The 57671-nt window shown below is 56.3% G+C and carries 48 protein-coding genes and 7 pseudogenes (2 of these 55 running past the window's edge); 32 read left to right on the forward strand and 23 right to left on the reverse strand.

Going from position 1 to position 57671, the window contains the following annotated elements:
• Positions 1 to 222, reverse strand: a pseudogene (nirB, locus tag N6V40_RS05055) (nitrite reductase large subunit NirB); it reaches 2381 nt to the left of the window's first position.
• Between the two features lie 359 nt (positions 223 to 581).
• Here nirB and nirD point away from each other — a divergent pair.
• The gene (gene nirD, locus N6V40_RS05060) at positions 582 to 959 is read left to right on the forward strand and encodes a nitrite reductase small subunit NirD (protein ID WP_131089266.1); all 378 of its coding nucleotides are present in this window, start codon (positions 582 to 584) and stop codon (positions 957 to 959) included.
• A 211-nt stretch (positions 960 to 1170) separates the two neighbouring features.
• Here nirD and N6V40_RS05065 read toward each other — a convergent pair whose 3' ends face one another.
• The 4 genes from N6V40_RS05065 to N6V40_RS05080 are packed head-to-tail and all read right to left on the reverse strand — an operon-like array spanning position 1171 to position 6134.
• A complete protein-coding gene (locus tag N6V40_RS05065) occupies positions 1171 to 2034 on the reverse strand; it encodes an FAD-dependent oxidoreductase (RefSeq protein ID WP_262199249.1) in 864 nt (287 codons plus the stop codon).
• A 29-nt stretch (positions 2035 to 2063) separates the two neighbouring features.
• On the reverse strand, positions 2064 to 2639 hold the full coding sequence (locus N6V40_RS05070) for an FAD-dependent oxidoreductase (protein ID WP_262199250.1): 576 nt from the start codon (positions 2637 to 2639) through the stop codon (positions 2064 to 2066).
• Complete coding sequence (locus N6V40_RS05075) at positions 2636 to 4750, reverse strand: molybdopterin oxidoreductase family protein (RefSeq protein ID WP_262199251.1); 2115 nt, start codon at positions 4748 to 4750, stop codon at positions 2636 to 2638. The genes N6V40_RS05070 and N6V40_RS05075 overlap by 4 nt, the downstream gene beginning before the upstream one ends.
• Position 4751: 1 nt before the next feature.
• Positions 4752 to 6134 carry an MFS transporter gene (locus N6V40_RS05080; RefSeq protein ID WP_262199252.1) on the reverse strand — a complete coding sequence of 461 codons (1383 nt, stop codon included), beginning with the start codon at positions 6132 to 6134 and terminating at the stop codon, positions 4752 to 4754.
• 367 nt (positions 6135 to 6501) lie between these two features.
• Here N6V40_RS05080 and N6V40_RS05085 point away from each other — a divergent pair, with 367 nt between their 5' ends.
• From N6V40_RS05085 to xdhC, 5 genes are all read left to right on the forward strand, one after another.
• On the forward strand, positions 6502 to 6987 hold the full coding sequence (locus tag N6V40_RS05085) for a nucleoside deaminase (protein WP_262199253.1): 486 nt from the start codon (positions 6502 to 6504) through the stop codon (positions 6985 to 6987).
• Positions 6988 to 6996: 9 nt separating this feature from the next.
• Complete coding sequence (locus N6V40_RS05090; RefSeq protein ID WP_262199254.1) at positions 6997 to 8481, forward strand: NCS2 family permease; 1485 nt, start codon at positions 6997 to 6999, stop codon at positions 8479 to 8481.
• A 178-nt stretch (positions 8482 to 8659) separates the two neighbouring features.
• Complete coding sequence (locus N6V40_RS05095; protein WP_262199255.1) at positions 8660 to 10147, forward strand: xanthine dehydrogenase small subunit; 1488 nt, start codon at positions 8660 to 8662, stop codon at positions 10145 to 10147.
• Complete coding sequence (xdhB, locus tag N6V40_RS05100) at positions 10147 to 12474, forward strand: xanthine dehydrogenase molybdopterin binding subunit (RefSeq protein ID WP_262199256.1); 2328 nt, start codon at positions 10147 to 10149, stop codon at positions 12472 to 12474. Before N6V40_RS05095 ends, xdhB begins: the two co-directional genes overlap by 1 nt.
• A gap of 2 nt (positions 12475 to 12476) precedes the next feature.
• Positions 12477 to 13319 carry a xanthine dehydrogenase accessory protein XdhC gene (gene xdhC, locus N6V40_RS05105; protein ID WP_262199258.1) on the forward strand — a complete coding sequence of 281 codons (843 nt, stop codon included), beginning with the start codon at positions 12477 to 12479 and terminating at the stop codon, positions 13317 to 13319.
• Here xdhC and N6V40_RS05110 read toward each other — a convergent pair.
• Positions 13316 to 14497, reverse strand: a complete 1182-nt coding sequence (locus N6V40_RS05110) for an MFS transporter (RefSeq protein WP_262199260.1) — start codon at positions 14495 to 14497, stop codon at positions 13316 to 13318. The genes xdhC and N6V40_RS05110 overlap by 4 nt on opposite strands.
• A gap of 149 nt (positions 14498 to 14646) precedes the next feature.
• On the opposite strand from N6V40_RS05110, the gene N6V40_RS05115 reads away from it, so the two are divergent.
• Positions 14647 to 15486 carry a helix-turn-helix transcriptional regulator gene (locus tag N6V40_RS05115; RefSeq protein ID WP_262199261.1) on the forward strand — a complete coding sequence of 280 codons (840 nt, stop codon included), beginning with the start codon at positions 14647 to 14649 and terminating at the stop codon, positions 15484 to 15486.
• Here N6V40_RS05115 and mmuM read toward each other — a convergent pair.
• Positions 15483 to 16543 (reverse strand): annotated as a pseudogene (gene mmuM / locus N6V40_RS05120) (homocysteine S-methyltransferase). The gene N6V40_RS05115 and the pseudogene mmuM sit on opposite strands and share 4 nt — an antisense overlap.
• 15 nt (positions 16544 to 16558) lie before the next feature.
• On the opposite strand from mmuM, the pseudogene N6V40_RS05130 reads away from it, so the two are divergent.
• Positions 16559 to 17994: pseudogene (locus tag N6V40_RS05130) on the forward strand (amino acid permease).
• A 92-nt stretch (positions 17995 to 18086) separates the two neighbouring features.
• Positions 18087 to 18836: a hypothetical protein gene (locus N6V40_RS05135; RefSeq protein WP_262199264.1), complete on the forward strand. Its 750-nt coding sequence runs from the start codon at positions 18087 to 18089 to the stop codon at positions 18834 to 18836.
• An 88-nt stretch (positions 18837 to 18924) separates the two neighbouring features.
• Here N6V40_RS05135 and purB read toward each other — a convergent pair whose 3' ends face one another.
• Complete coding sequence (gene purB / locus N6V40_RS05140; protein ID WP_131089252.1) at positions 18925 to 20334, reverse strand: adenylosuccinate lyase; 1410 nt, start codon at positions 20332 to 20334, stop codon at positions 18925 to 18927.
• A gap of 139 nt (positions 20335 to 20473) precedes the next feature.
• On the opposite strand from purB, the gene N6V40_RS05145 reads away from it, so the two are divergent.
• From N6V40_RS05145 to N6V40_RS05155, 3 genes are read left to right on the forward strand one after another with little or no spacing between them, the layout of a single operon-like run.
• Positions 20474 to 20746: a hypothetical protein gene (locus N6V40_RS05145; RefSeq protein ID WP_131089251.1), complete on the forward strand. Its 273-nt coding sequence runs from the start codon at positions 20474 to 20476 to the stop codon at positions 20744 to 20746.
• Between the two features lie 2 nt (positions 20747 to 20748).
• Entirely contained in the window at positions 20749 to 21123 is a 375-nt protein-coding gene (locus tag N6V40_RS05150) for a hypothetical protein (protein ID WP_262199265.1), read from the forward strand.
• Entirely contained in the window at positions 21120 to 22103 is a 984-nt protein-coding gene (locus N6V40_RS05155; protein WP_262199266.1) for a hypothetical protein, read from the forward strand. The genes N6V40_RS05150 and N6V40_RS05155 overlap by 4 nt, the downstream gene beginning before the upstream one ends.
• 96 nt (positions 22104 to 22199) lie before the next feature.
• On the opposite strand, the gene N6V40_RS05160 is transcribed toward N6V40_RS05155, so the two are convergent.
• Positions 22200 to 22586, reverse strand: coding sequence for a phage holin family protein (locus N6V40_RS05160; protein WP_262199267.1), 387 nt, complete (start codon positions 22584 to 22586; stop codon positions 22200 to 22202).
• Positions 22587 to 22668: 82 nt separating this feature from the next.
• Here N6V40_RS05160 and N6V40_RS05165 point away from each other — a divergent pair.
• From N6V40_RS05165 to N6V40_RS05210, 10 genes and pseudogenes are all read left to right on the forward strand, one after another.
• Positions 22669 to 23783, forward strand: a pseudogene (locus N6V40_RS05165) (histidinol-phosphate transaminase).
• A gap of 121 nt (positions 23784 to 23904) precedes the next feature.
• Complete coding sequence (gene pdhA / locus N6V40_RS05170; protein ID WP_131089247.1) at positions 23905 to 25047, forward strand: pyruvate dehydrogenase (acetyl-transferring) E1 component subunit alpha; 1143 nt, start codon at positions 23905 to 23907, stop codon at positions 25045 to 25047.
• Positions 25048 to 26024, forward strand: a pseudogene (locus tag N6V40_RS05175) (alpha-ketoacid dehydrogenase subunit beta). It abuts the gene before it with no gap.
• Positions 26025 to 26045: 21 nt separating this feature from the next.
• A complete protein-coding gene (locus N6V40_RS05180) occupies positions 26046 to 27461 on the forward strand; it encodes a dihydrolipoamide acetyltransferase family protein (RefSeq protein WP_262199268.1) in 1416 nt (471 codons plus the stop codon).
• Positions 27462 to 27598: 137 nt separating this feature from the next.
• The gene (locus N6V40_RS05185; protein WP_242632495.1) at positions 27599 to 28033 is read left to right on the forward strand and encodes a carboxymuconolactone decarboxylase family protein; all 435 of its coding nucleotides are present in this window, start codon (positions 27599 to 27601) and stop codon (positions 28031 to 28033) included.
• An 8-nt stretch (positions 28034 to 28041) separates the two neighbouring features.
• Positions 28042 to 28482 (forward strand): sigma-70 family RNA polymerase sigma factor family protein, encoded by a 441-nt coding sequence (locus tag N6V40_RS05190; protein WP_262199269.1) that lies wholly within the window; start codon positions 28042 to 28044, stop codon positions 28480 to 28482.
• Positions 28483 to 28493: 11 nt separating this feature from the next.
• Entirely contained in the window at positions 28494 to 28958 is a 465-nt protein-coding gene (locus tag N6V40_RS05195) for a sigma-70 family RNA polymerase sigma factor family protein (RefSeq protein ID WP_262199270.1), read from the forward strand.
• 58 nt (positions 28959 to 29016) lie between these two features.
• Complete coding sequence (locus N6V40_RS05200) at positions 29017 to 30516, forward strand: hypothetical protein (RefSeq protein WP_262199271.1); 1500 nt, start codon at positions 29017 to 29019, stop codon at positions 30514 to 30516.
• Positions 30517 to 30530: 14 nt separating this feature from the next.
• Complete coding sequence (locus tag N6V40_RS05205; RefSeq protein ID WP_262199272.1) at positions 30531 to 31844, forward strand: DUF5129 domain-containing protein; 1314 nt, start codon at positions 30531 to 30533, stop codon at positions 31842 to 31844.
• Entirely contained in the window at positions 31796 to 33091 is a 1296-nt protein-coding gene (locus N6V40_RS05210; RefSeq protein ID WP_262199273.1) for a hypothetical protein, read from the forward strand. Before N6V40_RS05205 ends, N6V40_RS05210 begins: the two co-directional genes overlap by 49 nt.
• Positions 33092 to 33130: 39 nt before the next feature.
• Here the strand turns inward: N6V40_RS05210 and N6V40_RS17280 are convergent, their stop codons facing one another.
• Both N6V40_RS17280 and N6V40_RS17285 read right to left on the reverse strand, forming a co-directional pair.
• Positions 33131 to 33940 (reverse strand): alpha/beta hydrolase family protein, encoded by an 810-nt coding sequence (locus N6V40_RS17280; protein WP_396268621.1) that lies wholly within the window; start codon positions 33938 to 33940, stop codon positions 33131 to 33133.
• Positions 33937 to 35187: a TolB family protein gene (locus N6V40_RS17285; protein ID WP_315973773.1), complete on the reverse strand. Its 1251-nt coding sequence runs from the start codon at positions 35185 to 35187 to the stop codon at positions 33937 to 33939. Before N6V40_RS17285 ends, N6V40_RS17280 begins: the two co-directional genes overlap by 4 nt.
• Before the next feature lie 289 nt (positions 35188 to 35476).
• Here N6V40_RS17285 and N6V40_RS05220 point away from each other — a divergent pair, with 289 nt between their 5' ends.
• The gene (locus tag N6V40_RS05220) at positions 35477 to 36247 is read left to right on the forward strand and encodes a hypothetical protein (protein WP_262199274.1); all 771 of its coding nucleotides are present in this window, start codon (positions 35477 to 35479) and stop codon (positions 36245 to 36247) included.
• Between the two features lie 576 nt (positions 36248 to 36823).
• Here the strand turns inward: N6V40_RS05220 and N6V40_RS05225 are convergent.
• The 5 genes and pseudogenes from N6V40_RS05225 to N6V40_RS05245 all read right to left on the reverse strand — a co-directional run bounded on the left by N6V40_RS05225 (position 36824) and on the right by N6V40_RS05245 (position 42564).
• Positions 36824 to 38301 (reverse strand): annotated as a pseudogene (locus tag N6V40_RS05225) (amino acid permease).
• Positions 38302 to 38315: 14 nt separating this feature from the next.
• Positions 38316 to 39731 carry an aspartate ammonia-lyase gene (locus N6V40_RS05230; protein WP_262199275.1) on the reverse strand — a complete coding sequence of 472 codons (1416 nt, stop codon included), beginning with the start codon at positions 39729 to 39731 and terminating at the stop codon, positions 38316 to 38318.
• A 44-nt stretch (positions 39732 to 39775) separates the two neighbouring features.
• The gene (locus N6V40_RS05235) at positions 39776 to 40771 is read right to left on the reverse strand and encodes an asparaginase (protein ID WP_262199276.1); all 996 of its coding nucleotides are present in this window, start codon (positions 40769 to 40771) and stop codon (positions 39776 to 39778) included.
• Positions 40768 to 41472 (reverse strand): FadR/GntR family transcriptional regulator, encoded by a 705-nt coding sequence (locus N6V40_RS05240; RefSeq protein WP_131089236.1) that lies wholly within the window; start codon positions 41470 to 41472, stop codon positions 40768 to 40770. Before N6V40_RS05240 ends, N6V40_RS05235 begins: the two co-directional genes overlap by 4 nt.
• 141 nt (positions 41473 to 41613) lie before the next feature.
• On the reverse strand, positions 41614 to 42564 hold the full coding sequence (locus N6V40_RS05245; RefSeq protein WP_262199277.1) for a beta-ketoacyl-ACP synthase III: 951 nt from the start codon (positions 42562 to 42564) through the stop codon (positions 41614 to 41616).
• A 247-nt stretch (positions 42565 to 42811) separates the two neighbouring features.
• On the opposite strand from N6V40_RS05245, the gene N6V40_RS05250 reads away from it, so the two are divergent.
• A complete protein-coding gene (locus N6V40_RS05250) occupies positions 42812 to 43642 on the forward strand; it encodes a metallophosphoesterase family protein (RefSeq protein ID WP_262199278.1) in 831 nt (276 codons plus the stop codon).
• Between the two features lie 63 nt (positions 43643 to 43705).
• Entirely contained in the window at positions 43706 to 44266 is a 561-nt protein-coding gene (locus tag N6V40_RS05255; protein ID WP_262199279.1) for a histidine phosphatase family protein, read from the forward strand.
• Positions 44267 to 44336: 70 nt separating this feature from the next.
• Here N6V40_RS05255 and N6V40_RS05260 read toward each other — a convergent pair whose 3' ends face one another.
• The 5 genes from N6V40_RS05260 to N6V40_RS05280 all read right to left on the reverse strand — a co-directional run bounded on the left by N6V40_RS05260 (position 44337) and on the right by N6V40_RS05280 (position 50309).
• A complete protein-coding gene (locus tag N6V40_RS05260) occupies positions 44337 to 46898 on the reverse strand; it encodes a hypothetical protein (protein WP_262199281.1) in 2562 nt (853 codons plus the stop codon).
• 238 nt (positions 46899 to 47136) lie between these two features.
• Positions 47137 to 48306, reverse strand: coding sequence for an acetyl-CoA C-acyltransferase (locus tag N6V40_RS05265; RefSeq protein ID WP_262199282.1), 1170 nt, complete (start codon positions 48304 to 48306; stop codon positions 47137 to 47139).
• Entirely contained in the window at positions 48303 to 48953 is a 651-nt protein-coding gene (locus N6V40_RS05270; RefSeq protein WP_131089230.1) for a CoA transferase subunit B, read from the reverse strand. The genes N6V40_RS05265 and N6V40_RS05270 overlap by 4 nt, the downstream gene beginning before the upstream one ends.
• A 2-nt stretch (positions 48954 to 48955) precedes the next feature.
• Positions 48956 to 49660 (reverse strand): CoA transferase subunit A, encoded by a 705-nt coding sequence (locus N6V40_RS05275; RefSeq protein ID WP_262199285.1) that lies wholly within the window; start codon positions 49658 to 49660, stop codon positions 48956 to 48958.
• Positions 49661 to 49823: 163 nt separating this feature from the next.
• On the reverse strand, positions 49824 to 50309 hold the full coding sequence (locus tag N6V40_RS05280; RefSeq protein WP_315973774.1) for a VOC family protein: 486 nt from the start codon (positions 50307 to 50309) through the stop codon (positions 49824 to 49826).
• Between the two features lie 40 nt (positions 50310 to 50349).
• On the opposite strand from N6V40_RS05280, the gene N6V40_RS05285 reads away from it, so the two are divergent.
• The 7 genes from N6V40_RS05285 (at position 50350) to N6V40_RS05315 (ending at position 57258) form a co-directional block, all read left to right on the forward strand.
• On the forward strand, positions 50350 to 51138 hold the full coding sequence (locus N6V40_RS05285) for an IclR family transcriptional regulator (protein WP_262199289.1): 789 nt from the start codon (positions 50350 to 50352) through the stop codon (positions 51136 to 51138).
• Between the two features lie 105 nt (positions 51139 to 51243).
• The gene (locus N6V40_RS05290; RefSeq protein WP_262199291.1) at positions 51244 to 52344 is read left to right on the forward strand and encodes an alanine racemase; all 1101 of its coding nucleotides are present in this window, start codon (positions 51244 to 51246) and stop codon (positions 52342 to 52344) included.
• Positions 52345 to 52457: 113 nt separating this feature from the next.
• The gene (locus N6V40_RS05295) at positions 52458 to 53093 is read left to right on the forward strand and encodes a ribose-phosphate pyrophosphokinase-like domain-containing protein (protein ID WP_262199293.1); all 636 of its coding nucleotides are present in this window, start codon (positions 52458 to 52460) and stop codon (positions 53091 to 53093) included.
• A gap of 53 nt (positions 53094 to 53146) precedes the next feature.
• Positions 53147 to 53284 (forward strand): hypothetical protein, encoded by a 138-nt coding sequence (locus N6V40_RS05300; protein ID WP_262199295.1) that lies wholly within the window; start codon positions 53147 to 53149, stop codon positions 53282 to 53284.
• Positions 53285 to 53300: 16 nt separating this feature from the next.
• Positions 53301 to 54842: a nicotinate phosphoribosyltransferase gene (locus N6V40_RS05305; protein WP_262199297.1), complete on the forward strand. Its 1542-nt coding sequence runs from the start codon at positions 53301 to 53303 to the stop codon at positions 54840 to 54842.
• A gap of 45 nt (positions 54843 to 54887) precedes the next feature.
• Positions 54888 to 55517 carry an NUDIX hydrolase gene (locus N6V40_RS05310; RefSeq protein ID WP_262199299.1) on the forward strand — a complete coding sequence of 210 codons (630 nt, stop codon included), beginning with the start codon at positions 54888 to 54890 and terminating at the stop codon, positions 55515 to 55517.
• A 52-nt stretch (positions 55518 to 55569) separates the two neighbouring features.
• Complete coding sequence (locus tag N6V40_RS05315; RefSeq protein WP_262199300.1) at positions 55570 to 57258, forward strand: long-chain-fatty-acid--CoA ligase; 1689 nt, start codon at positions 55570 to 55572, stop codon at positions 57256 to 57258.
• On the opposite strand, the gene N6V40_RS17290 is transcribed toward N6V40_RS05315, so the two are convergent.
• Together N6V40_RS17290 and N6V40_RS05320 are read right to left on the reverse strand one after the other, a co-directional pair.
• Complete coding sequence (locus tag N6V40_RS17290) at positions 57255 to 57521, reverse strand: ABC transporter ATP-binding protein (RefSeq protein ID WP_315973775.1); 267 nt, start codon at positions 57519 to 57521, stop codon at positions 57255 to 57257. The genes N6V40_RS05315 and N6V40_RS17290 overlap by 4 nt on opposite strands.
• A gap of 36 nt (positions 57522 to 57557) precedes the next feature.
• A pseudogene (locus N6V40_RS05320) lies at positions 57558 to 57671 on the reverse strand (ATP-binding cassette domain-containing protein) (its annotated part continues 1187 nt past the right edge of the window); the annotation flags it as partial.

The following is a 57671-nucleotide window of genomic DNA, read 5'->3' on the forward strand; positions in this document are numbered from 1 at the left end:
CTCTGCTTCCCACAAGGTGGTGTCGCCTAAGGTGAGATCAACAGTGCGGTCGGTTAGTGCCTTGGAGAGAGCAACTCGATCATAAGGTAGGTGGACTTCTTCGGTCAGCACCGTGATGTTTAGGTTCTGTGGTGCGCGGCTGGACAGCGACTCCGTGAAACGGTGTGCTGCCGGTCCGCCACCAATTACTAGGACGCGGCGTGCGATGTTCGTTGTACCCATGATCAAATTCGACTTTCGCTTGGAAACGAGGAGTTTCAGGCTGATAGCTCTACTGTAGAAAGTCGTTTTTGCAGTCCAATTTCTCTTGTGTTTCGGTCGATGTAACTTTCTTCCCCAACAGATTTTGGGGCAGTGAAACTCATGAAACATCGTGGACTCATTGCACTGATGATCGCCTTACTTGGGCAGGCCGCGACAGATCAAAAACGTGGAAATGACGGTAATTTTGCGGTCTCACTCTGCCAATTGTGAATGTTAGTCAGGGTTTACGACCTAGCAACCGCTCACGGCGTTGAGCGAAACATGAGACTTCTATGCTCGGTATATCAGCGAACGTCCACTAGTAGAGGAACAGGTTCATGAGCACGCAATTTGCCGAAGAAACCCTAGAGAAGTCAGTCAGCTTCGCGCCGGTATGCCGTAGCGAAGAACTTGAAGCAGGCTGGGGCGAAGCCCTCTTGCTTGATGGTGCTCAGCTGGCACTCTTCCGCACCGAATCCAATTCTTTTTACGCTGCTTCACACCACTGCCCGACCACCGGCGCCAAGGTGATGGCTCGCGGAATTCTGGGTGGCACCATGGTTGATGGTCAGTCTGTGGCAACGGTTGCTTGCCCGCTGCACAAAGAGGTTTACCGTTTGGATACCGGCTCATGCTTGAACGCGGATTCACCGGCACTTCAAATGCATGAACTGGTTGAGGTCGCCGGCCAGCTGTGGCTGGAGAAGACCAAATAAACGTCGCACCCAGGAATCACAAACCACCAGCCAACAACGACATAGCAAAAAGGAACGCAGGGACTTCGGTCCCTGCGTTTTGGTTGCGTAGAAAGTACTGATTCGGTGGTATTGATTCCAGGCACAGAGAATTCACGCTGGTCGTCAATGGATAGTGACGACGTACGTGAGCTCATTTGTCTATGTTTTACGCGCCCAACCGCGAGCGGGTTTAGGCCAGCGCGGGAGCCTTCTTGAGTAGTTCCTCAATCTTGGATTTGCAGCCACCGCAACCGGTGCCAGCACGGCAAGAGTCACCAACCTGCGCGACAGTGGTGCAACCTTCACCTACTGCATGGGTAACCTGCCCGTAGGTAGCTCCCGAACAACGGCACAACTGATCTTCATCGCTAGGAACTACGGAGCTCAAGTCCAAAGCGGCAGGATCATCCAGGCGCAGAAGCGTTGAGCGATCAACAGGCAATTGATTTCCGCGCTCATAAGCCAAGACCAGCTCGGCGCTAGTCTGTGGCAGTCCGATGGAAAGGAAACCAGTCACCACACCATCGCGAGTGACCACTTTGAGATAACGTCCGGCCGATGGGTCAGCAAATACGGTGGCCTGTAGTTCCGGTTTATCCCAGAAGCCAGCGCTGACATCTCCGGCGGCGGCCACCTCAATACCTTGACCTTTGAGCATCAACACATCAGAGGCAGAAAAATCTGGGGCCGGAACTTCGGTAGGTGTGGATAGGTGCTGGGCAAGCCAGCTGGCTTGGGCCCAGCCCGGAGCCAACAGGCCGACAGGGGCTTGGCCGTCCACTTCGGCGCAGTCACCCAAAGCGTAGATGCGCTGTTCGGTATCGGCGCAGAGGAATTGGTTGGTTTTGATTCCGCGTCCTACCGCCAGGCCACAACCTTCGGCCAGTTCGGTGCGTGCGCGAACACCGGTGGAAATCAGCAGCGCACCGCCGAGGATCTCTCCATGGGTGGAGGTGGAAAGAGCGGCAAATCCATGTTCATCTTTGCTGATACCGGTGGCTTTAACTTCAGAGATCACTTCAACGCCGGCGTCTTTGAGACAGCGGGTGAGCAATGCTCCGCCGTCACCATCGACAACTCGGCCTAGGGAGCGGCCCCGTGGTGAACCAGTACGGGCTTGCCTCCGCTGGCGGCAATGGCTAGGGCAGCTTCGATGCCGAGGATTCCGCCACCGAGGATCAAGATTCGTCCGCCGATGCTCAGTGAATGTTGCAGCTTTTGGGCATCATCCACGGTGCGTAAAGCGAAGACTCCGTCAGGCAACGCGGTATCGGCGTGCGGGTCAAAGTTCAGTCCATTCAGTGACGGGATCATTGCCCTAGCGCCGGTAGCAAAGACCAGACGGTCATAGGACACCGGTTCGTGATCGCGGACCAGCACCCGGCGGCGTGCACGGTCAACACCGGTGGCCTGAGCGCCAAGCAAAACGTTCACTCCAGCGGCATCAAGACGTGCGGCATCCACCATGAGCAGGTGCTCAAGTTCTGCAGCCCCGATAGCTAGTTCGGCCAGAAGCACACGGTTATAGGCCAGGTGCTTTTCGGCGCTGATGACGGTCAGTTCGCAGTCGCCAGCGGTGACCGAGGGCAGCAGCCCTTCGATCAGTGAGGCTGCTACCGGACCGAAGCCGATGATGACAATCTGTTCAGGACGCTTCATGATTCCCCTTTAATCGGGTTCAGAGACACATGGGCATGTTTAAACTCGGGCATCTTGCTGAATGGATCCACACTTGGATCGGTCAGTAGGTTGGCGGTGCCGGTATTCGGGAAGTGGAAGGGCAAGAACACCGTGTCCAGACGCATATCCGTGCTCAGCTTTGCACGGGCAATGCTGGTGCCACGCTGGTTGGAAACCTTGACCATTTGCCCGTCACTGATCTGGTGGGCCAGGGCAGTGCTCGGGTGGATTTCCAGGGCTGCCTCAGGTGCGGCGGTAGCCAGCTCATCAACTCGACGGGTCTGCGCCCCTGACTGGTAGTGCTCCAGCAGGCGACCGGTCACCAAGGAAATCTGCTTGTTTGGCAGCTGGTTAGGTGCGTAGACGGCGATGATCTGTGCCTTGCCATCACTGTGCGCAAAGCGGTCGAGGAACAACCTCGGGGTGCCGTTGCGCTCGCCGGTCTTGGTACTGATTTCACTGCCTTCGGGGCAAGGCCAGTAGATGGCTGCACCCTGATCCACGTCCTCCCAGTTCACTCCGGAGTAGTCGGCAATGCCGCCGGCGCTGGCAAGCTTTAGCTCGTCGAAGACCTCAGAAGCATTGGGGGAGAAAGTGCCTGGGGCATTGAGGCGTTCTGCGATTTGGGAGAAGATCCACAATTCGCTTTTGGCTTGACCGGGGGCTGGCATCGCGGCGCGGCGGCGAAGGATGCGTCCCTCTAGATTGGTCATCGTGCCTTCTTCTTCAGCCCACTGCAACACCGGCAGGACCAGATCCGCCTCGGCGGCAGTTTCGGAGAAGAAGAAATCGCTGACCACCAAGAAGTCTAGGCGGCGCAGGGCGGCAAAAATCTGGTTGGCATCCGGTGCGGAAATGACCGGGTTGGCACCGTGGACCATGAGCATACGTGCCCCGGACTTGGTACCCAAAGTGTTCAGAAGTTCAACGGCTGGGATCCCTGGACCGGGAATGATCTCTGGGTCAACGCCCCAGACTTTGGCCACGTGGGCGCGGTGTTCCGGGTCAGAAATTTTGCGGTAGCCAGGAAGCTGGTCGCACTTTTGACCGTGTTCGCGTCCGCCCTGTCCGTTGCCCTGACCGGTGATGGTGCCGTAGCCACCAGCCAGTGTTCCCGGCAGGCCTAAGAGCAGCGCAAGATTGATGGCTGCGGTGACGGTATCGGTGCCGTTGGCATGCTGTTCAATGCCGCGTCCGGTAAGAATGTAAACCGGGTTGCCACCGTTTTTGGCACTCGTGGCCGCAGCGGCCAAGGCGCGAGCTGTGCGACGGATTTGATCGGCTGGAATACCGGTAACTTTAGCGGTGCGCTCCGGCCACCAGCTGGCTACCGAGGAACGCAGTGAGTCTAAGCCGACGGTGCGCTCTGCCAGGTAGTGGGTGTCGGCCAAGGACTCGGTGAGCACCACATGAGCTAGGCCCAAAAGCAACGCTAGGTCACTTGATGGGGTGGGCTGCAGGTGCCAGCCGGCGCCTTCATCGGCCAGCTTTGCGGTGGCCGAACGGCGCGGATCCACCACAATCAGGCCACCGCGTCCACGCACCGTTTCCAGGTGGCGGACAAAGGGTGGCATGGTGTCGGCTACGTTGGAGCCAAGCATCAAGATCATGGCCGCGTTATCAAGATCGGCCAAGGGGAATGGCAGGCCGCGGTCCAGCCCAAAAGCCTTGTTGGTTCCTGCCGCTGCCGAGGACATGCAGAACCGGCCGTTGTAGTCGATCCGTGAGGTGCCTAGGGCCAGCCGGGCAAACTTGCCCAACTGGTAGGCCTTTTCATTGGTCAGTGAGCCTGAACCAAACATTGCCACTGCGTCTGCGCCAGACTCGGCGCGGATTTCTAATGCCTTGTGGGCAATCAAATCCAGTGCGGTATCCCAATCCACCGGCGCAAAACTACCATCGGCTTGGCGTTGCATCGGGTCGGTGATGCGTTGCGGGTGCTCGAGTAATTTAGCGGCGCTGAATCCTTTGCGGCACAGTGCACCACCATTGGTCTCAAAGTCTCGGCCGCGCAAGGTGGTTTGCGCGCCGGTGCCTTCGAGGGTGATGCCGCACTGCAGTGCGCAGTAGGGGCAGTGGGTGTCGGTCATTTTAGACTCCATGCTGGGCGAAACGGGTCCCGCGACGAGCGTAGTTGAACCAGGTCATCAGCATCAGGCCGAGGTAGGCCACGATGAAGACGATAAACGCTGGGGTGTAGGACCCGGCGTTGGACATCGACAGTCCCAGGGCCTGCGGAATCAGGAATCCGCCGTAGGCGCCAATGGCTGAGATCAGGCCCAGGGCGGCTGCTGACTTGCGTGATGCTTCGGCACCCTTGGAACCGACGCCGAGGGCGAATACTGCGGGGATCATGCGGTAGGTGGAACCGTTACCGATACCCGTGGTGGCGAAGAGCATCAAGAACAGTACAAGGAACAGCCAGAAGTTGGCCAGTGGCAAGGTCACCACAACCAGTGCGGTAATCAGTGCCATGGTGGCCAGGGCGGCCACGGTGACCTTTGCTCCACCAATGCGGTCAGCCAATTTGCCACCATAAGGGCGGGCCAGCGAACCAACCAGTGGGCCCAGGAACGCCAAGGTGATGGTTGCGGTGCCTAGTGGCAGGTGAGAGAAGACCGGGAAGGTATCAACGATCAGCTTGGGGAAGACTGCAGCGAACCCGATGAAGGAGCCGAAGGTTCCCACGTACAGGCAGGAAATGATCCACAGGTGCTTTTCCTTCAGGCAGGCAATCGCTCCACGAACATCTGACTTAGCTGAAGTCAGATTGTGCATGTAGCGCCATGCGCCATAAGCGGAGATGAGGATCAACGGAATCCAGATGACACCAGCTAGTGGCAACTGCAGGGATCCGGCTGCAAAAACGGTGATGGCGATGGGAACCAACAGCTGAGCTACGGCGGCACCGAGGTTGCCACCGGCAGCGTTCAGGCCCAGTGCCCAACCCTTTTGGGCTGCTGGGTAGAAGTGGGTGATGTTAGCCATCGATGAGGCGAAGTTGCCGCCACCAAAACCGGTGAGGGCCGCCAGGAGCAGCATGACACCGAATGGGGTGGAGGTGTTGGCCAGGGCCAAGGAGAGTCCCACCGCGGGGATTAGCAGCAGCAGAGCCGAAACGATGGTCCAGTTGCGTCCGCCGAAGCGAGCAACCATGAAGGTGTACGGGATGCGCAGGGTGGCGCCGACCAGGCTTGGCATGGAGATGAGCCAGAAGAGCTGGGAGGTGCTGTAGGTGAATCCTGCCGTTGGCAGGTAGACAACCACGATGGCAAAAAGCTGCCAGATGCTAAAGCCAAGGAACTCGGCGAAGATGGACCATTTGAGGTTACGGCCGGCGGTCTTTTGACCAACGCCGTTCCAGAAGTTGGAATCTTCAGGGGTCCAGTTGTTGATCCAGCGTCCAGGGCTGATATCAAGGGATGGTGCGCTGGAGGTGCGCAGTTGCGTACCTGGGTCGACTTGTGAACTCACGGCGGTTTATCCCTTCGCAGATGACTGATGCTTAGAGCATGACAAACCGGTATTTCACTTACGTGCGGTGGGTGTTGCACCGAGGGGAACTTAATCTCACCGACCACAATTTTGGGCCGATAGAGATTGGTAATCCGTTGGAAACGCAAAAAACAGCGATTTATTCATAATGTGAAAAAACAATCTCAAAAAGATTGCGAGCCCCAGATCACACTGATACTCTCATACGTGTCTATGGCGGGCACCCATCAATGGGTCGCTATCTACCGGGCGTGCAACTGATAAATTTCAGCAGCCAAGTACGGTCGGGTCGTGGTGGGTTACCTCGTGATGCGTCGTGCTTGACGAAAGCATGAGGAGACACGCGATGAGCGTTAATACCACTGGCCAGGACTATCTTTCGATGGCCATCGACCTTGCCACCCAGAACGTGAACAATGCAGGCGGCCCCTTCGGCGCCGTAGTGGTCACGGCAGACGGACAGGTCTTCGAAGGAGTCAACCGCGTTACCGCAACCAACGACCCATCGGCTCACGCCGAGGTAGTTGCCATCCGCACCGCGGCCGCAGCACTAGAAACGTTCGACTTGAGCGGCTGTGTTCTCTACACCAGCTGCGAACCTTGCCCCATGTGCTTGGCCACCTCGTTGTGGGCACGCATCGGCAAGGTGTACTTCGCCGCTGACCGTCACGATGCTGCAAAAGCAGGCTTTGATGACGCAGTCTTCTACGAATATTTCGAACAGCAATCAAACCGCTCGCTAATGCCGGTGCAGCACTTCGAGCACGAATCAGTTCAATATCTCAAGCCTTTCCAGGCTTGGGACTCCTTGGAATCCCGCACCGATTACTAGGCGCCGGTCATGACAACGCTCAGTCGTCAGCAAGCCCCTGTCGCGTCCGCACCAAAACCAAGCGGACCAAAGAAGATTCTCGATTCCTTCTTTAACATCACCGGCCGTGGATCCACCCTCGCCCGCGAGGTTCGCGGCGGGTTGGTGACCTTCTTTACGATGGCCTACATCGTCATCCTCAACCCGCTGATCCTTGGTGGATTCAGCAACGATGCAGCACCGCTGGACGTGGCAGGAAACTGGTTGCCGGCAGCCCAGGTGGGAGCGATGACCTCGCTGACCGCTGGGGTGATGACCATCCTGTTTGGCATGGTCGCCAACCTTCCCTTCTCACTGGCCGCCGGGCTGGGGATGAATTCCTTCCTGGCCGTTTCGGTGGTCCAAGATGTCACCTGGCCAGAAGCCATGGGACTGGTAGTGATCAACGGTGTATTGATTGTTCTCTTTGGAATGACCGGTATCCGTACCGCGATTTTCCGGGCCATCCCCAAGGACCTGAAAGCTGCCATCACCGTAGGTATCGGGCTGTTTATCACCTTCATCGGCTTTGTGGATTCCGGGTTTGTCACCCGCACCCCGGCCGGACCTCCGGTGCAGTTAGGGGAGGGTGGATCGATTGTTTCGATACCGACCATGATCTTTGTCCTCGGACTGCTGATCATGGGGGCACTGGTAGCCCGCGGAGTACAGGGCGGGATCCTGATTGGCATCATCATCTCTACGGTGCTGGCGGTCATTGCTGAACAGGTCTTTAAGATCGGACCGAGCAGCGAGAGCAACCTGCACGGCTGGCATCTGAACATGCCAATACTTCAAGGCAATATTGTCTCGCTGCCAGATCTGTCATTGGCTGGGAACTTTGACCTGTTCGGCTCGTTCAGCCGGATCGGCGTGTTGGCAGCCACCATGCTGGTCTTCACCCTGGTCTTCACGAACTTCTTTGACGCCATGGGCACGATGACCGGTTTGGCCAAAAACGCCGGACTAGCCAGCAAGGACGGCACGTTCCCACGGCTCAAGGCAGCCTTTGTGATCGAAGGTTTGGGAGCAGTTGCTGGCGGTGCCGGATCTAGCTCATCAAATACGGTGTACGTTGATTCGGCCGCCGGTATAGGCGAAGGTGCAAGGACCGGGCTGGCTTCGGTGATCACCGGAGTATTGTTCCTTGGCTCCATGTTCTTCACGCCGCTCACCTCGGTGGTGCCCATGGAAGTGGCCGCCGCTGCGCTGGTATTGGTAGGAACCATGATGTGCGCGCAGATCCGAGAGATCAACTTTAAGCGGTTCTCTTCAGCCATGCCAGCATTCCTGACCCTGATCACCATGCCGTTGACCTATTCAATTGCCAACGGAATTGGTGCTGGGTTCATCGCCTGGGTTGTGGTCAATACTGCAGCAGGGCGCCACAAGAAGGTGCATCCGCTGATGTGGGTCGTGGCCTTCGGATTCCTGATCTACTTTGCCCGAGGACCGCTCACGCTCCTGCTTGGGTGATGTGATCCGGGTTATATTTGAGTCCAGTACGCAGTTGAAGGAGAAACAACCCATGGGTGAAACCACCGCCTGGTCCAAGGGCCAGATCGCGCACGGACACTAACCGCGGTACGTCCCGCACAGTATCCATTTCATTCATGGTGCACCCATTTAGCTGGGTGCAGGAGGTGTTAACGGCATGAGTGCCGAAAAGTCACTACAAACCGATTGCCAGATCACGGTCAACGGCAACCCACTGGACTTCAATGGTCCGCCACACAGCAACGCACTAGATTTTTTGCGCAACCAAGGTTTGGTTGGCAGCAAGGAAGGCTGCGCTGAAGGCGAGTGCGGTGCGTGCGCCATTTTGGTGGCACGCACCGATGCCGACGGCAGCCGTTGGACCTCGGTGAACGCCTGTCTAGTTCCAGCCGCGGCCCTAGACGGTCAAGAAGTGATCACCTCTGAAGGCTTGGGTTCGGTTGAAAACCTGCACCCGGTCCAAGAAGAGATGGCTGAGCGTGGAGGGTCGCAGTGCGGTTACTGCACACCCGGCTTCATCTGCTCGATGGCAGCTGAGTACTACCGTCCAGAGCGTTCGGCGCAGGGCACAGCGAAGCCAGACCATGAATGCGGACCCAACGGTTTTGACCTGCACGCACTATCTGGGAACCTGTGTCGTTGCACCGGCTACCGCCCCATTCGCGACGCCGCTTACGCCCTGGGGGAGCCTGCAGCAGATGATCCGTTAGCAGCCCGCCAATCCAACAGCGCACCGGCACCGGTAGCCACCGACCTGTACACCGCCGATACTCCCACCGGTGAACTTGGACGCTTCCGCCGCCCAGCCTCACTGAGCGAAGCGTTACAGATCTTGGCCGATGAACCGCAATCCACCGTCGTGGCTGGCAGTACCGACTGGGGTGTTGAGGTCAATATTAAAGGCGCTCGCGCTCGCAGTGTGGTGGCGATTGACCGGTTGGAAGAATTGCGTCAAATTCGTTGGGAGGATGACTTTCTTGAAATTGGTGCAAGCCTGACCTTGAGCGAGGTGGAACGGCACCTGGCTGGCCGCGTGCCGTTGTTGGGTCAGCTCTTTGGACAGTTTGCGTCCAGATTGATTAGAAACTCGGCCACCATTGGCGGAAATCTTGGCACCGGCTCGCCCATTGGTGACACACCACCGGCCTTACTGGCCTTGGAAGCGCAATTAGTTTTGACCAGCGTGCAAGGTCAACGAGTGGTGGAGCTAGCCCAGTACTTCACCGGCTACCGACAGACCGTGCGTAGTGCAGGCGAGCTGATTACCGCGATCCGCATTCCGCTGCCGCTGGCTACACACACCAGTTTCCAGAAAATTTCCAAACGACGCTTTGACGATATCTCCTCAGTTGCCGTGGGCTACGCACTGAACGTGGTGGACGGAGTGATCAGCACAGCACGTATTGGTTTGGGCGGTGTGGCCGCAACCCCGCTCCGTGCGGTGGCCACCGAAGCCATGCTGGAAGGCAAGGCTTGGAATATCACCACGATTCGTGAAGCTGCCGCCGTGATGGCTGAAGAAGGCACACCGATGGATGATCATCGGGCCAGCGCCAAGTATCGCAAAGCGATGCTTGCCTCGTCGCTTGAACGTTTCTACGCCCAACAACTAGCGGTGCAAGCCCCTATGAAGGAGGCGAAGTAATGAGCCAGCTATCTCAACGACCCGAAGCGCCCATTGTTGGTCAGCGTCAACGCCATGAATCGGCCGCTGCCCACGTCACGGGCACCGCGCTGTACACCGATGATCTGGCCCACCGACTTTCGGGAGTATTACACGCCTACCCAGTGCAATCCACCGTGGCCCACGCCAAAATCTTGAACCTGGATACCAGCGAAGCGCTGCATATCCCGGGCGTTATCAAGGTCATCACTGCAGGGGATATTCCCGGAGTTAATGACCAAGGCGCCAAACACGATGAGCCACTGCTGCCGGTAGATGAGGTCATGTTTTATGGCCAACCGGTGGCTTGGGTACTCGGCGAAAATCTGGAAGCAGCCAAGGCCGGAGCCAAAGCAGTTTCCGTGGACTATGAGCCGCTGGAATCCTTGATCACCGTGCAAGATGCCATCAAAGCCGGTAGCTTCCACGGTATTCAGCCGGTGATCCAAAAGGGCGATTGGGATGCAGGTTTTGAACAGGCAGCACACGTGTTTGAAGGTGACTTCGACTTTGCTGGGCAGGAACACTTCTACCTAGAAACGCAGAACTCGTTGGCGCTGATTGATGAGAGTGGACAGATTCTGATTCACTGCTCAACCCAGCATCCCACCGAAACTCAAGACATCGTTTCGCACGTGCTTGGAATACCAGCGCACGAGATTTCCGTGCAGGTGCTGCGCATGGGCGGCGGTTTTGGTGGCAAGGAAATGCAGCCACACGGTTATGCAGCGGTAGCCGCTTTGGGCGCCAAACTCACTGGGCGTCCGGTGCGGGTGCGGTTGGACCGCACCTTGGATATGACCATGACCGGCAAACGTCATGGCTTCTATGCCAGCTGGAAAATCGGTTTTGATGACCAAGGCCGAATCCTTGCCTTAGACGCGCAGCTCACCGCTGATGGCGGGTGGAGCCTGGACCTGTCAGAGCCAGTGCTGACCCGCGCCATGTGCCATATCGACAACTCGTACTGGATCCCTAATATTCGGGTTGCCGGGCGGGTAGCTAAATGCCACAAAACCTCGCAGACCGCATTCCGTGGATTTGGTGGGCCCCAAGGCATGCTGGTCATGGAAGATATCTTGGGACGGGTCGCCCCGCAACTTGGTATCGAAGCCAGAGAACTGCGCCGACGTAATTTTTACACCGAAGGCCAAGACACTCCCTACTTCCAGCCGGTGCGTCATCCAGAACGTATTGATGCCGCCTGGCAGCAGGTACTTGATTCGGCAGATATAGCTGGGCGTGAAGCTGAGATTGCCCAGTTCAATGCCAATAATCCGTACAGCAAAAGAGCGCTGGCTATCACCCCGGTGAAGTTCGGTATCTCGTTTAACCTCACTGCCTTTAACCAAGGTGGGGCACTGGTGCTGGTTTACAAAGACGGATCGGTGCTGGTTAATCACGGTGGCACCGAGATGGGTCAAGGCCTGCACACCAAGATGCTGCAGGTGGCCGCGACCAGTTTGGGTGTTCCGCTATCCAGCGTGCGCATCGCTCCCACACGTACCGACAAGGTGCCCAATACTTCGGCCACCGCCGCCAGCTCTGGCAGTGACCTTAACGGTGGTGCGGTCAAGGACGCTTGTGAGCAGATCCAAGCTCGACTGGCTCACGTGGCGGCCGGAAAGTTTGGGGTTCCAGCTGCAGATGTTCGTTTTGCCCACGGCAAGATCACCGCGTTGGGCAAAACCGAAGAGCTGGAATGGAATGACGTTGTCCGTGATGCCTATATGCAGCGCATCCAGTTATCGGCTGCCGGGTACTACCGCACCGAGGGACTGCACTGGGACCTGGCACGCATGACCGGCAGCCCGTTTAAGTACTTCTCTTATGGTGTAGCAGCCAGTGAGGTAGAAGTCAGCTGCTTTGATGGTTCCTACGTCTTGCGTCGAGTCGATATTGTGCATGACGTTGGAGATTCGCTCTCGCCCATGATTGACCTAGGACAAATCGAAGGTGGGTTTGTTCAAGGCACCGGTTGGCTGACCCTTGAAGATCTACGTTGGGACACCTCTGATGGTCCAGGGCGTGGACGGGTAGCAACCCAAGCGGCCAGCACCTACAAGATCCCGAGCTTCTCCGAGATGCCCGAAGTCTTTAATGTTGCCTTGCTGGATAAGGCGCATGAAGAAGGCGTGGTGTACGGTTCCAAGGCTGTTGGTGAACCGCCATTGATGCTGGCCTTCTCGGTACGCGAAGCATTGCGCCAAGCCGTTGCCGCTTTTGGTCCGGAAGGTAGCTCGGTCACCTTGGCGTCCCCGGCAACTCCCGAAGCGGTGTTCTGGGCTATCGACTCGGTGCGTGAGTAACAGTGGAATCGTGGATTGATGCGGTCAGCACTTTGCGCAACCAGCGCCGGGCCGCGGTCTTGTTGACGCTCACTTCAGTGCGTGGGCATGCCCCGCGCGAGGCGGGGGCCAAGATGGTCATCTCCCAAGATAAAACCTTTGGCACGGTCGGTGGTGGCAACCTGGAAATGGCGGCCATCACCCGTGCCCGTCAGCTGATCAGTGAAGGTGTAACGGGACCGGAAACCATGGAGCTGCGGCTTAATGACAAGACCCCGGCCACCTATGGTCGGCAATGTTGTGGTGGGGAAGTGAAGCTTTTGCTTGAACCGTTGCCGGTACCAAAAACTGTGGCGATTTTCGGGTTGGGACATGTGGGCATGGAGCTGGCCCGTATCCTCTCCCGCCACCCGATTGACCTGTATCTCACGGACTCGCGTCCTGAAGCGATCGAGGCCGCTTCCTTGCTGCAACCCAGTGTTGCTTCAATTCAGGCTCAGGTGGCGGTCATGGGTGAACAGGTGCTCAGTACTCTTCCGGAGGGAAGTCACGTGCTGATCATGACTCATGATCATGCAGAGGACTTCCACCTCAGTGACGCTGCGTTAGCTCATCCTTCGCTGGGTTCCATCGGGTTGATTGGTTCCAAAGCCAAATGGACCCGTTTTCGCAAAAACCTGAGCGACAGTGGACACAGCGAACAAGAGATCTCACGGATCCAGTGCCCCATTGGCATTCCTGAGGTCACCGGCAAACAGCCTGCGGTGATTGCGGTGAGTGTTGCCGCGCAGCTGCTGCAGCTCTTGGGAGATCACGCTATGCAAAGCCAATCTCAGAGCCACAACGTGGTTGAGCTGCGCGCCTAGTCGCCGGCCGGGTGCCCAACAAGGTGAGCAGTACGTGGTTTCTGCCTAGAGGTACTGGCAGCAACCACGTACACGACCAAGCCAAGGACGGTCATGGCCGAGGCTGCCAGATTTATTGCCGTGAAGCTGCCGGAGGAATCCAGTATGAATCCACCGAGCAATGATCCGAGCATGATCCCTGCGCCCAATGCTGCGGTGTTGGCAGTTCCGACCAAAGGGGAGTCTGATCTGGCAAAACGCAGCACAAAAGTTTGCAACGGAGTGAGCAATCCAAACCCGCACGCACCAAGCAAGAATAATGAAGGAATAACCACCGTTTTATGGGTGGCACCAAAAGCCAAGACAGCTAGTACCGTAGCCAGCAAAAGTAATAGGACCACCGTGGTGCGTACCAATGCGCGGTCTGCCGCTTTGCCTGAGAGCGAATTGCCCACTACCAATCCGGCGCCATAGATTCCCAATAGCCAAATCACTTGGCCACTGCTGAACCCTGAAACCTGTGTCAGCATCGGTTCAATAAATGTAAATGAGGCGAACAGTCCGCCGAAGCCGATCGCAGTGGCGCTCAAAGCCACCCAAAGGCGAGGATTCGTGAAGGGGCGCAAACTGTTTCGGTAGCTAACCGGTTCGAGACTGCGATCGGCAGGCAACAACAAGGCCAGGCCCACCAAACTGATCAAGCTAATGATGGTCACTACTACGAAGGACGCCCGCCAACCCGCGGCCTGACCGATCAACGTGCCTAAGGGCATGCCCAATAGCATCGACAGGGTCAACCCGGTGAATACCAGTGCGATGGCGCTGCCCTGCTTTTTGGCTGGAACCAAGCCGGAGGCGGCCACGGAGGCAACGCCGAAAAACGCTGTGTGGGACCACGCGGTGACAAAACGGCTGCCCAGCAAAAATCCGAAGCTCGGGCTTAAAGAGGCGAGGAAGTTGCCCACGGTGAAGATCGCCATGAGTATGAGCAGGGTGCGTTTTGTTGGAAGACGCAGCAACGCCAGCGCCAGAACTGGTCCACACATCTGACCCAACGCGTAAGCAGTGCTCACCATGCCGGCTTGCGCAATGGTGACGTCGAATTCGCCCGAGAGCGATGACAACAGTCCATTGGTCAGAAATTCTGTGCTTCCGATGGCGAAAGCGCCAAGAGCTAAAGCGAGCAGAGCCAGAGGCATAAGAGTGCGGGATCCTTAATGGGTAGTTATTGTCTTAGAATCCATGCTCGCGGGTTTTTCCCGGCGCAAACAGACACCTGCTTTTGGTACTACTGGCAGGGTTACCTTGATCTTCGTCCGGATGCTAGGTGGAGGACTAGACTGTCCGCGTGACGCAAACCAATGATCTAGGAACCTTCCTCAAACACCGCCGGGCCGCCGTTTCGCCAGCAGACCATGGCATTTCAGTGCGTGGAGGACGCCGGGTATCGGGCCTGCGACGAGAGGAAATTGCGCACCTGGCAGGTGTGAGCGTTGCTTATTACACACGTTTGGAACAGGGCAGTAGTACCAACGCTTCGGAGCAGGTACTAGAAGCGCTAGCTAAGGTGCTGATGCTCGACGAACCTGAGCGTGCACATCTGAAGGATTTGAATGGTGCGCGGCCCGCCGTAAAGTTGCGCCGACCCAAGGCGGAAAGTGCACCGGAACCGATGTTGGATTTATTGGCTGCGATGCCGCAGGTGCCGGCACTCTTGTTGGGCCGTCGCAATGACATCCTTGCGTGGAATCAGCTCGGGCATCAATTACTTGGATGCCATTTACACTTTGACGCACCGTTGAACCCAGCAACGCGTCCATCGACCACCCGCATGCTGTTCCTTGATTCCCAGACTCGTGCCCAAGAAGGTCAATGGGAGCACTATGCCGGGACCCATGTCGCTTTCTTGCGGATGCTCAGCGGACGTTACCCCGAGGACCGGGACTTAGCCGAGCTCATTGGTGAGCTGATGATGCGCAGCAGTGAGTTCGCAGAATTTTGGGCGAGTACCAAGGTCCGCGAATGCAGCTTTGGACAACGCATCTTGCATCATCCACAAGCAGGAACCATCGAGCTGACCTATCACGTATTGAGCCAGCCGGCATTCCCGGATTACCGGGTCGAGTTCTATACCACCGAAGCTGATAGCCCAAGCCGACTAGCGATTAACACGCTTTCCGGGCGTTAGCCTTGTTGTGCTGCTTCGCGCACCCGGGTGATCTGTTCTGGGCTGACCTGGCAGCAACCGCCGATCAGCCGGGCGCCAGCGGCGATGAGCGCAGGGACAGCGGAAGGAAGGTCGTTGCCTTCAGTTCCCGGAATCCAGACGCGTGCTTCATGATCCCAAATCTCACCGCTGTTCGGGTAGGCGGAGAGTGGAAGATTAGTTTCTTCGCCAAGAATTTTCAGGGCGTCCACCGCTTGAGGCACTGGGCAACAGTTCACACCCACACCTGCCCAGACACCAGAGTCTTCAATCAGCTTGGCAGCTGCGCGAAGATCGGTGCCATCGCCCAGCACCACATTTCCGTGCTCATCAGCGCGAACCGCAAGGCTGAGCCAAACTGGCAGCGTCAGCTCCTTGGCCACTGAGGCTAAGGCTTCCACCTCGGCCATGCTAGGCACCGTTTCAAAAATGATCAGGTCTGCGTCGGTCTCGGCCAGAATCTCTACTCGTGCGCGGTGCCATTGAGCCAGCTGCGCAGCATCCAGATCATAGGCGCCATCGTATTCAGTGCCGGAACCAGGCCCTGCACCGTAGGGTCCAACCGAGGCGGCGACCCAGCGTGGAGTTTCTGAAGTTTCAGTCGCGGCCGCTTCTTTAGCCAGTCGCACGCTGGTGTGCAGCATGGTTTCGAACTTGTCGGAGGAACCGACACCCGCCAGCCCATCGAGGCTCACTTGGTAGGAGCAAGTGGTCGCAACTTGCGCGCCAGCAGCAAAAAGTCTTGGTGTGCAGCGCGGACTTCTTCGGGACGGTCCATGAGGATCTGCGCTGACCAAAGTTCCCCAGTGACGTCATTGCCACGCTCTGCTAGATGGGTGCCCAGACCACCATCGAGGATGATCGGTGTGGTGCCTTCGGAACGCAGGGCTTGAAGGAAATCAGCGGGATGCACAGTGTTATTCACGTCCTCGAGGGTACAGCCCACGACGCTGAAAGACTGAGTTTGACGTCGCATGACTGAAGATGACGTGCACAGCGAAACAAAGTGATAAATCCCGATATTCTGAAACGCATTCATTTCAGAAGGAGCCCCATGACCGAGAGCACCATCAGCAACCAAGAGACCTCAGAATCTGAGTCTGGGCTGCGAAGAACTATGACCTCGCGTCACCTAGTGATGATCGCGCTGGGCGGTGTGATCGGTTCGGGTCTATTCGTTTCCTCTGGTTACACCATCGCTCAAGCTGGACCACTAGGCGCGGTGCTGGCTTATGCGGTGGGCGCGTTGGTGGCCTACATGGTGATGAGCGGATTGGGTGAGCTGTCAGCACGCTATCCGGTGGCCGGCGGCTTCCACGCCCACGCCACCCGAGATCTTGGTCCGGCTTGGGGCTTTGCTACCGCATGGCTCTACTGGTTGTGCTGGGCAGTAGCCTTGGCCAGTGAGTTCACGGCGGCCGGTCTGCTGATGCAGCGCTGGATCCCCTCGGTTTCGGTTTGGGTCTTTTCACTGATCTTCGCCGCCATCCTCTTTGCGTTGAACGCCATTTCCTCACGTGTCTTTGGTGAGACAGAGTTCTGGTTTGCGCTGATCAAGGTTGCCGCGGTGCTCCTGGTGATCGTTGTGGGTGCTGCGACCATCTTTGGAATTAACCAGCCAGTGATGCCGGGACTATTGGTCTGTCTAACTTCAACACCGAAGACGGTCTGTTCCCCACCGGAATCTCCGGGGTGTTGGTAACGATCTTGTCGGTGTTCTACGCCTTCAGCGGTACCGAGCTGATTGGCGTGGCCGCCGGAGAAGCCAAGAACCCACAGTTGAGCATCCCTCGGGCCATCCGTACCGCTGTGGTTCGTCTGACCATTTTCTTCATCGGTGCCATTGTTGTGATTGCCGCGATCATTCCTTTTGCTGAAGCTGGAGCGAATGAGTCTCCGTTTGTCACCGTGCTTGACGTGGCCGGTTTACCTGCCGGAGCTGACGTGATGAACTTTGTCATCATCACTGCGTTGCTCTCCGCCGGTAACTCCGGGTTGTACTCCTGCGCTCGAATGCTGCACTCGATGGGTGTTGCCGGGCAGGCGCCGAAGGTACTGTCCAAGACCAATAGCCGTGGCATTCCAATGCTGGCGTTGAGCCTATCCATGCTCGGCGGACTGGTTTCACTGTTCTCCAGTTTTATCGCTGCCGAGTCGTTGTTCCTCGCCTTGGTCTCTGTTGCCGGTTTTGCGGTAGTGGCTGTCTGGATAGTCATCTGTGCTTCGCACCTGTCATTTAGACGCCACTATGTAGCGGTGCACGGCTCCACTGATTCTTTGCCTTACCGGGCTCCGCTGTTCCCGATCCTGCCAATCATCGCCTTGGTCTTGCTGACCGCTTCACTGGTCGGTGTGGCCTTTGATCCGGTCCAGCGTCCTGCGTTGTGGTTCGGTATTCCATTCACCTTGGCATGCCTTGGGTACTACCGCTGGCGTCATGGTGCCGGAGTCTTCACCCCAGAACGTGAAGTAGCGCGCGTTGCCCAGTAAAAGGGAACTTAGTTCACTGCTGGGGAGTTAAAGGGGAAACGCGGGCGCAGAGCGCTCCGCTTTCCCCTATATGAGGAGTGATAGTCGTGTCCATGTTTAATAAATTGATCCGCAAGGGCAAGCAAATGGCCGGCGAGTACGTGCGCGAGCAACTCAATGAGCGTAGCTCTAATGGGTCGCAACGTTCGCGTGGCAATGCTCCGTCTTATGGACAGCAGCAGCGTTCAGGCTATGACAATCAGGGCTACTCTGATCAGAACTACGGCAATCAGAATTATGCCGGTCAGCAGCCGGCGGCTTCTGGGGTTTCGCGCGAAGACCAAGCAGCTATCGAGAAGTACAAGTACATGCTGCGCACCGCTCCACCGCAGGATATGGAACGTGCCCACACTGAAGCTTTCTCACGGTTGACCCCGCAGCAGCGTGCGTTATTACAGTCTGAACTTTCCGAACAATTGCCGGCGGCAGAACGACCAGTTAGCGATCAGCCTCAAGACTTGGCCCGCGCTGCTACTCGCGCCGAGGTATCGCGCCCAGGGTTCATGGAGAAAATCCTAGGTTCTGGCTCGGGACGCTCACGCATGGCAGGTGGCTTGGCTGCCGGCGCCGGAGGACTGGGTGTTGGTTTGCTCGGTGGTGTCGCAGGTGCCTTCATTGGCACCGCGGTTGCCGGACCATTGCTGGAAGGATTCTCCGGAATTGGTGAAGAATTCGGTTCGCTCACCGAAGGCTTGGGCGACACTATCTCGGGCGCAGGAGAACAGATTTCCTCTGCTGACTCAGGAATCTTGGGTGACTTCCTCGGAGATACTGGCGGAGATTTCGGCGGTTTTGAGTTCTAACCAGCACTAGTGCAAAGACAATAAAAATGGAACGGTGCCGCAGCATTAGCTGCGGCACCGTTCCATTTAACGACTTAGTCGTAGAAAATTACTTCTTCAGGTGGTCAACCAGCTGCGAAGCAATGCCGTTGTAGGTGCCAGGAGTCAGTGACTGCAGGCGTTCCTGCGCTTCTGCGGACAGACCCAGCTCGCCAACAAATTCCTTCAGGCGCACTGCATCCACACGGTGTCCGCGGGTCAGGTCCTTCAGACGCTCGTAGGGGTTGTCCATGCCTTCAACGCCGGCGATAGCCTCGGCGCGCATAACCATCTGGATAGCCTCTGCAAGAACTTCCCAGTTGTGGTCCAAATCGTCAGCCAGTACAGCCTCGGCAACGTCCAAACGGTCAAGACCCTTGGCAACGTTGGAGATAGCAAGCACCGAGTGACCAATAGCGGTACCGATGTTGCGCTGCGAGGAAGAGTCGGTCAGATCTCGCTGCCAGCGGCTGGTGACCAAGGTGGAACCCAAGGTGTCCAGTAGGCCGTTGGAGATTTCCAAGTTAGCTTCAGCGTTCTCGAAGCGGATTGGGTTGACCTTGTGTGGCATGGTCGAGGAACCGGTGGCACCTGCCACTGGGATCTGTACGAAGTAGCCAATGGAGATGTAGCTCCACACATCGGTGCAGAGGTTGTGCAGAATGCGGTTGAAGCGCGCGATATCTGCGTAGACCTCGGCCTGCCAGTCGTGGGATTCGATCTGGGTAGTCAGGGGGTTCCAGGTCAGGCCCAAGTGCTCAACAAAGCTGCGGGAAACCTGCTGCCAGTCGGCGGATGGGACCGAAGCGTAGTGAGCAGCGTAGGTACCGGTGGCACCGTTGATCTTGCCCAAGTACTCGGTCTTCTCGATTCGGTCCAGCTGACGGGTCAAACGCCATGCAAGTACTGCCAGTTCCTTGCCCAAGGTGGTTGGGGTCGCTGGCTGGCCGTGGGTACGCGAGAGCATTGGAACTTCGCGGGACTCTTCAGCCATCTTGGTGATCTGAGCTACCAGGTCGCGGGCTGCTGGCAGCCAAACGCCGGTGACGCCGCCCTGAACACCCAGTGCGTAGGAGAGGTTGTTGATGTCTTCCGAGGTGCAACCGAAGTGGACCAATGGCTTGAGGTTGCCAATGCCAATCGCTTCTAGACGGTTAGCGATGTAGTACTCGACTGCCTTCACGTCGTGAACGGTTACTGCTTCAATTTCAGCCAGTTCCTTCACGGACTCTGCGTTGAAGTCGGTAACGATCTTGCGTAGGGCCGCCTTCTGCTCATCGGTGAGCGGGGAGGTGCCCGGAAGAACGGAGTTGTCGGTCAAATGGATCAGCCATTCAACTTCAACGTGAACACGATCGCGGTTCAGAGCCGCTTCGGATAGGTAGTCAACCAGCGGTGCCACGGCGCTGCGGTAGCGACCGTCTAGGGCAGTTAGTGCCAGTGGTTCATTAGCAAGGGAAGTGCGCGCAATCTCAGCCATACTCATATTCTTCCATCCCTTGCCGTCCATCACATCTTTTACATCCGACAGGTTTCCACAACGGGGAGCATTCCTCGGTTCTAACTAACCTCTCGCGCTCATGATGAGGTTCAAGAATCGATTGATAAGGAGCAAGAAAATGATGTTCTCGGCGACGTTGGACTCGATGGCGTTTCAGCTGGATGATGCTCAGAAGACTACGAGATTTGCCATTACTCAGCTTGATTCCATTGGGTCATTGACTTGGCAATCTCAGGCTGGACAGGCCTTTTATGATCGCGTAGTTAATCTGAGCTCATGGCTTGAGAAGCTCAACCAGGTGCTGGCTGACGCCGAGGGTTACATGAGCAGTGCGACACGTGAGATTCAGGAGCTGGAACTAGAAATCATGAAGCAGAAATTGGTCTTCTGATCATGGGGTATGAAGTCAGTTACAACGAGTTTGATTACGCCAAGGCCTATCTGGTGTGTCAGAAGGTCACCCGAGATCTTGAAGAAGTTCAAGAGCGGGTCAAAGCAGCGCAGCGTGCTGCGGAGCAAAGTCAACATCGGCTCAGCGCGCTGGGCATGAGTGTGTGCAAAGTTGTGCGTAGCCCGAGCCTTGACGTCCTGGCCTCCAAATTGGTTGGGGGACTGGCGCTGGTTAACCTCTCCAGTCAGGACAGCAAAGACATCACCGCGACTATTGGTCAGGCCCGCGGGAATTACGAAGCGGCGGAGGCCAGAGTTGAGCATGAGATTCTCTTGACCTCCGTTCCACACGCGATCGCCGAGATTTTTCCGGGATGAAAGACAACGACATGCGCCCGCCCACCGAAGATATGGAAACGGCGCTCCGGCTGATGATGTTCTTCCGCATAGATCTGACTTCGGGATGGGGGCAGACTTTTGGGCAGCAAATCGTGAACCAAACCAAACATCTTGCAACAGTGCTTCGGCATTTCAGAAACCAGCAGAACAAAGAAATCGTGATTACGCAGAAAGATCCACCTGAATACGTCAGCGTGGACGGCGGGTTAGACAGCTACTACGAGTTACACAGCATGCTTGAAGACCAAGGACCTGAAGAAAATGGAAAGTTCATGGTCGTGCAGACCGATAAGGACAGTTATATCGTTATGCTGCCGGGAACTCAGGACGGACGAGAATACGAGTCGCCGTTTGATGATGTGGGCGTAGGGGATGGCTTCGGGTATGAGTCCGAGAACTACGCAGATGCCATAGCTCAAGCTCTAGAAGACAGCGGAGCCAAAGATGGGTCCGAGGTGACGTTCTCGGGTTATTCTCAAGGCGGTATTCACGCCGCGCAGCTGATGAAGAACAAGAAACTGAAGGGCAAGTTCAAACTGAACAAGATGATTACCTTGGGCTCGCCAATAGCCAGTATCGACATCCCGGATGACGTGCGCAGCTTGTCCCTTGAAGATAAGAAAGACATGGTTCCAGGCCTAGATGGCACCCCGAATAAGAATCGTGGGCGTCACCACCTCACCACGATTTTTGATGGGCCAAGCGAACGAATCAAACGGCTCACTCGTGAGGAATCCACTTTCGGGACACCCCACAAGCTCATCAACTATGGAGATCACCTACAAGAACTTGATCTGGACACTCGGCCAGAAGTCAGGGAGCGGCTTGATGCTTTTCACCTGCCGAGAACTCCGATCAAGACACAAAAGTTCAAAATCCAGCGAAAGCCCAGGACGATGACTAAGGAACAGCAAGAAAAGGTCGTCAAACATCTCGGCACCATCTCGCCCGGGCACTAAATAGAGGACGGCGTGAGGAGGCAAAAAGAAGGTGGCTTCCAATGGAAACCACCTTCTGTGCAGCTCAGCGAAGTTGCTGTGTTTAGTTTTTGCCGTTTAGTTCTTGTCGCTCTTGACGAACAATCCCAGCACTGCCGAAATGATCGCAATGATGATGGTGCCGGCAATGGCATCCCACCAGAAATGTTCGATAACAAATTCGATGGGCGTGAAAGTTGTCAGCCATGAAGTCAGCAGCAGCATCAGTGCGTTGATCACAATGGTGAACAAGCCCAAGGTCAAGCAGGTGATGGGCAGGGTGAAGAACTTGACGATTGGGCGAACTAGGGCGTTCACCAAACCGAAGATCACTGCGACGATCAGGTACGCGATGGCGGTGTTTACTGCACCGTCGCCTACGGCGCCAATCTGCAGGCCTGGGACAATCCAGACTGCCACGGCCAAAGCCAAAGCATTAATGATGACTCGAATCAGGAAGCTCATGCTTTAACTCTGGCATAAAAAGCTGAGACAAGAATGTGGGATGGGTGTAATCAGCCTTGAATTGCGTACTAGGCTTTGAAGCATGACTGAGAATCCGGTGACCCCAGGCCAGGTGCAGCCACGTCCCGTTGTTGCACGTTTACCAAAGTACGCAGCGGGCAAGCCACCAAAAGTGGTGGAAGGCATTACGCCCTACAAGCTCTCGTCGAATGAGATCCTTTTGGACCGCTTGAAGCGGTGCAGCAAGCGGTCATTGAGCAGAGCAACTTGAACCGTTACCCGGATCCGCTATCGAGCAAATTGCGCGAAGCACTCTCTGATTACTTGGATGTGCCAGCCGAAGATATCGTGACCGGGGCTGGTTCCCTCGGTGCGCTGACTCAGATCCTGAATACCTTTGCAGGACAGAATGAAGATGGCATCCAAGATGAAGTGATCTACGCTTGGCGATCCTTCGAGGCCTACCCGATTCTGGTTCAGACTGCGGGTGCTCTTCCTGTTGAGATCCCGTTGCTTGAGGATGGTCGCCATGATCTTGAATCAATGATCGCGGCCGTGAACGAAAACACATCGGTGATTCTCTTATGCACCCCAAATAACCCAACGGGTCCAATTCTGACTCAGGCCGAAGTTGATGACTTCCTGGCCCGGGTGCCCAAGAACGTCCTTGTGGTTTTGGATGAGGCTTATATCGAGTTTGTCCGTGATGAGAAATCCGTGGATGGAATTCATACCTACAACGAGAATGAAAACGTGGTTCTGCTGCGTACTTTCTCTAAAGCTCATGGTCTGGCTAATCTTCGCGTGGGTTACTCGGTTGCCCACCCATCAATCACCAACAACATTCGTGTGATGGCTACGCCGTTTGCGGTATCCAGCGTCGCCGAAGATGCAGCGGTGGCGTCGCTAGAACATATTGATCAAGTTCTGGAACGCGTTGAAGCGTTAGTTCAGGAGCGCGAACGAGTGGTTGCTGCCTTGGTAGAACAAGGCTGGAATATTCCGTCAACACAGGCAAACTTCGTCTGGCTCCCACTGGGCGAAAAGACCGGGGAGTTCGTTGAGCGAGCTAATGCTGTGGCGCTTTCGGTGCGCGGTTTTGCGAACGAAGGTGTGCGAGTATCCATCGGTGAAATCGAAGCGAATGATCGATTCATTGAACTGTGCAACGAATCACGGGATTTGGCGGACAGCTGATCGGACTCGTTATCTCGCGTTTTAGCGGTCAATAGCTATAGGCTTAGGAGTTAGACAAGCCGTATATGTCCCATGCGGAATGTATTCCGTCTGGGGCATATTTATGATCAAAGGAAGATAAATGACGCGTGCTGCTACCGAGGCGACGGAGTCGGATCTAATTCAGATCCTGACCCCGGACGGCCAGCGTCACTCCCACGAAACGTATGACGCGTATCTGGGTGACGTTGACGATCAGATGCTGCGCGGTTTCTACCGCGACATGGCAATGACTCGCCGTTTTGACCAAGAAGCCACGGCGCTGCAGCGTCAGGGCCAACTGGCGCTTTGGGTTCCGCTGCGCGGACAGGAAGCAGCCCAGATCGGTTCGGGTCGTGCCACCCGGCCGAACGACTATATCTTCCCTACTTACCGCGAACACGGTGTAGCGCTGACCCGCGACGTTTCATTCTCGGAGATGCTCCGCCTCTTCCGCGGCATTTCCGGTGGCGGTTGGGATCCTCGGGAAAACAACTTCCACATGTACACCATGGTCCTTGCCGCACAGATGCCACATGCAGCTGGCTACGCCATGGCGATGAACATGGAACAGCATGGCTGGGACGAAGAGCGCCGTGCAGCCGAAGGCAACGCAGTCGTAGCGTACTTCGGTGACGGATCATCCACCGAAGGTGAAACCCACGAGTCCATGGTCTTCGCCAACTCGTTCAACGCCCCAGTGGTGTACTTCTGCCAGAACAACCAGTACGCCATCTCTGTGCCATTCGAAGTGCAGTCCAAGGTCCCATTGGTCAACCGTGCCATCGGCTACGGCATGCCTGGTGTACGCGTTGACGGCAACGACGTCTTGGCCGTTCTTGCAGTAACTCGTTGGGCACTGGAACATGCCCGCAGTGGCAAGGGACCGGTATTGATCGAAGCGGTGACCTACCGACTCGGTGCACACACCACCGCCGATGATCCCACCAAGTACCGCATGAGCGAAGAGGAAAAGCAGTGGGCTCCCAAGGATCCGCTGATTCGACTCGAAACCTACCTACGCGAAAACAACCTCGTTGATGAAGCGTTCTTTGAACAGCTTTCCACCGACGCAGACGCAATGGCAGCCAAGGTCCGTGAAGACGCCATGGCCTTCCCTGTTCCACCACTGGCGAAGTCCTTTGAACAGGTTTATGCAGAAGCGCATCCACTGATCCAGGAAGAACTGGCCTGGCACTTGGAATATGAAGCAGGATTCGCTGATGCGGCCGAGGGAGAGCAGTAAATGACCACCACAATGACCCTGGCCAAAGCAATTACCTCCGGCCTGGACAAGATTCTTGAGAGTGATGACAAGTCGTTGCTCATGGGTGAAGACATCGGACGTCTTGGTGGCGTTTACCGTGTCACCGACGGACTGATCACCAAGCACGGCGCACATCGTGTGATCGATTCACCACTGGGTGAAGCGGGCATTGTTGGCACCGCGGTGGGCATGGCCCTTCGTGGATTCAGCCCCATTGTTGAGATCCAGTTTGATGGTTTTGTTTTCCCTGCCTTTAACCAGATCACTACCCAGCTGGCCAAAATGCACGCACGCTCCGAGGGACGCTTGACTGCTCCGGTCGTCATCCGCATTCCTTACGGTGGCGGCATCGGTTCCATTGAGCATCACTCGGAATCCCCGGAAGCGCTCTTTGCCCACACCGCAGGCCTACGCATCATCACCCCATCCAACGCACACGACGCCTACTGGATGATCCAGCAAGCTGCCGCTTGCCAGGACCCGGTGATCTTTTTGAACCTAAGCGCCGTTACTGGCTCAAAGGTGAAGTAGATACCGAAACTCCGGCCTTGGATGCATTCAAAGCACAGGTAGTTCGCCCAGGTACCGACGCCACCATCGTGGCTTACGGTCCACTGGTACCAATTGCCTTGGCTACCGCGGACGCTGCGCTGGAAGATGGCCGCAGCATTGAGGTCATTGATCTTCGCTCGATTTCACCGATCGACTTTGACACCATCACCGAGTCGGTGCAGAAGACCGGACGCCTGATCGTCACCCACGAGGCTCCGACCTTCGGCGGTATTGGTGGCGAAATCGCTGCTCGAATCACCGAACGTGCTTTCCTTTCATTGGAAGCTCCGGTACTGCGTGTTGGTGGATTCCACATGCCGTATCCAATTTCCAAGGTGGAGTCCCAATACCTGCCGGACATCGACAAGTTGCTTGAAGCCCTCGACCGGTCCTTCGCTTACTAAAGCGGAACCCAAGGAGTAAACATGACAGTCTTTAATCTCCCCGATGTGGGCGAAGGCCTGACCGAAGCGGACATTGCTTCCTGGAAGGTCAAGGTCGGCGACACCGTCGAGGTCAACCAGATTTTTGTGGAAATTGAAACCGCAAAGTCACTTGTTGAATTGCCGTGCCCGTTTGCCGGTGTCGTCACTGAACTGCACGCATCTGAGGGTGACACCGTATTGGTGGATCACCCGCTGATCAGCATTGACCAAGACGGCAATGCGGCGGCTCCAACTGGCATTCCAGAACGTGCCGAAGTGCAAAGCGCCGAAACGCCTCAGGCCTCGGAAGAACCCGGCCCGTTGGTGGGCTCCGGTCCTACCGCTGATTCGTCGGTACGCCGCACCCGAACCAGCCGCCCAGCACCATCGGCCGCTGCACAGCGTTCGAATGCTGTCCGGGCATCAGGATCGGCACTGGCTGACACCATCTCGCGTCGTGCCCAGTCCTTGGGTACTGCAGTACGCGGAGAAGTAGACCGTCGTAAGCCAGCAGTGGCCAACTTTGTTGACCGCGTGCTAGCTAAACCACCGGTGCGTCGTCTGGCCAAGGACTTGAACATTGACATCAATGATGTGGTGGGCACCGGAACCGAAGGCGAAGTCACCCGCGATGATGTAAACAGCTACCAGGCTCAGCGCGAGGCCGAGCACGCAGCAGCACCAACCTACTGGGCTCACGGCCAGTTGGCTGACGCCCGCGTAGAGCGCACCCCGGTGCGCGGTGTCCGCAAGGCAACCGCCAAGGCGATGGTTGACTCAGCCTTTACTGCTCCGCATGTATCGATCTTTGTTGACGTGGATGCCAGCCGCACCATGGAATACGTGCAGCGACTGAAGAAGTCTCGCGACTTTGAAGGCATCAAGGTTTCACCGTTGCTGGTGCTAGCTCGCGCAGTTATTTGGGCTGCAGCACGTAACCCTTCGGTGAACGCCAGCTGGGTTGAGACCGAAAATGGTGCAGAGATTCACCAGAAGCGTTTCATGAACTTGGGCATTGCTGCGGCAACCCCACGTGGGCTGTTAGTTCCAAATATCAAGGATGCCCAGGACCTGAACATGAAGGAACTGGCTATCGCACTGAACGATTTGGCTGCAACCGCTCGTGCAGGCAAGACCCGTCCAGAAGATATGCGAGATGGATCGCTGAGCATCACTAACATTGGTGTGTTGGGCATCGACACCGGTACCCCAATCATCAACCCGGGTGAGGTGGCCATCGTTGCCTTCGGTACGATCCGCCAAAAGCCTTGGATTGTTGACGGCGAAGTGGTCCCACGCTGGATCACCACCCTGGGTGGTTCATTCGACCACCGTGTAGTGGACGGTGACCTGTCGGCTCGCTTCATGGCTGACGTCGCATCGATCCTGCAAGAGCCAGCCATGCTGCTGGACTAGTTAGCCCAGAACAGCCCCAAGGAAAACTTTCAAAAAGTTTTTCCTTGGGGCTGTCACGTTTAATGCTTCTGAATCGACGGAGTTATAGAAGGCAGAAACCTGCCGGAGAGTCGATTTCCAGGAGGCGCACCATGCGCATGAACCTCAACAAAACCCACAACAAGGGCTACGCCGCCGTACTCGGTTTAGAGTCCTACGCCAGTACTTCGATGCCTAAAGACCTCTACGAACTGGTCAAGTTACGGGCTTCAATCCTTAACGGTTGCTCCTTTTGCACAGACATGCACTCACATGATGCATTGGAAATAGGCATCTCCGCAGCCAAGCTCTTTGCCGTCGCCGCCTACAACGATTCACCACTATTTAGTGATGCCGAACGTGCTGCCCTGCGCTTGACCGATGAGGTGACCCGGCTAGACCCGTCAACCGGAGTCAGCGACGAGGTGTGGAACGCGGCGGCCGAGGAATTCAGTGAAGAAGAAATCGGCAACTTGATTTTTGCGATTGCCACGATCAACGTCTGGAACCGCATTGCCATCACCACCCGAATCGAACCACCAGTACGCGGCTAGCTGCCTTCATGACTGATACGATCGGGCGCGTGGAGCAACCAGAGACCGACGCAGTACTTGCGCACTGGCAGGCTGAGAAGCCTCGGCTGACCGTGCTGGCCTACAACATGCTCGGCGTCTGGGCCCAAGCCGAAGACATCGTCGGTGCCGTCGGTGAACAAGTGTTCACCATGGCGCCGACCTCGGCAGCACAAGTGCACAATTGGCCCGGATTCCTCACCACGCTCACCACCAGACGAGCCATCGACGTGCTGCGTTCGGCCCAGCACCAACGAACGCAGTATGTTGGCTCGTGGTTGCCCGAGCCAATAGATCGGGCAGTGCTGCCGGAAGACGCTGCAATTAACGATTCAATGCTCAGGCTGGGAGTTCTCCATTTACTCGAAGAGCTCCCTGCTTCATCAAGGGCCGCATACGTGCTGCACCACGCCATGGGTATACGGCCCTGAACATCGCCGAGGTGCTCGAAACCAGTCCGGGCGCGGTGCGCCAAATGCTCAGCCGGGCTTCCAAGAAGCTAGGTCAATCACCAGCGCCCGAACGCGAAGACACCGGGCTATCGGCAATGCTCAGTCAGATTGTTCAAGCGATCCACCAAACAGATGCTGAAGGCGTAGTCAGGCTATTAGCCCAAGACGCGGCGCTCTACTCTGATGGCGGTGGAAAGGTGCGAGCTGCGATTAACCCAGTATTTGGAGCGCGCCGGATTGCTCGTTTCCTCATTGGTATTGAGCGGAAGAACCCGGGACGGAACATTTTCTCGGGACAGGTCAACGGTGAACCAGCGTTGCTTTTCACTATGGAAGGCCGACGAGACGTTGTGATCATTGATATCGCTGAAGGTGTGATTCAACGAATTTTGCAGGTATCCAATCCTGAGAAGTTAGGTCAAGTAGGACGCAACTGGACTCCACTTCCACGCTAGATCTGGCGGTTTGTCATGACGCCGAGTTAATCAACCTCTTGTTGCTACAGTTGAGTCCATGACTCGCACTCGTACCGCTCTGCCGTTTCGTTTCTCAGCGTGGCTGGGCAGCGCCATCATCTTGCTCGGCGGTGGCGTCGGGGCAGTTGGTATTCCTGCTCAAGCCAGTGTCCCTGCAGCGAGCTCAGAGTCTTCGCAGCCCGTCTACCCCTCGGCTTCGCCTAGTGATGAAGAAGAAGACGATGAATCAATTCTGATCCCTACTGTCACTTCGCAAGAGGGCAAGTTCTATCTAGCGGTGACAGATGCGGCCATCGATAACGTTGATTCAGAAAAAATCATGAACGAGGTCCGGGCCGCGGTGGATGACCAGCATGCCAAGATTCTTCTTGGCGTGGATCAGAAGCCAAATAACCTCAAGGGCGCAGGCCAATTGGTGCGCGGCATGCTGCTGTTTGGCGACACCGACGCGCTCAGTGATGACTGGCTGGAAGATGGCAAAACGCAGGGCTACGTCGGTGCCGGGTGGATAGTCATCGGTGTGATGCTTCCGGAAAAGCCCGGAGGTGAAGTTGAAGTATCTGTTGACCCCGGACGCAACGTAAGTGAAGTTGATCCCGGAAGCAAACAAGAAATAGTCGACGCAGGCAAAGAACAATTTGCCGCCGGAAACTATACGGAAGGAATCAGTGCGGTAGCACTGTCTTCCACCCAAGAGCTCGACGCACCACTGGATCAGAAGATCTCGTTGAGCATCGCCTTGGGTTTTCTTGCCGTGATTGCCTTAGCCATCGTCTTTGTTGCCTTGAGATCTAAACGCCGCAAGGCACAACAGGTTGCAATCGAACAACTCGGTAAGGACTCAGAGCGGTGGGAAAACTCGATCCAGCGACATCTGAAAAAACTGCGCGATTCCAAGATGGAAAGAATAGAAACCACGCAGAATCTCAGCAGCTCTAGGGCAATCGGTGAGGTTCAGTCACAGCGAGAGCAAGCGTTGCACGAAGGTCCTGGAACTAGTGTGGTGCACACTGATGAGAACTCAACAGAGCAGCTATCTCCAACGCAGGCACGCGCGCTAGAACAAAAAGCTGAAGAGCTCAGACTCCTAAGCCGGGCAGTAGAGGTGTCCAACAGTTTGGCTGGTGGGCCGCGGGCAGCGCTGCCTATCTGGAATCAAATTATCAGTAAGCATCAAGAAGGAATAGAACTGCTTGTTGCCTTCCTCGACGGTTCTGGAACAAGCCAGCTAGAGGTCTCCCGTGCTGCGCGCACCATCATCGTTACCCACACCGATGAGCTAGAACAACTTCGTGCACTGACCAAGGAAAAGTCCGCAACGCAGTCGGCATTGCCACTTCTTCAAGACTTCTGGGTCTTGCGAGATGAACTCGAAAATGTGCTGGCCTCCTGCCTAAATGAGGCGGCTAGCGGGCCAGCGAGACTAGAACCCAAGCTGGCTGCGAAAATTCGCGGGCTACTGACAAACTCTGAAGTTCAGGATGATGATCCGATTTCAGTGCTCCGCAGGTTCGTACCGGAAAGCCGGGGCAACTGATGCGAGCACGGTTGATGCATGATTCTGAGGGTCGGCGCCTGCGCCGGCCCGTCCATTGGGCCGCGATTGCTTCGCTCTTCATGGCGCTCATAACCGCACTGTTGGGTGTGCGTGCCGCCGTTGCGGTGCACGCGGCGAGCGTGCCGCTTCCTTATGAAGTGACGGTAGAGATCCAAGGCAAACATGACTACAACATCACTCAACAGCGTGTTAATGCGCAACTGGCCGCACACCCGGTTCGATCATCAAAGCCATTAAAATTAGTTCTTGTTGATCGCTGGCTTACTGCAGATGAAACCCAGCGCGCAATGGTCCCTAACGGTCAGGTCCTAATTACCTCGAAAATGGATCATCTGAAGACCGAGAACTACAAGATCGATGAACGTTTCAGCGGTGTCGGGATAGCTCATGACCTGGCGCCAAACGATGATAAAAACTCAGACATGCGTTATGACATCCACGACGCATTCAAGTCCAACGTATCGGTCGGTCATGGTCCAAAGGCTGTCATTGCGGCGGCAGACACAGCAGCAGTGTTACTAGATGATTCGCAGACAAGCTCACCGATTTTCTGGTTTTCTTTAGTGGGCTTGAGCGCCATGGTGACCGCTGCATTTCTAGTGACAGCACTGCGTTTCCGATCTCGCTGGGAATCACGCCGTCGTCGGTTGACCGTGGCGCAGCGAAAATTGGCCCGCGTGGTTTTGGACCTTGAAGCCTTGGAAGCAACCTATGTAGCTGCTGAAGAATCTCGTCGCCCGAAAGGTTTCACCGAAGCCTGGGAACAGCTACAAGAAATGTCTCTTAGCGCAGCACGTGGTGAAGACCCGCTGGTTATAGCTGTGTATGACCGCCAGACATCGCTGAGTCAAAAGACCGGTGACGAGCTAACTGCTTTCGAAGCGATGGCACGCAAGCTGACGGCCTTGGCGGATAGTCTCATGGGTGCCGGCTCGGTGCATGCGAAGTTGGCCGGCACCGGATCCACCATGGACAAGCTGAGCACTCCGATCAATGATGCGGCCACCGAACTTCTCATCAGACTCGAAGATGCACCGGGCAAGATGATCTCTGGCGAGGATCTTCAAGGATTACGTGACTCGTTAGGTGCACTTCTCGATGCAGCCCAAAGGACTCACCGCAGAGCGACGCCGTCAAGGCCTGGTCTGCGGCGGAGAAGAATCTGGCCCGGCACACCAGTCAGATTATTCGGCGTCTACGGCGCTATCCTCACGGCACGCGCCCTGCGGTTCAAGAAGTTAGTGCTGAACACAATCAGTTGCGTTCCACCTTGGGCCTGCCGCCGGTTTCCGCCAACGGAGCGCTGAACCAGCTGAAGACCGCAAACTCCTTAGCCAGAGCCATTCTCGGAGACACCCTGAGTACGGATCAGGCTTCTCAACCGGCTCAGGATTCATCGGCTGGTTGGCTGAGGAAAGTGGCCGGGCAGATCAGCGCACGAGCTAGTCGAGGCGAAGAACCAAGCAAAGCCCGCACCATCAAGATCGTTGCATGGTTATCAATACTGTTCTGCGGTTCTTTGATAGCAGCCGGAATCATTACCTATCAGGTGAGCAAAAAACCTCAGAGCAACTATGACGGTACTGGCCGGGGCATGGTCTTAGAGATTGATGACAAAGCAGGACTAGTCGATGAAGCCGAAATTCGACGGTACATGGAGGAAGACTTTGATCAGGAACAGCACCTGTTGGTTGCTGTCCGTGATGCAGAGTCCTACCTGAAAATACAATCGATCGAAGGTTCAGAATACAGAGAGTCAACGGCTGAAAGTGTGCGTTCAGCTATTTGGCGAATCAGGAACGAATATCAGGATCGTGCGGATTCACAAAGTAAAGAGTTGCCCGAAGGCCTAACGATCATTCCCTTGTTGATTACGGACAAAGGTCGAGGGATCGTGCCAGGGCTGATCTCTGGCACGGTGCTCAGCGGAAACGCATCGTGGGGCTCAACCACCGCGTGGGATTTCGGAAGTATCACCGAATCTAGATATCCGTCCATGGAGGTTTCAAATGAAGCCGGGGACTTCGCCAGGGTGCTGGAACGAGCAGAATACGAAAAACCCGATTTCAGCGTAGCTTTACTGTTCTGGATTCTGACTTTCATGCTGTTCTTCACCGTGCTCAACCTTTTCCAGCTGATCCAATTCATCCTCGGCGCCAGTGGTCAGTTCACCCGATTCACTCGTGGCTCCCGTTCGCTGGAAAAGACTCGAAAGCGCCTGGAACATCTGGCACTGGGGCTGGAGGATTCACAGATCAATGCAGTGGCAGTCCTAGGAGCTACAACTTCCAGCCGTGCCGACGAAGCTGGGCAACGACTCTCTGAACGCGCCTTGATGATGGCATGGAGAGAAGCTGAAGAACTCTCATCAATGAGCCTGTCCCAACGGATGGGCTCGGGCTTCGCGGCTCGAACCACACACCTAGAACGTCTCGTGGCTTTGCTCGATGAGCGAGATGCTGATGTTGCCAAGCGGGCGCGTGAACTGGTGGTAGCCAGCCGCGGCGCCGGTGGAGATACGCCTGGGCAAGTAGTGTTGCCGGGGCAGCCATAACTGCCACCCCGGCAAGTAGCTAGAGAACTCGGGAACTAACTAGCCTAGAAGCTCAGGTAGTTCGCTTGGCTCATTTCCCAAGACCTTCTGGGATAAGAATTCGGTGACCACTTGGTACCAGATCTTGGCGTGCTGCGGAGTAAGGATCCAGTGGTTCTCATCCGGGAAGTACAAGAACTGGTGCTCGGTACTGCCATCTTCCTTTTGTGGCAAGCCTGAGTCAGCAAGAAGTTCGTACCAAAGACGAAGTCCTTCGCCGATCGGAACGCGGTAGTCCTTGTCTCCATGAATGACCAGCATTGGGGTGACAATATTTCCTACCGAATGATGCGGGGAATTCTGCTCGCGCATTTGTGGGCTCATCTCGCGAGTCCAGTAGAACGCCGCATCGGTGGTCTTGCCAAAACCTTCCAAAGCCCACAGGCTGGCGTGGGTGACGATGGCCTTGAAGCGGTCGGTATGCCCGGCCACCCAGTTGGCCATGTAGCCGCCGAAGGAACCGCCCATTGCGGCGGTGCGCGTTTCGTCGATATCCTCGCGGGCTTCGGTCGCATCGGTGATGGCCATGAGATCCGTGAAGGGCTCCTGGCCCCAGCGGCCCCAGCCGCGCTGGATGAAGTCCTGGCCGTAGCCGGTGGACAGGGCGGGGTCCGGCAGCAATACCGCGTAGCCTTGGGCCACCAGCAACCAGGGGCTCCAACGCCAGCTCCAAGCATTCCACGAACCCAGCGGACCGCCGTGGATCCAGAGCAGCAGTGGCGCCTTGTTCTGCGCCGAGGCCGTCTCCGGCAGGGCCAGCCAGGCGCGGACGGTGGAACCATCCTCGGCCGTGGTGCTGACCTCGGTCAGAGTGCCGGGAAGCGCGGGGCGCTCGGCGGGGAGATCAGTAGCGTGGCTTCGGCGAAGTCGCCGGCTTCGAGCTCGTGGACGTGGGTCAGGTCCACGGCCACCGGCTCTGCCGGGTAGAGGTAGCTGGAACGCAGCGCGTAGGCGGTGCGTGAATCGCTGCTGATGGTGACGTCGGTGAAGCTGCCGTCATCGGTGAGCCGGGTGATCTTGTCGTTGTACAGGCTCAGGTGGAAGATCGGGCTGTGCCCGTTGTCATCCGCGGTGAGCAGCAGCGAACGCCCATTGGGCACCCACTGTATGTCGTTGACCCAGCGGTCCCAGCCATCGGCGATCTGGTGGGTTGAACCATCGGCCAAATGCATCAGCCACAGTTCGAAGACCGGGGCGGTCTGCGCAGTGGAACGGTGCCAGCGTGCGTAGGCCAGCTCCTTGGAGTCTGGGCTGATCTTGCCAATGGTGTATTCGTAGGTGTCATCCGGGCTCAACAACATTTCTTGTGCGCCGGTATGTAGATCGATACGCATCAGACCCGGTGCGCTGGAAGCTCGACCTTCAGGAACTTGCCATTCGGTGATCAAAAAATCACCGTTCGAGGCAACATCGAAGGCTGTTTCTTGCAGGTTGGCACCGATGCCTGGTGTCAGATCGGTGAGTTCTGCGCGCTTAGAATCTTGGACTTCAGGAAGGTTGCCCGAATAGAAGTGGGCAGTTGCTGGACCCAGATCATGGTCCCAATAACGCACCGGGTATCCGGTGTGCAAAATGGCGGAGACCTTTTTGTCTTTGCGGTCCGTGCGCAGTTTTTCTTCGGCTTCAAGGTCTTTGGCGCGGCTGTGGCCGCTGCTTTTTAACACAATGGTTTGCGGTGACTTACTGCAGACGCTTAGTGATTGCACGCCGGCCGGGTGAGAAATGGCCGGACGGGCTTCACCACCTGCCGCTGGTAGTAGCCATCCTTCAGGTTTGGCGTCGTCCTTGCTGGAACGTTTGGCCACGAATAGTAGGTCGCCGTTAGCGGTGAACTGAGGTTGGAATTCGCCGTGTTCGCCGAAGGTGAGCCGGCGCGCTGGCAACTGTCCTTTGGGGTCGATAGACCACAGTGCACTGTCGTAGCTAGTTTCATCCTCGGACAGGGTGCTCATGGTGGTGACCAATTGTGTTCCGTCGGGGGAGAGCGTCAATCCGCCGACGCGGGCTAGTCCGATGTAGCTGTCTAAATTATGAAATGAATGCTTAGAGTGTTCCACCTCACTCATCTTGCCACTGATAAGAGCCCGAAACTACTGTCGGGGCAAAGTTACGCTAAACCGATAATGTGCCAGCCGATTGAGGCGAAGGATTTCTGGACGATTCACGTAACCCACGCCTTGCCCCGATGTTGTTGAGTAAATGATCTTGACCTCCCGATTTCTGTCCAGAACCTGTGGCCAGGAACCTACAGTTAAGAACTTCTCGGCTTCTGTACTTTTGTACAGATGGAACCAGGCTGTCCGCCGGTAATTTTTACAGTATCCAGAAAATCTAGTTGGAGGATAAGTGAGAATTGCAGTCAAAAAAGTGTCAGTTGCCGTTGCTAGTTGCGCATTAACAGCGGGTCTCGCTGTCAGCATGTCACCGGCCTACGCAGCCACCTCAACAGTCCAGTCATCGCAGACAAGGATCTCTGATGCGGAATCGCTCTTGGGCGCGGACGACCTAGAATATATCGAGAAATCATTCGAAAAGCTGAATATCCCTGTTGCTAAACAAAGTGCTCTTCTCGAAAAAATTTCATCAGGAAGAAAATTGGATTCTGAGACGATGAAATCGCCTGTGAAGGTCACCAAGGCATTAAATCCTGATGGTTCGCAAACCGTTACCAAATCTTGGGAGGATGGTTCGGCGATCAGTGAAACCGTATTTCCTGACAAGTCTGCCGCTGCTTCAACGGGTGGTTTCCCGCTAGCATTGCCTGCTAGCGTCAAGGGATGCACAACCAAGTACGAAGTAGGTATGACGCATAAAAGCAGTTGCCAGGTGTGGCACCAAGCAGTAACTTGGTCAGCAGGTTTTACGGCCAGCTTCCGTTATAGTCTGAGCAATGGTCATTACATCAAAAGTATTAGCAACCCCAAAACAGGCGGAATCGGGATGGGAAAAGGCTCGTTGAGCTACATCAAGCGCTCTGCATACTCAAGTCAGACGGCCAAAGCTCAGTTGAAGGCCCGACAAACCGTGAAAATTGCAGGAATACCAACTAGTCGCGATGTAGGAGTGATCCTAAACGTCAATACTGGTGGTGGCTCCACCTCATCGTTCGGTTCATGATCGAAGCATATTGAAAGAGAGTATTTGAAATGCAACCGTGGCAGATTGTCGTTGCAATAATCGCTATTGCTATCGTGACGTTCGTTGTCTTTTTGGTTCGACAATTTTTGGTGGGTTTTTCAGCTCGAGAAACGTCTCATCTGGACCGCGATTCACAGCGCCAGGAGTAGGACCACGCAATAGGTTCTGTTGAAGAAGGTTGGCGAAGTTTTCGACGAAGAGACGCCAGCCTTCTTCGATAGGTAGCCAGCGAATTTTTCCCTGCCAAGTGACCTTGTCAGACAGGTGGAGCGAACTAGCTTCTGGTAGACCAGCGGTTCCAAGAAAATCTGGACTTGCGATGAACACTCTGAGGACCAGCGGCGCTTCGAATAGCTTCGCAAAGCGCAACATCATCTTGTGCCGATTGCACCAGTAAGTCGGGGTTATGCGTCGCGGGATTCAACGCTTAAAACAAGACCAGCAATTATCGGAGTCAGTACCTTGGCGGGTCTTTCAAAACAAAACAGCGGCCCGGGAAATCAGCTTGAAGCTGTGTTTCCCGGGCCGCAGTTTACGCGGTAAAAGCGAAGTCGCTTAGACCTCGTTCGCCGGCGCTTTGGCGTTCATGCGAGCCTGTGCCAGCTCGTTGATACGGCCGCGGCACAGGTACCAGCCACCGATGATCATCGGAATGATGATGACCAGTGAGGCGACGGTCCAGGTGCCTACCGGGTTATCGAAGGCCATCATGACCAGCACCATCACCAAGAAGGCCAGCGTGACCCAACCGGACACCGGTGCCCAAGGCATGCGGAAGCTTGGTCGATCTTGCTCACCACGCTTGACGGACTTCACCAGGGCCATCTGGCACAGCACGATCATGCCCCACGAGGCGATGATGCCAATGGCAGCAAAGTTCAAGACGATCTCAAACGCCGCAGCCGGAACAATAGCGTTGAGGATAACGCCGAGCACAGCAACTACCGCGGTAATCACGATGCCACCGTATGGAACGCCAGCTTTGTTCATGCGGCCTGCGAACTTTGGTGCCGAACCGTTTAGCGACATGGAGCGCATGATGCGACCGGTGGAGTACAGGCCAGCGTTCAATGAGGACAGCGCTGCGGTGAGCACCACGAGGTTCATGATGACGTCCATGCCCTTGACGCCAATGGAACCAAAGAAGGTTACAAATGGTGACTCTCCGGAGCTGTAAGCGGAGTAAGGAAGCAACAGCGAAAGCAGAACCAGCGAGCCAATGTAGAACACAGCTATACGGATGATCACGGTGTTGATGGCCTTAGGCATAACCTTCTCGGGGTTCTTTGCCTCACCGGCTGCGGTACCAATCAGCTCGATCGAAGCGTAGGAGAAGACCACGCCCTGCATCAGAACCAGCACCGGCATAAAGCCGTTAGGCAAGATGCCACCGTTGCCGGTGATCAGTGAGAAGCCAACTTCTTGGCCCTCAACCGGGGTACCGAAGATGACAAAGTAGCAACCGATGATCAAGAAGGCCACCAGTGCGATGACCTTGATCAGCGCAAACCAGAATTCCATCTCGCCAAAGGCCTTGACCGAAATCAGGTTCAGAGCCAGCACCACGGCCAGCGCTGCCAGCGCCCAAACCCACTGTGGCACCGCGCCGATCCAGGCGACGTACTTGCCGAAGAAGCCCATATACAAGGCGACCGCGGTGATGTCGACAATCGCGGTCATCACCCAGTTCAGCCAGTACAACCAACCGGTGGCAAAGGCAGCCTTCTCGCCGTAGAACTCACGAGCATAGGAAACAAAGGAGCCGGTGGATGGTCGGTGCATGACCAGTTCGCCCAGCGCACGCAGAATCAGGAAGGCAAAAAGCCGCAGACTGCGTAGCTGACCACGATGCCCGGTCCGGCATCGGCCAGTCGGCCACCGGCACCCATGAACAGGCCAGTTCCGATGGCGCCGCCCATGGCGATCATCTGCATCTGTCGCGAGGACAAGCCCTTGTGGTAATCATTATCGCCAGCGGTGAGCGCGGCATCAGGCACGTGCGGCGCTGTGGCGTGCGGGGTAGATGAGTCCATGAGGATCCTTGAAATTAGTCGGAGAGGTTAGCGAGGCGCTCAGGGGAGAGCAACTCATTGAGATCTTGTGCAGAAAGCAACCCGCGTTCGAGTACTAACTCTGCAACGCCACGTCCGGTAGCCAATGCTTCCAGAGCCACCGAAGTGGATGCGGCATAGCCTAGGCGTGGGTTCAGCGCGGTCACCAGACCGATGGAGTTCTCCACCTCACGGCGTAACGCTTGCTCATCAACGGTGATGCCGTCGATGCATTTCTCGGCCAGGGTCAAGCAACCATTGGTCAGGTGCTTAAGTGAAAGTCCGATGGAATGTGCGATCACTGGTTCAAAGGCGTTCAGCTGTAGCTGACCACCTTCGGCCGCCATGGTGACGGTCAAGTCATGACCGACCACCTGGTAAGCGATCTGGTTAACAACCTCAGGGATCACTGGGTTGACCTTGCCGGGCATAATCGAGGAACCGGACTGAACGGCAGGCAGATGCAAGTCGTTCAGGCCAGCGCGCGGACCGGAAGAAAGTAGACGCAGGTCGTTGCAGATCTTGGAGATCTTCAACGCCACGCGCTTGAGCACGCCGGAGAGGTGCACAAAGGCGCCCACATCGCTGGTGGCTTCGATTAGGTCAGGGCTGGTGGTCAGCGGCAGACCGGTCAGTTCACGCAAGTGACGGCAGACGGCTTCGGCGTAACCGGCCGGTGCGTTCAGACCGGTACCGATGGCGGTAGCGCCCAAGTTGATTTCGGTCACGAGCGACAGTGACTCAGCTAGACGTGCCCGGTCTTCACCCAGGGTGACGGCCCACCCGTGGAACTCCTGGCCCACGGTCATTGGCACAGCGTCCTGAAGCTGGGTGCGGCCCATCTTGACCACGGTGCGGAATTCCGCGGCCTTGGCGTTGCACGAATCTTCGAGCACCTGCATCGCTGCCAGCAGCGGCTGGGTAGCAAAGTGGGTGGCGATGTTCACCGCGGTGGGGTACGCGTCATTGGTGGACTGCGAGAGGTTCACATGATCGTTCGGGTGCAGGAACTGGTAGTCACCCTTTTGGTGGCCCAGGATTTCCAGGGCCAGGTTGGCGATGACCTCGTTGGCGTTCATGTTGGTGCTGGTGCCGGCGCCGCCCTGGATCGGATCCAGGATGAACTGGTCGTGCAGCGAGCCGTGGGCGATGGACTCGCAGGCCTGGTCGATGGCCCGGGCGCGGTCGGCGTCCAGCAGTCCCAGCTCGTGGTTGGCGCGGGCCGCGGACTGCTTCACGCGCGCCAGTGCGCGGATCAGGTGCGGGTTGCCAGCCAGGGTGGTGCCGGTGATGTTGAAGTTGTTCTTGGCGCGCAGGGTGTGCACGCCCCAGTAGGCCTCCACAGGGATGTCGAGGTCGCCAATCAGATCATGCTCGCTACGCGTTTCGCCGCTGAGCAAGGTTTCAGACATGGTGGATGTATCTCCAAAAAGGTAGTTATGCGAAAAAGAGAAATCTAGAGAGCCTTGAGCACCCCGACGGGTGCACCGCCACCAAGTGCTGGGCTGGTGGCCAGTTCGGCCAGGGCCGCGGGTGCTGCTTCGCCGAGGAACTCGGTGAGTAGCTTGATGGTGATCGGCATGCGTGCACGGTCCCCGCCGTCGGCGATTTTTACTGCCAGCGCGGTGCCATCGGGTAGTGCGACCGCCTGGATGCCTTCGAAGCCGTCTTTGGCTACGGCCCTGGGAAGTGCACGCATGAGGGCGGTGACATCGCGGCCCTCACCGGCCACCAATTCTGGGTGGGTGGACATCGCTTTGGCCACGCGGGCCTCGGGGGTGCCGGCCTTGGCAGATGCCAGGCGAGCAAAACCGCGGGCCAAACCAACAAGGCTGATCAGGTACACCGGGGTGCCGCAACCATCGGTGCTCACCCCGCTGATCTTTTCACCGGTGAGCTCTTCGACGGTGTCCTGCAGCATCTGTAGCAAACGCTCATCGTGCAGGTAGTTGGCGGTATCCCAACCCTTTAGTTCGCTCAGCGCTACCAGAGCTGCATGCTTGCCCGAGCAGTTCTGTGCCAGCTGGGTAGCGGTGCCGCCCTGTGCCACATAGGCTTGGCGTTCGGGCACACCGTAGGGCAAGTCGGTGGAATTGCCCAAGGCCGTAGCGTCGAGGCCAGCAGCCTTCAGTGTGGAAGCGGCCACCTGCTGGTGGATCGGTGCACCGGAGTGGCTAGCTGAAGCCAGGGCCAACTGCTGGTCATCAAGTTCAAGACCGGCACGCAGCATGCCTACCGCGAACAGTGGCTTCAGGGCTGAGCGTGGGTAGTACGCAGCCTGCGGTTCGCCATAGCTGGTGCGGACTTCACCGTTGGCATCAAGCAGAACTGCCGAGCCGTAGTGGATGGACTCCACTGCATCACCACGGGTAGCCACCACCAACGGCTCATGTTTGGCCAGCACCGGGTTTTCTAGCTGGGTGATCTGCGGCTGGGACGGGGCGGGGTTCACTGATTGCTCCTGACGATGGTGGACACTGCGTGTTGCACTGCGGAAAGGTGATCACTCATGGCTTGGTTGGCGCCATCAGGATCTTTGGCTTCGATGGCCCGGAAAATGGCCAGATGCTCGTTTTTAGAAGGGTCTCGGCGACCGGCCACGAGGTTCACGGTTTCGGACTGACGGGCCATGGCTTCGCGAATGTCGGCCACCACTTTGGTGAACACCGAGTTGCCGCTGGCTTGGGCGATGGCGGCGTGGAAGGCTGCGTCTAGTTCTACCCAGGCGGCCGCGTCATCTTCCTGATCCATCTGCTCAATGAGCCCGCTGATGCGTTCTAGGTCTTCGGAAGTACGTCGAGTCGCGGCGAGCGTGGCGGCCGGAATCTCGATATGTGGGCGGGCTTCGAGTAGATCATCGGAGGAGAAATTACCCAGCTTGAGTTCGCGGGTGGGGCAGTGCGAAATAACAAACGTGCCACGGCCGGTTTCGGTCCGTGTCAGTCCAAGGGCTGCGCAGGAGCGAAGGGCTTCGCGAATCACCGAGCGGCTGACTTGGTAGCCGGCAGCGAGGGCGGCTTCTGAGCCTAACTTGCTGCCAAGTGGGATTTCTTGGGCTTCAATGGCCAAGCGGAGTGCGTGGAATACGGCTTCGGCAGCAGAGCGTCGCTCAATCGGCCGTTGTCCGGGTGTCCAGCTGTCTGACAGGTTCACGTTTACCAGTCTGCGGTGTGATCCACCCAACGTCAAGTTCGCTGGGTCACTAATTTTTTGCACAAAATTAGGGACTTGGTTCACGGCACGTAAACCAAGCCCCTGATTTGGGTAGATAGAAGAAAAGTCTTTTTCAGCTACTTACGGGATGGTGATGATTTGACCTGCGTAGGCCAGTCCGCCACCAAAAGCGAAGAGCAATACCTTGGAACCGGATGCCAATGGCTCATTCGATGCCATCATCTTGGACAAAGCCAGCGGCATGGAAGCAGCTGAAGTATTGCCCGAGTGAACCACGTCGGTAGCGACTCGTGCGTTGGGAGCACCAATCTTTTCGGCCAGTGGCTCAATGATGCGCAAGTTAGCCTGGTGCAGGACGATAGCGTCCAGCTCCTCTGGCTTCAGACCTGCACGGTCAATGATCTTCGAAGCGATCTTTGGAAGCTGGGTGACGGTCCAGCGGTAAACGCTCTGACCGTTCTGCGCGAACTTCATGTTGTTTTCGGTTTCAATGCGGACCGCGTCCGACAGGGAAGGAACCGAGCCCCAAACAACTGGTGAGATGCCGTTGTCTTCCGAAGCGGTGATGATGAAAGCGCCGGCGCCGTCTGCGGTCAAAACGCAGGTGGTGCGGTCGGTGAAGTCGGTGTAATCGGTCAGCATTTCCGAACCGATAACCAATGCCTTGGTGGCTGAGCCTGAAGCAATGGCGCCCTGGGCTAGACCAACTGCGTGGGCAAAGCCTGCACAAGCGACGTTGACGTCCAGTGCGGCTGGACCCTGGTCCATGCCCAATACGTTGGCCACACGAGCTGCCATATTAGGCGAGCGGTCGGTGGCGGTGCAGGTGGCGACAATAACCATGTCGATATCAGCAGCGGTTATATCGGTGGCGTTGCCCAATGCCATCTCGGCGGCCTTGATAGCCATGGAGTCTACGGTTTCTACTCCGGTGCCCCAACGACGTTCTTCAATGCCAACGCGACGAGTGATCCACTCGTCGCTGGTTTCCACCAACTTTTCCAGCTCGGTGTTAGGGACGATGCGCTCTGGCTGGAAATGGCCAAAGGCGACGACTTTGCTGCCGGTCATGGATATAGCTCCTCGGTGGATTCAAATCTGCTCTTCTAAGGTTAGTCGTTTAATGTGCTACTCGCTGTTCATGTACCTCAGAATGCATGTATTGCTGGATACATCCGTGTATTTTGTCCTAATTCGTTCGGTTATCGAGAAGCTGGGATTTGTTAGGACTTCACATCGTGTCAGTTCCTTGTTCATCTCTTCTTTAGAACAGAACAGTTCAATGGAATGAACAGCAGCACGACGCGGGGAGGGAACGATGAAGCCACTGACAGTTATTCATCTGAGCGACACTCACCTCTGCCGCGACGGGCAATTACTCCACGAGACCATCGATTCGTGGCAGCAAATTGAACTTGCGCTAGAAGCAGCACGGGCGTTCTCGCCCGACGCGATTGTCCTCACCGGGGATATTGCGGACCGCGGAGCACCCATTCACTCTCGGGCAGCCAAACTGTTCAACGAGTTCCAAGAGGAACTGGGTTGTCCGGTGATCAGTATTCCAGGCAACCACGATCCAGCCCGAAGTGTTGGAGCTGAATTTAATACCCGAAGACTTTCAACTGGACCTCACCCGGCCAATACCGTGCACGAGGTTATGGGCCTAAGAATTATTGGTCTAGACAGTGGTGGGTACCAGCAAAGGCAAGGAGAGCTGGATCGCGCCCAGCTGCAATGGCTCGAATCGTTGCTGACGGTTCCAGCTCCGCGCGGTTCGCTCCTACTGATTCACCATCCCCCGGTGGAAGCAACCAGCGAGTTTAGAGCCGGCCGAGGACTCAAAGATCCCATGGCATTGGCCGCGGTCATTGCGGGCAGTGACATCAGAGCCATCTTGTGCGGGCACTACCACCAGGCCGCAAGCAGTCAGCTACTAAATACTCCGGTATTCATGGCGCCGGCTGTCTCCTACAACATGAATCCATTTGCTTCAGATGAAGTTTTGGAAGAATCCGGAGCGAAATTTGCGCTCCTGCAATTGGGACTGAACACAGTGAACTGGTCCGGTGCTTCAAGCGATCAGTTCACCGGTATGCCACGGGACGTGGCCTTACCCGCTCCAGTCAGTATTTACGAGAACACTGACTGATCCACAGAGAACTTCGCACCGCAGGAAAGAAAACTAGCGGTGCACGCCAGAAAGAAGAAGACGATGAGCGAACAGAAAATTGTATTGATCCGCCACGGACAGACCGAATGGAACAAAGCAGGCCGACTTCATGGACGAAGCGACTTGCCAATGAACGAAACCGGCGTACGCCAAGCCCAGCAGCTGGCTCAGGAATTTGCCGTACAGGGTCCGTGGGCCGCCGTGTATTCATCCCCGCTCTTCCGGGCATTACAAACTGCACAGATTATTTCCAAGGGAATCGGCACCCGTGCCCTGTACGAAAACCCTGAACTCATGGAACAAGACTTTGGCGACTGGGAAGGCAAGCTTGTTGGCCACCCTGCTGATGAGCAGCGACAGCTACACATTGGTTCCGGCGAAACGGAGAAACATCTTGTGGAGCGAGCGGTCAACGCCTTGTTCAAGATTTGCCAGCAGCACGCAGGCGAAAATGTTTTGGTAGTCAGCCATGGAGCACTGATCAGCTCTGTACTTAGCGCACTGACCGGTGAATCTGATCCGCGGGTAGCCAACGGAACCTATCGCGAACTAGATGCGCGGTTGCTGAACAACTACGTGTCCCGAGAACCACTGAGCCACTAAAAGCGACTGCACTAAATAGGTCCGCGGGCTGGTCAAGAGACCAACCCGCGGACTTATTTGCTAGGCGTTTTTACCACCAAGATGAATCGGTGACGGTAACAACCGGTTGTCCGGTGCTCCAATCGATGTTGCCCGTGAAGCTCCGTTCGATTTCTTCCTCGTCGTAGTCGATGTACTCTTTGTCCGTTTGCTTGTATTTGAACGTGACAGGCGAGCTTTCGAAGGTATCCATTCCTTCAAGCGCTACTTGCTCGGCCTGTTTCTTCACCGAGAAGGACTCTAGATCTTTGGCCTGCAACTCATAAGGGCAGCCCTCATCGAGATTGGTCGGTGCGGTGACACAAGCGGTAGAAAACGCTCGTACCTTCTCCAGCACAAGTTGATCAACCTTTGCCGTGGCCACGGTGCTCAGAGTAACGGCGGCTTCCAGATCATCTGGGTGATTTGCGCGCAATTGCTGAACATCAGTTTCTTGGTATTCAGTGCTTGGGGCCGTGACGTTGTAGATGCCAGGGTAAACGTAGTAGTCACCGCTGTAGGAGGAGGAAGTTTCATCAAAGAACGATTCGCCCTCACCAAGGTGAACCTGTTCCTTGCCAACGGTGACATCCGAGACTAGACCCGAACTGATTTTTACTGGCACCAGTAGCGGTTCGTTCAGTTCCCAGGTATCAAGCAGCCCGAACTCTTTGTCCCCGCGGTCTACGCTAAAGACTTTTTCATGCTGTTCACCGTTAATGGCGTAGGTCGCGCGGATAGTTGCTGAACTGTCGTCCTTGGACTCACGTTTAACATCGACAACCTCCAAACGCTGCTCGGCCCCAGCCATTGCGTCATCTGTGAGCAGAACGCGGGAAGCATTATCAATGCCCGGGTCAACCATTTCCCCGGCCTTGTCTGCTTTTCCATCAGCCAGCAGGGATAGATACTGCTCGACCTGTGCCTCTGGTTTTCGCTGAGAATTCAGGTAGGTCACGGCACCAATGCCGAGACCTACAAGGACCGCCAAACCGAGTACGCCAAATCCAACAGCTTTTGCCTTCGTCTTGGATGCTGCGGAGGCTGGCTGAAGTGCAGGCGCTGGGCCTACAGGGGAGACCGGTGCGGTGTTGGCGCTCGCAGCTGGTGCTGCGGCAAACGAAGTTGTGGCCGGTTCGGTGGTGGTGACCGGCATGGTGGTGGTCGGAGTAGCTGGCGCTGGTGCTACTGAGGCTGCTGGTGCTGCAGGTGCCGTCGCGACTGGAGCCTGTGACTGTCCGGAGATCCAGCGTTCCGTAGCAGCTTTACCACCCAGAACGCCGAGTAGCGCTGGGAAGTAGCGGTAGACCTGAAGCGGCAGAAGTTCGGCGAGCACCGAGACGATAGCTGCACCGATGGCTAGGAAAATCACGGAATACCAAGTGATGCCGAAGGAGACATCTGCGTTCATGTTGCCCAGTTCGCCAGCGCTGATCTTGCCTCCCAAGGAAAGGCTGGTTAGCCACGCGAGAATCATCCATAGGACGAGTGTGACAACCGGTAGCTGCCATACCCGCTGCCAGTTGATTCCACTGGTACGGGTGCGGTGAATGCCGACTCGAATCGCCACGGCAACAACCAAGAGAACAGTAAGGACAATCAGCCAAGCGCCCTTACCGTCGGCGAAGTCCCAGATCCGGTACGCGGAGGTTGGGATGGAATCTCCGGTGAAGTTTTCCAGGGTCGAAGCGGCACCAGAAATGTTTGGAGCCACCGCACCGAGGACGCCCAAAGCACCAAGGTAGGCGCCTAGGGTTCCAAGCAAAGGAAGCAACATCAGAGTCATGCTCCACGGCATGTCTTCGCTCTTGTTGACCAATACGATGATGACGCCGACTACGGCAAAGACCGTCAAGACAGCAACAACAAGAGTAATTGCCTCACGTGCACCGTTCATCAGCGGAGTTTCAGCGCTGGATCGAGCTGGGGCAGTGGCAATGAACTGTGAGAAGAATACAGTGAGCAGAACAGTGAAGAAGACGCCAGCGTACCGCGGCGAAATCGTTGCACTCACGAATTCCATGGCTTCCATACTGAGCTTGCCAAAGAGCGAAATGATCAAGAAGACCAGTGCAAGAACCAGTGCGTGCAGTCCCGAATTCAGAGCGGCGCTCTTCCAACCACCGGCAGGAACGCCTCGCTTGAGTTTGCGAACTACCAGGTAGTTTGTAATGCAGATTGCGAGAATCGCAGTGATCGAGACAAGCGAGAGCGCTAGGTGCGCTTCTCCGGACATGCCGAAGCCACCACCGTTGCCCGAAATCTTCAGGCCACCGCCGAGCATGGTGCTAAATAGCAAGATGAAGGCTTTGAATGAGTTGAGTTGCGAGGCTAACCCTGCGTCTGAGTAGTCAGAGTAATCGCTAGCCCCTGATTCCTTAGCCGCGGATGCCAACGGAATAAGGTAACAAAGGGCAAGTACGATAGCGATAACCGCAATAGCGCCGGCCTGAATTGCGAGCAATTGAAGGCTAGCTTTGGACTTGAGGTCCACTAGCGCGTCAATAACCTTTTTTACCTGCGGATTTTGTCCGGCTGGTGCCAGCGGTGGTGGCGGAGGATTGGAGGGCGTTTGAGGCGCCTTTGGTTCATCCGGTTGTTGCAAATTTTCCAATGGAAGTCCTGACGTGGTGCGATGATGATCAAGCAATGGCAAAACTCGTCGCATTAAAGTCGAACGAGTTGAAATTTGGCCTACCAATTTCATATCACAGAACGCGGACAAAATACCTCCGAATAGAGACTGTGACGCTGTTTCAAAGCCTGAATTCGCTTTTCATTACGCACATAAAAAGCCGGGGTCAATGAATATCAAAATTCATTGACCCCGGCTTGGTCACCGGAACTCCGATTTAGAGAGAACGAAGCAGTACCGCGGTGCCTTGTCCGCCACCACCACAAATACCAATGGCGCCCAAGGAACCGGCAGGTAGCTCCTGCAGCTGTCGAGCCAAGGTGCCAATGATGCGAGCGCCCGAAGCGCCGATCGGGTGACCCAAAGCGGTGGCTCCACCATGCTGATTTACGATGGACTCATTGATGCCCAGAAGTTTGGTGGACTCAACAACTACCGCGGTGAAGGCTTCATTGATTTCAACCGCCTTCAGGTTTTCAGCCTTTTCGCCGGCCTTCTGCAAGGCGGCGGCAATCGCATTTGAAGGCTGCTCATGCAAGGTGCGTCCTGGGCCAGCGACAAATGCGTGCGAGACGATTTCGGCCGAAGCGGTCAGGCCAAGACGTTTAATGGCGGCGTCGCTGGCCAAGACCACGGCGGCAGCACCGTCGGTGATCTGCGATGAGTTACCTGCCGTGATCGTTCCGTCCTTCGCGAATGAGGGGCGCAACTTAGCTAGGGTTTCTACAGTGGTGGTGTCACGAATGCCATCATCTTCGGAGTAGGTTGTTTCGCCCTTGCGGGTGGTGACGGTGAACGGAGCAATTTCACCGGCGGTAAATTCGCGAGAGACTGCAGCCTTCTGGTGCGACTGCGCGGCAATCTTGTCCTGAGACTCACGGGTGATGGAAAGTTCGCCGTTGTGCTCTTCGGTCGAAGCACCCATGGAACGTTTTTCTGCCGCGTCGGTCAGACCATCGTGGGCCATGGTGTCAATCATTTCGATGGCACCGTACTTAACACCAGCACGAGCTCGTTGTGCGTGGGGAGCAAGAGTCATGGACTCCTGACCGATGGCAAGAACTACATCTGCTTCACCGCTATTGATGAGTCGGGCACCGGCGACCACTGCCTCGGCGCCGGAGAGGCAGACCGCGTTCACCGCAATGGATGGAACGTTCAGGGGAATACCTGCGCCAACTGCAGATTGGCGCGCAGGGTTCTGACCGGCTGCCCCCTGAAGTACCTGACCGACGATAACTTGCTCTACTTCTTTGGGGTCAACACCGGCGCGTTCCAACGCGGCTTTAGCCGCGTGTGCACCAAGCTCTGTGGCTGGAACATTGGCGAAAACGCCGTTGAACTTTACAAAGGGTGTGCGGGCGTAACCAACAATTTTTGCGCTCATGCGTTCAGATCCTCCAGGATGTCGACGGCAAATTTAGCTGCCGTGATCTCTTTAATAGTTTCTACGGTTTCACCGGGGGCCACTGCGCGCAAGGTCAAGGCGCCGTTCTCAATGTCGAACACTGCCCGGTCGGTGATAATTCTGTTGACTACGCCAACGCCGGTCAGCGGTAAATCGCAGCTCTCCACGATCTTGCTGGTGCCGTCTTTGGCTGTGTGGTCGGTTAGCACGATCACTCGTGGCGTTCCAGCAACGAGGTCCATGGCGCCACCCATACCTTTGACGAGTTTGCCAGGGATGGTCCAGTTGGCGAGGTCGCCGTTGGCGGCTACCTGTAATGCACCAAGAATGGCGGTCTGTACATGGCCTCCACGGATCATTCCGAACGAGGTTGCTGAGTCGAAGAAGCTGCCACCGGGCAAGATGGTAACGGTTTGTTTTCCGGCGTTGATTAGATCTGCGTCTTCTTCACCCTCGTATGGGAACGGGCCCATGCCCAGCAGACCATTTTCACTTTGGAGTTTGACCGAGACACCTTCGGGTAGGTGATTGGCGACCAAGGTAGGAATTCCAATACCGAGATTGACGTATTGTCCGTCGGCTAATTCGCTGGCTGCAATGGATGCCATTTCATCACGTGTCCACATGTTTAGGCCTCCTGCTTGCTGCGTACGGTGCGCTGTTCAATGTCCTTGACTCCGTCGGTGGCCACCAAGGTCTGCACAAAAATACCCGGGGTCTCTACCATTGAAGGGTCAAGATAGTCATCAAGAATTTCTTCGGCTTCGGCGAAGGTGTGGCGGCCAGACATGGCAGCCAACGGGTTGAAGTTCATTGAGGTCATGCGGTAGCGCAGATTGCCTTCGGCGTCTGCTTGGTAGGCCTTGACCAAAGCGATGTCCGCAAAGATGCCTCGCTCTAGGATTGCATGCTTGCCGTTGAATTCCATGACTTCTTTGCCTTCAGCCACCGGTGTTCCGACTCCGGTCGGAGTGAAGAACGCAGGAATGCCCACTCCGCCAGCACGCAATCTTTCGGCTAGTGTCCCTTGCGGGCAAAACTCAACTTCAAGTTCTCCGTCGAGGAACTGTTTGGCAAAGAGTTTATTTTCGCCAACGTAGGAGGCCAGAACCTTGGATACCTGATGATTTTCTAGAAGGATCCCTAAGCCTTTACCGTCCACGCCCATGTTGTTGGAGACGATGGTGAGGTTGGTTGCTTTGGAATCCCGCAATGCGGTGATCAGTCTGTTGGGAATGCCGGAAAGGCCAAAGCCGCCCACGGCGATGGTCATTCCATCTTTTACTACTGCGGCTAGTTCTGCTGCCGCGTCTTCTCGAAACTTCGTTGTCATCGATTTCTCCCTGCGTCCACTATGTGGAGAGCGGTTATGTCTTGCTATAAACCTACGTAGTCGCAGATGAGCATTCAATAGTGATCACTGGATTGGACGCATATTGATCGGATAGTGAAGAAAGTTAGACAGCTTGTCCATAATATGAACGCAAGTTTTGAAGCTAGACGACATCAAATTCGTTGCCTTCAGGATCTGCCATGCAAGCGGCGAAATGATCCATCTCCGGTAGATCCATCACGCTGCGGATGCTCGCGCCGAGAGCCACCAAACGTTCGGCTTCTTTGTTGACCTGCGCCTTGCGTTCTTCAAAAGGGACGCTGCGTCCTCCGCCAACTAAGAGATCAACATGCAGACGATTCTTGATGCTCTTGGATTCAGGAACCTGCTGGAACCACCAGCGCGGTCCGTGTCCTTGCGGATCGATGAGCGACTCGGGGATATCGCCGGCGCCTGGTGGCAACTCTTCGGCGGGCACGCCCATGGCCTGCCAATATGAACGCCAGGTGGTGTGGGGGCTTGGTGGTGGTTCGGGGATGTAGTGCATTGCCTGCGACCAGAACTCGACCATTACGCGCGGATCATTACAGTCAATTACCAATTGCCATGAACTCTTCATGCCCCACAGTATGCACCTAGTTGGCGACATAAAAGAGGGAGAGTCAAAAAGAATCGTCCATAATATGGGCATGAGCAATTTACCGGCCGGAGCCCAAGTGGTTGGCCGACTGGCTACCGTACTGAGAACGGTGAGCGCCTCGATGCCGCAGGGCATCACAACCAGTGAGGCCGCACGTGCCGCAGGCTTGGCCAGGCCTACAGTGCATCGACTGCTATCGGCCTTGGCCACCGAGGGTTTCTGTGACCACGACCGAAAGACCGGCAAGTGGCTACTTGGCCCGGAGCTCTACCTCATGGGAGCGGTGGCCGCCGAGCGATACGACATCAGCGAGCTGGCTCGTGAACACGTCACGGCATTGGCAGAAGCTACCGGAGAATCTGCCTTTCTTTCTGCGCGACGCTCAGATGAAACGGTGTGCCTCCTACGTCAAGATGGCGCCTTCCCCATTCGTTCCTTTGTGCTTTACGAAGGGCGTCGCTTCCCGCTGGGTGTGGCATCGGCGGGCATGGCCATCCTTGCTTTCCTGCCCGAGGAGAGTATGAAGCGCTATCTCGCTAGCGCTCAGTTAGAGGCCGAATACGGTTCTGCGCACAGTGCTAAGGAATTGCGTAAGAAGATCGCCGAAACCAGAAAAGCTGGTTACTCCATCAACCCCGGACTCATCGTTGAGGGCAGCTGGGGAATGGGTGCAGCGGTCTTTGATAGCTCTGGACAACCTGCCTGGGCGTTGAGCTTGACCGGCATCCACACGCGCTTTGAACAAGAGCGCCGCGAGGAATTGGGGCAACTTCTTTTGCACCACGCCCATGAGCTCTCGACCAAGCTGGCCGCGCGGACCAGTGGTGCTCGGATGTAGCGCTTAGCTGGTTGCTAGAAAACTGCGGTAATCTTTTTGATCGGCGGATTCAACAAGACACGACCGTCACCGCGACGCAGTACAAGTATTAAAGGAACGGTAGACGTGGTCTCAATCCCTGCTGGCATCAGCACGCCACACATCATGATCGATGTGGCCCAGCTGGAAAAGAACATTTCCAAAATGGCCCAACGGGTCGCCAGTCAAGGTTTGAAATTACGCCCGCACGCAAAAACCCACAAGATGCTGGAAGTCGCTGGCCGTCAACTAGACTCTGGTGCCGTCGGGCTGACCGTGGCTACCGTCGGTGAGGCCTTAAGCTTTGCGCTGCAGGGCGTGGCCAAGATCTTTATTGCTTATCCGTTATGGGTTGATGAGTCTCAAGCAACTCGCATTGTGGAGTTGATGCGACGTGCGAAGCTGAGCATCGGTACTGATTCGGTCGAAGCCGTCCAGCAGATGTCCCAGATGCTGGGGGAGAAGGCCGCAAAAATCAGGCTCATGATTGAGATTGATAGCGGGCATCACCGCAGCGGTGTGCGACCACAAGATGCGGTGGCCATCGCCCAAGCCGCCAGCGCAGCTGGCATGCGCGTGCACGGAGTCTTTACCTTCCCTGGGCACAGCTATGATCCCGATGGAATCGACGCTGCGGTTAATGATGAATTTAAAGCGTTGGCCGAGGCGACAAGGTTGTTGCGTGAAGCCGGATTTGAAATCAAACGCATCAGCGGTGGCTCCTCACCGACCGCTGCCTTGAGCGATAGCTCTGTGCTGACCGAAGTACGTCCAGGGGTTTACGTTTTTGGGGACGCTCAGCAATTTGAACTTGGACGTATTGGCTTTGACGAGATCTCATTGACTGTTGCGGCAACCGTGGTGAGCCGTCATGAAGGAAATGAGCAGATCCCTCGCCGAGTAGTACTGGATGCCGGTAGCAAAATTCTTGGCAGTGACCGTCCTAGCTGGGCCACCGGGTACGGGCGCATTGTGGAATGTCCGGACGCCAGAATTAGTGCACTCTCCGAACACCACTCCACGGTCCTGTGGCCCGAAAATCTTGAGCTGCCTGCGCACGGCACTCGCCTGCAGGTGATCCCGAATCATGTGTGCCAGGCAGTGAACCTGGTTGATTCTGTGTTGGCCGTGCACCCCGATGATTCCATCGAGGTGTGGGACGTGGCTGCTCGCGGGCTGAACTACTAAATACTTCCCTAGCTCTCTAAGGTGGTTTGGCGGTTAGCTGACCCCAAAAGTGGGCAGGGAAGTTTTTTGCCAGCAATAAACATCAAGTGATGTTTATGTGTTACGCTGAATTCATGATCAAGCCATACGCCACCGTTGCAGCCGGATACACGGTCTACTCCGACGTTGAATTCATGAACTTTCCTGCCGGGGAAGCACACTTCAAAATTGGATCCGCAGCCAACGAGCAGACCCCAAGCCACATCATCATCACCGGTACTGACGCCAACGACTTCATGCGAGCTGGTCTCTGGATTGACTACGCACACCAGCATGGTCACGAGGTCAGTGTGGTCATTCCATATCTGCCAGCAGCGCGGGCCGACCGTGGAGAACCCTTCGGTGCCAAGGTCTACGCAAATATGATCAACGCGCTTGAAGCTGATCGGGTGATCTGCTTTGATCCACACTCACCAGTGATCACCACCTTGGTCAATAACCTGACTGTTATTGATCCAGCTGAACCGCTAGCCAAATGGCTGGGGCACTTCGGCCAGCACTACGACGGCATTATCGCTCCGGACGCCGGAGCGGTGAACCGGGCAACTAAGGCAGCCAAGGCCTTCGGACTGCCGGTCTATAAAGCAGGAAAGAAGCGCGACTTTGAAACCGGGAAGCTCACCGGCTTTCACTGCGAAGAGCTTCCTGTTGGCGGCCGCTACCTAGTAGTTGACGATATCTGCGACGGGGAGGGACCTTCAGAGGTCTAGCCGCTGCGACCGGGCTGCCAAAGGAAAACCTGGATCTCTGGGTTAGCCACGGGGTGTTCTCGGGAGCCGCCGGTGAACTGAAAAATCACTTCGGACAGATCTTCACGACCGACTCTCACCCTGGACATACCAACCCAGAGGTCAACGCCCGCATCTTGCCCATCGCCTCAATCATCCCCACCTACCTCTAATCCTCAAGGAGTCATCATGAACCTGCTCGCCGACACCACCACCACTGCCGCGATCACCGCACCGCTGTTCCTCACCGACTGCTACAAGCTCGGACACAAGGACCTCTACCCGACCGGCACCACCAAGGTCTACTCGAACTACACCAACCGTGCCTCCCGCATCGACGGGGTAGATCACGTAGTGCACTTCGGTCTGCAGGCCTTCATCCAGTCCTACTGTGTTGAAGCCTTTGCTCCCTTCTTTGCCGCTGATGAAGACGAAGCTATCGCCGAGTATGAAAAAACTTTAGTGAGCGTCTTGGGCCCGGAGCACGGCATTGATACCAGCCACATCCGCGAATTGCACCAGCTCGGTTACCTGCCGCTGGTCTTCCGCTCGTTGCCTGAAGGCACACGCGTCCCGTTGCGTGTGCCAAGCTTCACCGTGGAAAACACAGAAGCTGACTTCTTCTGGTTGACCAACTACATCGAGACCATCCTGTCGGCTGAAATCTGGCAGGCCTCCACCTCGGCAACCACCGCAGATGTCCACCGCCAGTTACTGGACGCAGCCGCGCAGCGCACCGGCGGCGACTCGGCATTTGTGAATTGGCAGCTCCACGACTTCAGCTTCCGCGGAATGGGTGGAGCCCACGCAGCAGCCATGTCCGGCGCCGGTCACCTACTCTCCTTCACCGGGTCAGATTCACTAGGAACCATCGACTGGGTCAACCGCTACTACCCATCAACTGCTGGAAGTGAGAACGGACAGATCCTTGGATCCATCCCTGCTACAGAGCACTCGGTCATGTGTGCCGGAATTGCCCACGAAGATGAACAAGCAACCTTTGAACGCATCCTCGAAAAGCACCCGGTAGGCAATGTGTCGGTAGTTTCGGACACCATGAATTTCTGGACTGTACTGGGAGAAATCCTGCCAACGCTCAAGGATAAGATCATGGCCCGCGAAGGAAAACTGGTGATCCGCCCGGATTCGGGAGACCCCGCTGACATTGTCTGTGGCACCCGAAGCAACCCCGAGATCCCAGAGCCCGAGCAGGATCAAACACCTGAGCAAAACCCCGCTTACTTCGGAGCCGTGCAACTGCTCTGGAATGAATTTGGTGGCACTATCAACGCCGCAGGTTTTAAAGAACTCGATCCACACATCGGGCTGATCTACGGGGACTCCATTACCCCAGCTCGGGCCAAGGACATCACCGAACGGTTGGAGAAGGCCGGGTTTGCCGCCTCAAATATTGTCTTTGGTGTTGGCTCATTCACCTACCAGTACGTCACCCGCGATACCTTCTCTTCGGCAGTCAAGGCCACCTGGGCAGAAATCGATGGTCAGGGTTATGACTTGCTCAAAGATCCAGTCACTGACTCTGGCATGAAAAAGTCCGCAACTGGTCGATTAGCGGTGCTACGTGATGAACAAGGGGAGCTGTACTTGGTAGAACGTGCAGATGCCAAGGCCCAAGCAGCCTCACTATTGGAGGCTGTGTGGAAGGACGGCGAGTTCCTCAAGACCCAGTCCTTCAGGGATGTTCGCAACGTCTTGGGCAACATCGCGTAGCCGGCATTGAGCAGAGGGCAGGAGCAGGCGAATAAGATGGGAGTTATGCCGCAACAGCCCCTGGTCTCCATTGACGCCGTACCCTTTATCGTCGTGGACGATTCACTGCACGTGATCACCGCTCGTCGCCAGTGGGACCCGTTTATCGGGCAGTACGCACTGCCAGGTGTTTTGCTCAACGCGCACGAACGACTTAATGAAGCCGTGGCACGGGCGCTGGCCGATAAGGCCGGAGTCACTGAAAAAGTCACTCCCCAGCTGGTTGCTGTCTTTGACGACTTTGAGCGTGATGAGCGTGGGCCCACGTTGTCCATGGCGCACCTAGTGATCCTGAGCCACATGCCCGAGGATGAGAACGTTGCAGCGGAACCCCTGCTGAACCTGCCAGTGCTTCCCTTTGACCACAACATCATCATCACCCGCACCGCGGCGATGTTATTGGACTCGCTGTGGATCAATCAAGAAGTGACTAGGGCTCTGCTGGGTGAGCAATTCACCACCGCAGATGTGGTGGCACGCATGAAGGAGCTGGCTGTCGCTGCTGGCCGCCCCGAACCGGTGATGAACAATGTTGGCCGTGCACTGGCCACCAACAAGTCGGTAGCCAAACTACCGGCCGTGGCCGTGGGCACCGGTCGCCCACCGGCACGGTGGCAGTGGGCCGAGAACGCATAAAAACCTGCATAAAAATCGCAAGGTTACCGCCGCGTAGGGCATGATAGAGGCTATGGAGAAAAGCGCTGCGCCCGCTTGGGTAGCTAATTATCAGCCCGGTGTCCCTGCCGAGATCGATCTGCCTACTGAACCACTGAGCCGTATGTTTGAGCAGTCGGTGGCAGAAGCCGGAGCGAGTCCAGCCACTGAATTTTTCGGTCGCCGCACCAGCTACACGCAACTAGGCGAACAGGTTGAACAGGCTGCCGAAGGCTTGCGCAAACTGGGAGTGCGTGCCGGGGATCGCGTGGCGCTGATCCTGCCCAACTGCCCACAGCACGTCATCGCCTTCTACGCGGTATTGCGTCTTGGCGCAGTTGTAGTTGAACACAATCCGCTGTATACCTCCCGCGAACTTCGCCACCAGTTTGAGGACCACCAAGCTCGTGTGGTCATTGTCTGGGACAAAGTTGTTTCAACGGTGCAAAAGTTCCCTCAGGACGTGCAGATCGACGCTATTGTGTCGGTCAACCTACTTGACGCGTTCCCACCGATGAAGCGTTTGGCACTAAGCCTTCCGGTCAAAAAACTGCGCGATACCAAGGCTTCGCTGACGGTGCGCACTTCGGGAACCACCAGCTGGAAAGAGCTGCTCAGCGGCGGACGTCTGGATGCGGGTCATCCACACCCTGGGGTAGATGATCTGGCTGTCATCCAGTACACCTCTGGAACGACCGGCCATCCCAAGGGCGCAATGCTCACCCACTTCAACCTTTATTCCAACGCCTTGCAGGGTGAAGCGTGGATGCTAGGGGCCAAGGAACGCGAAGAAATTCTCTACGCGATCCTGCCAATGTTCCATGCCTTTGGCATGACCCTTTATCTAACCTTCGGGGTGAAGAAACAGGGCTTGCTGGTGCTGTTCCCGAAGTTTGATGCCGAGATGATTCTTGATGCCTGGAAGAAATCTCCAGCCACGGTCTACTGCGCAGTTCCACCTATTTATGAGCGCACCGCGTTGGCTGCTAAGGAACGTGGCATGTCGCTCACGAGTGCCAAGTATTGCATCTCTGGCGCGATGAATCTTCCAGACCACGTAGTGGAACTGTGGGAGTCCATGTCCGGCGGCCTATTGGTTGAGGGGTACGGCATGACCGAGTCCTCCCCGGTAGCACTGGGTAATCCTTTCCACCCAACTCGTCATACCGGCACCATCGGTGTTCCATTCCCATCAACCCTGATGAAGGTTGTTGACGTGGAAGATCCCTCCAAGGAAGTAGCTCAAGGCGAAGCTGGCGAGCTGATGATCAAGGGTCCGCAGGTCTTCCAAGGCTATTGGAACAATCCTGAAGAGACGGCTAAAACAAAAACTGCCGATGGCTGGTTGCACTCAGGTGATGTGGTCACCGTGGATGAAGATGGTTTCACCCAGGTGGTTGACCGTGCCAAGGAACTGATCATTACCGGTGGGTTTAATGTTTCCCCCACGGAAGTTGAAGTAGCCCTGCGCCAGCACGCCGATGTGGTTGATGCTGCAGTCTTCGGCAAACCTTTGGCTCGCGGTGGCGAGATGGTTGTTGCGGCCGTCCAGCTGGAACCAGGTGTTGAACTGAACGAAGACGGCCTGCGGGCTCATTGCCGTGAGCTGCTAGCTGCCTACAAGGTACCCAAGCGTGTAGTGGCGGTCGAGGAATTGCCCCGCTCATTGCTTGGCAAGATCCTTCGCAAGCAAGTCAAAGACGAGCTGACCGACACGATCTAACGTAAGCGTGGCATCGCCGAGAGCAACTTCTGGGTGTACTCGCGCTGCGGGGAGCCGAAGATCGACGCGGTATCACCGTGCTCGATGAGCTTTCCTTGGTGCATCACGGCCACGGTGTCGCTCATGTGTTCAATGACCGACAGATCATGGCTGATGAACAGGTAGCTGGTTCCGGTCTCCAACTGGATCCGATCCAGCAGATCCAGCACGGTGGCCTGAATGGACACATCCAACGCCGATACCGGTTCATCAAGAACTAACACCGAGGGTTTCGGTGCCAGCGCACGGGCGATAGCTAAGCGCTGGCGCTGACCCCGGAGAGCTCGCGTGGGTTGCGGGCCAAGAGGTCTGCGGAAAGTTCTACCTGTTCCAAAAGCTGAGTTATGGGCTTTCGGTATTCGCTGGCGCGCTTG

The organism is Glutamicibacter sp. M10 (genome assembly GCF_025452055.1).
In the GTDB taxonomy this organism is placed as follows: Bacteria; Actinomycetota; Actinomycetes; order Actinomycetales; family Micrococcaceae; genus Glutamicibacter.

Excerpts from the sequence above, each read along its gene's own strand:
- nirD (WP_131089266.1), top strand. The coding sequence starts at position 582 with ATGAGCACGCAATTTGCCGAAGAAACCCTAGAGAAGTCAGTCAGCTTC.
- N6V40_RS05070 (WP_262199250.1), bottom strand. The coding sequence starts at position 2,639 with ATGAAGCGTCCTGAACAGATTGTCATCATCGGCTTCGGTCCGGTAGCA.
- N6V40_RS05075 (WP_262199251.1), bottom strand. The coding sequence starts at position 4,750 with ATGACCGACACCCACTGCCCCTACTGCGCACTGCAGTGCGGCATCACC.
- N6V40_RS05085 (WP_262199253.1), top strand. The coding sequence starts at position 6,502 with ATGAGCGTTAATACCACTGGCCAGGACTATCTTTCGATGGCCATCGAC.
- N6V40_RS05090 (WP_262199254.1), top strand. The coding sequence starts at position 6,997 with ATGACAACGCTCAGTCGTCAGCAAGCCCCTGTCGCGTCCGCACCAAAA.
- N6V40_RS05095 (WP_262199255.1), top strand. The coding sequence starts at position 8,660 with ATGAGTGCCGAAAAGTCACTACAAACCGATTGCCAGATCACGGTCAAC.
- xdhB (WP_262199256.1), top strand. The coding sequence starts at position 10,147 with ATGAGCCAGCTATCTCAACGACCCGAAGCGCCCATTGTTGGTCAGCGT.
- N6V40_RS05110 (WP_262199260.1), bottom strand. The coding sequence starts at position 14,497 with ATGCCTCTGGCTCTGCTCGCTTTAGCTCTTGGCGCTTTCGCCATCGGA.
- N6V40_RS05135 (WP_262199264.1), top strand. The coding sequence starts at position 18,087 with ATGTTTAATAAATTGATCCGCAAGGGCAAGCAAATGGCCGGCGAGTAC.
- purB (WP_131089252.1), bottom strand. The coding sequence starts at position 20,334 with ATGGCTGAGATTGCGCGCACTTCCCTTGCTAATGAACCACTGGCACTA.
- N6V40_RS05145 (WP_131089251.1), top strand. The coding sequence starts at position 20,474 with ATGATGTTCTCGGCGACGTTGGACTCGATGGCGTTTCAGCTGGATGAT.
- N6V40_RS05150 (WP_262199265.1), top strand. The coding sequence starts at position 20,749 with ATGGGGTATGAAGTCAGTTACAACGAGTTTGATTACGCCAAGGCCTAT.
- N6V40_RS05155 (WP_262199266.1), top strand. The coding sequence starts at position 21,120 with ATGAAAGACAACGACATGCGCCCGCCCACCGAAGATATGGAAACGGCG.
- N6V40_RS05160 (WP_262199267.1), bottom strand. The coding sequence starts at position 22,586 with ATGAGCTTCCTGATTCGAGTCATCATTAATGCTTTGGCTTTGGCCGTG.
- pdhA (WP_131089247.1), top strand. The coding sequence starts at position 23,905 with ATGACGCGTGCTGCTACCGAGGCGACGGAGTCGGATCTAATTCAGATC.
- N6V40_RS05180 (WP_262199268.1), top strand. The coding sequence starts at position 26,046 with ATGACAGTCTTTAATCTCCCCGATGTGGGCGAAGGCCTGACCGAAGCG.
- N6V40_RS05185 (WP_242632495.1), top strand. The coding sequence starts at position 27,599 with ATGAACCTCAACAAAACCCACAACAAGGGCTACGCCGCCGTACTCGGT.
- N6V40_RS05190 (WP_262199269.1), top strand. The coding sequence starts at position 28,042 with ATGACTGATACGATCGGGCGCGTGGAGCAACCAGAGACCGACGCAGTA.
- N6V40_RS05200 (WP_262199271.1), top strand. The coding sequence starts at position 29,017 with ATGACTCGCACTCGTACCGCTCTGCCGTTTCGTTTCTCAGCGTGGCTG.
- N6V40_RS05205 (WP_262199272.1), top strand. The coding sequence starts at position 30,531 with ATGCATGATTCTGAGGGTCGGCGCCTGCGCCGGCCCGTCCATTGGGCC.
- N6V40_RS05230 (WP_262199275.1), bottom strand. The coding sequence starts at position 39,731 with ATGTCTGAAACCTTGCTCAGCGGCGAAACGCGTAGCGAGCATGATCTG.
- N6V40_RS05245 (WP_262199277.1), bottom strand. The coding sequence starts at position 42,564 with ATGACCGGCAGCAAAGTCGTCGCCTTTGGCCATTTCCAGCCAGAGCGC.
- N6V40_RS05250 (WP_262199278.1), top strand. The coding sequence starts at position 42,812 with ATGAAGCCACTGACAGTTATTCATCTGAGCGACACTCACCTCTGCCGC.
- N6V40_RS05255 (WP_262199279.1), top strand. The coding sequence starts at position 43,706 with ATGAGCGAACAGAAAATTGTATTGATCCGCCACGGACAGACCGAATGG.
- N6V40_RS05265 (WP_262199282.1), bottom strand. The coding sequence starts at position 48,306 with ATGAGCGCAAAAATTGTTGGTTACGCCCGCACACCCTTTGTAAAGTTC.
- N6V40_RS05270 (WP_131089230.1), bottom strand. The coding sequence starts at position 48,953 with ATGTGGACACGTGATGAAATGGCATCCATTGCAGCCAGCGAATTAGCC.
- N6V40_RS05275 (WP_262199285.1), bottom strand. The coding sequence starts at position 49,660 with ATGACAACGAAGTTTCGAGAAGACGCGGCAGCAGAACTAGCCGCAGTA.
- N6V40_RS05280 (WP_315973774.1), bottom strand. The coding sequence starts at position 50,309 with ATGTCGCCAACTAGGTGCATACTGTGGGGCATGAAGAGTTCATGGCAA.
- N6V40_RS05285 (WP_262199289.1), top strand. The coding sequence starts at position 50,350 with ATGAGCAATTTACCGGCCGGAGCCCAAGTGGTTGGCCGACTGGCTACC.
- N6V40_RS05295 (WP_262199293.1), top strand. The coding sequence starts at position 52,458 with ATGATCAAGCCATACGCCACCGTTGCAGCCGGATACACGGTCTACTCC.
- N6V40_RS05305 (WP_262199297.1), top strand. The coding sequence starts at position 53,301 with ATGAACCTGCTCGCCGACACCACCACCACTGCCGCGATCACCGCACCG.
- N6V40_RS05310 (WP_262199299.1), top strand. The coding sequence starts at position 54,888 with ATGCCGCAACAGCCCCTGGTCTCCATTGACGCCGTACCCTTTATCGTC.
- N6V40_RS05315 (WP_262199300.1), top strand. The coding sequence starts at position 55,570 with ATGGAGAAAAGCGCTGCGCCCGCTTGGGTAGCTAATTATCAGCCCGGT.